This is a genomic window from Streptomyces sp. NPDC052721, assembly GCF_040678315.1.
Lineage (GTDB): Bacteria > Actinomycetota > Actinomycetes > Streptomycetales > Streptomycetaceae > Streptomyces.
In genome coordinates this window covers 1-55,752 of record NZ_JBFATL010000005.1, presented here as the reverse complement: position 1 = coordinate 55,752, position 55,752 = coordinate 1, and the positions used below count along the sequence as shown (strand labels likewise).

Here is a 55,752-nt window from a genome sequence, read left to right as displayed (position 1 = left end):
GGAACGTCCGAGGACGTCGAGCCGGCCCCGGGCCCCGCCTCCGGCGTGTCCGGGGACAACGGGCCCGGCCCGGGCGCGACGCCCGGAAGGCCCGGAGACGCCACGGGACCCGGATCCCGGGAGTACGACCCGCGCCACGGCTCCGAGGGGCTGCGGCCCGGCACGGAGGAGCTGGGACCCGGGACACCCGGCACGCAGGGGCGAGCCTCGGAGACGTACAGCGGACGGAGCGGAGACGCAGGTGGTCCCGAGCGGGCCGGGGAGGAGGAAGGCCTGATGCCGGACAACGGGCTCGGGGCACCGTCCGTCGGCGAGGTCAGCGGGCGCGAGGCCCGGATGACCGAGGCGCGGGCGGCGGACACCTGGCCGACCGCGCCGGACAGCCCCGCCGCACCCGGCCCCAGCGCCACCGGCGCCCCGCTGCTGCCGCACGAGGAGACCGAGCAGTGGGAACGGCGGCTGCGGGAGGTGGCCGCCGGGTTCGTGGACGAGCCCAGGCAGGCCGTCGAGCAGGCCGACCGCACGGTGGAGGAGATCGCCGCGCGGTTCACCGAGGCCGTCACGCGCCGCCGCCGTACCCTGCGGACGTCCTGGGAGGGCACCGAGGGACGCGGCCCCGCCGCCGAGACCGACACCGAGCAACTGCGACTCGCCCTGCGCGACTACCGGGAGCTGGCCGGGCGGCTGCTACACGGCTGAGCCCGCCACGCCCCCGTCACCCCTGGCGGCAGCCCTGCGCTGCCGCCATTCGCGTACGACCTCCTCGACGTCGTACGGCTTCTTCCCCAGCGGCGGACCGGGCGGCGGCTTGAACATCATGTCCTTGATCCGGACGTTGACGTCCTCGATGATCTTCCGGGCGATCCGCTCCGAGGGCGCCGCGTACGCCGCCTCCAGCGCGTCCTCCGCCTCCTTGCGCAGCGCCAGCGCGGGCGGCAGGACCGCCAGCCCCTCACGGACCAACTTCCGCTTGACCCACCACAGTTCGTCGTACGTGGAGTCCACCTCCGTGGGCAGCGGCGCCCCCGCACCCGGCAACCGGTCGAACTCCCCGCGCCCCTGCGCGTCGCGGATCTGCTTGTCCACCCAGGACTCGAACGGGACCCCCGGTGGCTTTCGCTCGGTCATGAACCCATTGTGCCGGACGCGACCACGCCGGGCGTTTTATCATGCGGCGGCGGTACGGCACCCCGCCCGCCGCGACCAAGCCACCGCACAGGACGTCTCAGGGGGAACCTCGTGCTCGAACTCACCATGGCCACCGTCTCCGGGGCGGACGCGGGCGCCACCGCCGGCATGACGATGGCCGAGGCGCCCAGCGAGCCCGGCGCGGTGCTGCGGATCGGCCGGGACGGGGCGATGTGCCGGCTGGTCACCCCCGACGACTGGCTGTTCGTCTCCCGCGTCCACCTGGAGTTCCTGTGCGGCCAGGACGGGGCCTGGCAGCTGACCTGGCTGCGCGGCTCCCAGCCCGACCCGGCCTCCGAGGTCCGGCTCACCGTCGGGCAGTACGCGCGGCCCGTGGCCTACGGCGCGACCGTCCCGCTGCCGCACGGCGGATCCGGCGAGATCGTCATCCAGGACCGCACCGCGCCGCGCAGTGTCAACGTCGGCTTCTACCACGAACTCTGAGCCGACACGATCTCCGAGCCGGGGCGGCCTCAGCCGAGCACCCGGGCCAGCGCGAACCCGTCGTACCCCTTGCTGCCGACCGTCTGGATCGCCGTACCGGTCAACCGGGGGTGGCTGGCGATCAGTTCGAGCGCGGCACGGGTACCGACCACGTCCGGCTCGGTGCTGCTCGCGTCGGCCACCCGGCCACCGCGCACCACGTTGTCCAGGACGATCAGGCTGCCCGCGCGGGTGAGCCGCAGCGCCCACTCCACGTAGTGCGGGTTGTTGGCCTTGTCCGCGTCGATGAACACCAGATCGAAGGGGGCCGGGTTCTCGTCGGCGAGCTTGGGCAGCGACTCCAGCGCCGGGCCCACCCGCACCTCCGCGATCCGGTCCAGGCCCGCCCGGGCGATGTTCCGGACGGCCACCTCCGCGTGCTTGGCGCTGTACTCCAGCGAGATCAGCCTGCCGTCCTCGGGCAGCGCGCGCGCCAGCCAGATCGTGCTGTACCCGGCGAGCGTGCCGATCTCCAGGATGTGGCGGGCCCCCTGCAGCCCGGCGAGCAACTGGAGGAACTTGCCCTGCGCCGCCGTGACGGCGATGGCGGGCAGCCCGGCGGCATCACTGTCCCGCAGGGCCGCGCGCAGCACCTCGTCGTCCGGTGAGAGCGTGTTGATCAAGTAGTCGTCTACGTCGTCCCAGACCTGCGACCCGCTCATAGCGCCAGCTGCCTTTCCCGAGTGTCCTCCCTCGATGATCGCAGCCGGAGGGCGCGGATGGGTACGACTGCCCGCGGGCCATGGCGCGGGAACCGCCCGGCCGGCCACGACCCAGCCGCACCCGGGAGACGGCCCGTGCCCGTACGGGCTCAGCCGCGCTCCACCGCCGGCGCGGAACCCGGCAGCGGCCGCCCCGCGGACTCCGACATCCGCCACACCGCGACACCGCCCACGACAGCCGCGGCCATCATGTAGTACGCGGGCATCATCATGTTCCCGGTCGCCCCGATCAGCGCGGTCACGACCAGCGGAGTCGTACCGCCGAACAGCGACACGGACACGTTGAACCCGATCGACAGGGACCCGTACCGCACGCGTGTCGGGAACAGAGCGGGAAGCGCCGCCGGCATGGCCGCCGTGAAGCACACCAGGAGCAGACCCAGCGCGCCCATGCCCAGCCCCACGGCCAGCAGGCTGCCGTCGCGGATCAGCAGCAGGGCCGGTACGGACAGGAACAGGAAGCCCGCGCAGCCCGCCGCGATCACCGGCCGTCGGCCGACCCGGTCGGTCAGCGCGCCCACGAACGGCTGGACGATCATCATCAGGGCCATCACACCGAGCACGACCAGCAGCCCGTGCGTCTCGTCGTACTTCAGCTCACTGGTGAGGTAGCTCGGCATGTACGACAGCAGCATGTAGTCGGTGACGTTGAAGACCAGGACCAGGCCCATGCACAGCAGCAGGGACTTCCACTGGCCGGTGATCATCTCGCGCAGCGGCACCTTCGGCCGGGCCGCCTCCGCCTTCTCGACCTCCGCCGCGAACGCCGGGGTCTCCTCCAGCCGCATCCGCAGATACAGGCCGATGATGCCCATCGGGCCCGCGATCAGGAACGGGATGCGCCAGCCCCACGAGGTGAGGTCGTCCGAGGACAGCAGGGCCGTCATCAGCGTGACCAGGCCCGCGCCGCCGATGTAGCCGGCGAGCGTGCCGAACTCCAGCCAGCTGCCGAGAAAGCCCCGCTTCTTGTCCGGCGCGTACTCGGCGATGAACGTCGTCGCGCCCGCGTACTCACCGCCGGTGGAGAAGCCCTGCACCAGACGGGCGGCGAGCAGCAGGAGCGGCGCGCCGACGCCGATCGTCGCGTACGACGGGATCAGGCCGATCGCGAACGTACCCACCGCCATCATGATCATCGTGACCGCGAGGACCTTCTGCCGGCCCACGCGGTCGCCCAGCGGGCCGAAGACCATGCCGCCGAGCGGGCGGACCAGGAAGGCCGCCGCGAAGGCGCCGAACGTCGACAGCAACTGCGCGGTCGGGTTGCCGGACGGGAAGAAGACCTTGCCCAGGGTGACGGCGATGTAGCTGTAGACACCGAAGTCGAACCACTCCATCGCGTTGCCGAGCGCCGCCGCCTTCACGGCGCGCCTGACCAGCGCGGGGTCGGTGACGGTGACGTCGCGGGCGGTACGGGCCTCGGCGGCGCGCCGCGACGTGAGGGGCGGGGTGACGGCTGTGGCGGTCGCCAAAACGGGCTCGCCTACCTTTCGACGGGGACAGGGACGGACCCGGACGGCGACGGTGACGTACGACGGGCCGAAAATCGACCATAGGCGGAGTTCCGCCGCTTACGTCCTGCACGCGTATCGATGCACAGTGCAGCCAAAGGGCGGATACGCAGGCACGTCTGCCCCCTCACACAGTGCCGTACCAGCAGCTCGCTGTGACCCTTCTCGCTCCCCCGACGCGCAACCGGCCCTTGCCGGGGGCTGCGAGTCTCAGAAGGAGCGCGGAGGGGAACCCGGCGCGCACCGGCGGCAGGGACGCCGGGGCGGGAGGCCGACGAGGCGTGGCGAACGTGGAGCACAGCGGGCGACCGGCGGACGTCTTCGGAAGAGCGGCGGTCGGGGCCCGGCTGCACGCCACCCGGCTCGCGCTGTGGGCGGTGGCCGCGATCCTCGCCGCACGGCAGATGACCCTCGTCCTGACCACCCCCAGCGGCGAACGGCTCACCGACCCGGAGACCTGGGTCGGCCCCGAAGGCGTCCTCCACGTGAACGGCTCGATCTACGACTCGACGCGGTTCACCGGCACCCCCTTCGGCGGCTTGGTCCTCAAGTCGGCCGAGGCCGCGCTCGGCCGGGGCTGGACCTTCGGCACCCTGCTGCTCGTCGTCGCCCTCGGCCTGGTCGCCGCCCGCGCGCTGCCCCAGCCGATGAGCCGGCGCACCTCACTGCTGGCAGCGCCGGTCGCCATCAGCCTGCTCATGCTGTCGCTGCCCGTCCGCACCACCCTGTGGCTCCCGGTCCTGCTCGTCCTCCTCGGCTGCTTCACCGTACGCGGGGAACGCGCGAGCGGTCTGTGCACAGGCCTGGCCGCCGCCCTCCAGCCGACCGTCCTGCTCTTCGCTCCGCTGCTGTGGTTCACCGGCCGGCGCCGGGCCGCCCTCACCACGGCCGGCACCTTCGCCGCCTGCACCGCGCTCGCCTGGGCCGCGCTGCCGCACGACTCCCACACCTACTGGGTGCACCACATGGCCGGCGCCGGCCTCGGCGGCGAAACCGACGCCCTCGCCAACCAGTCCCTGCACGGCGCCCTGCTCCGCCTCGGCCTGACCGGCCCCTCGGAGATCGCGCTCTTCCTCCTCCTCGGCGCCGGCGTCGCCGCCCTCGCCCTGCGCCGCGCCGTCCGCCACGCCCACGACGGCCAGCTCCTCCTCGCCGTCGCCGTCACCGGCTGCGCCGCCGTCGCCGTCTCCCCGACCACCTGGCAGCACCAGCTGCTGTGGGTGCTGCTCGCGGTGGTCGGCCGGGTCGGCAAACGGGCCTCCGACCGTTACCTCTGGCCGGTCGCGGTCGTCCTCGTCACCACGCTCCCGGCGAAGACGATGCTGCCGGACATGCCGGTGGTGTACCCGCTGCGGGACAACCTGGTCCTGCTCGCGGCCCTGGCCGCCGCCACAGCCGTGCCCTTCGTGTCCCGCACGTCGCCGTACTACCAGACCCCGATACCGACGCAGTACGCCCCACAGCCCCCGGTCCGCTTCCGCCGCGTCCCCCTCCTGCCCTTCCTCCGCCGGGTCCTCACCCGCCCGAACCTCCTCCTGGAACTGCTCCTTCTCCGCGTCACGTACGCGGCCTACCAGCACGTACGGCTGGCGGCGACCGGAGGCAGCAACTCCGCGGGGCGGGCCACGGCCGAGCAGCACGGCCACCTGGTCCTCGACGCCGAACGCTTCCTCCACATCGACATCGAGCACGCGGTCAACCACGCCGTGGTGAAGATCGACTGGCTGCGGGACTTCTTCGACTTCTACTACGAGTCCTTCCACTTCGTCGTCCCGCTGACCGTCCTCGGCGTCCTGTACTGGCGCCGCCCGGCCGACTACCGCTGGGCCCGCGCGTCCCTCGGCTTCGCCACGCTGCTCGCCCTGATCGGCTTCTGGCTCTTCCGGCTGGCCCCGCCGCGCCTGGTGCCCACGCTCGGCATCATCGACACCGTCCACGGCGTCCAGGACTTCTCCAAGCCGGACTACGGCACCCTGACCGCCCTCACCAACCAGTACGCGGCGATGCCGTCACTGCACTTCGGCTGGTCCCTGTGGTGCGGCGTGGTGATCGCGGTGATCGCCCCGAAGCGGTGGATGAAGGCGCTGGGCCTCCTGCACCCCCTCTTCACCGTCTCGGCCATCGTCGCCACCGGCAACCACTGGGTCCTCGACGCGGTCGGCGGCGCGGTCGTGGTCGGCGCCGGCTTCGGCCTGTCGTACGCCTTCCAGGGCCCGCGGGCCCTGGGCTTGGCCGGTGATTGGCGGATTCGGGCCAACAAGCGGGGCAGGTCCGGTGGAGGTAGGGCCGGTAAGAGTGGCCCAAATCCGCCGATCACCGGCCCCGTGGCGGGGAAGCGGGCGGCCCGACAGCAACCGTTTCAGCGCCGGGCGGCGTCCCGGGCCTACAGCCGCTGAATGATCGTCCCCGTTGCCAAGCCGCCCCCCGCGCACATCGTGATCAGGGCGAACTCCTTGTCGGCGCGTTCCAGTTCGTGCAGGGCCGTCGTGATCAGGCGGGCGCCCGTCGCGCCGACCGGGTGGCCGAGGGCGATCGCGCCGCCGTTCACGTTGACCTTCTCGAGGGTCTGGTCGAAGACCTGGGTCCAGCTCAGTACGACGGAGGCGAAGGCCTCGTTGATCTCCACGAGGTCGATGTCCTTCAGGGACATGCCCGCCTTGCCCAGCACCGCGCGCGTCGCGTCGATCGGGCCGTCCAGGTGGAAGTGCGGGTCGGCGCCCACGAGGGCCTGGGCGACGATCCTCGCCCTCGGCTTCAGCTTCAGGGCGCGAGCCATCCGTTTGGACGCCCACATGATCGCCGCCGCGCCGTCGGAGATCTGGGAGGAGTTGCCGGCCGTGTGCACGGCCTTCGGCATCACCGGCTTCAGGCCCGCCAGCGCCTCCGGGGAGGTGTCGCGCAGCCCCTCGTCCTTGTCGACCAGGCGCCACATGCCCTGTCCGGCGTACTGCTCCTCCTCCGTCGTGGGCACCTGCACGGCGAAGGTCTCCCGCTTGAAACGTTCCTCCGCCCAGGCGAGGGCCGCCCGTTCCTGGGAGCGGAGGCCGAGCGCGTCGACGTTCTCGCGTGTCAGGCCGCGGTGCCGGGCGATGCGTTCGGCGGCCTCGAACTGGTTGGGGAGGTCGACGTTCCACTCGTCGGGGAAGGGCTTGCCCGGGCCGTGCCTGGAGCCGGAGCCCAGCGGCACGCGGGACATCGCCTCGACACCGCAGCTGATCCCGACGTCGATCACGCCCGCCGCGACCATGTTGGCCACCATGTGGGAGGCCTGCTGCGAGGACCCGCACTGGCAGTCGACGGTCGTGGCTGCCGTCTCGTACGGCAGCCCCATGGTCAGCCAGGCCGTGCGCGCGGGGTTCATGGACTGCTCGCCGGCGTGGGTCACCGTGCCGCCGACGATCTGCTCGACGGCGTCGGCGGGGATGCCGGTGCGGCCGAGGAGTTCACGGTAGGTCTCGCCCAGGAGGTAGGCGGGGTGCAGGTTGGCGAGCGCGCCGCCGCGCTTGCCGATCGGGGTGCGGACGGCTTCGACGATCACGGGTTCGGCGGCCATGGGTGCGGGTCCTCTCCGAGAGGGCTCTCCTCCAGAACTAGTACGCGTTCTAGTTCCGGTCAGCAGTCTGCTGACGTGACGACCGTCACCGCAAGGGTCTTGCAGGTGTCGAGGGCGGGATCCGTACGACTTCCCCACCGATTCGGGATGCCGTACCTCTTGCGACTTGTAGAACCCGTTACTACCTTCGCGGCACCCGCTGATGGACCGTCAGATGGCTGGAGTCGCCGATGCCCTGTCCAGCGCTGCCCGACGGGTTCGACCTCACCGACCCCGATCTGCTGCACCACCGTGTGCCCCTTCCCGAGTTCGCCGAGCTGCGCCGTACCGAGCCGGTCCGCTGGATCCCGCAGCAACGCGGCATCGCGGGCTTCGCCGACACCGGCTACTGGGCGGTGACCCGGCATGCCGACGTCAAGTACGTCTCCACGCACCCGGAACTCTTCTCCTCCTCCCTCAACACCGCGATCATCCGCTTCAACGAGCACATCCAGCGCGAGACGATCGACGCGCAGCGGCTGATCCTGCTCAACATGGATCCCCCGGAACATACGCGGGTGCGCCAGATAGTGCAGCGCGGGTTCACGCCACGCTCCATCCGCGCGCTGGAGGACCGGCTGCGTGCCCGCGCCGAGGCGATCGTCGCCGCCGCCCGCGCCCGCTCCGGGCCCTTCGACTTCGTCACCGAGGTCGCCTGCGAACTGCCGCTCCAGGCCATCGCCGAACTGATCGGCGTCCCGCAGCAGGACCGGTCCAAGATCTTCGACTGGTCCAACAAGATGATCGCCTACGACGACCCCGAGTACGCGATCACCGAAGAGGTCGGCGCGCAGTCGGCCGCCGAGATCATCTCCTACGCCATGAACATGGCCGCCGAGCGCAAGCGGTGCCCGGCGCACGACATCGTGACGACCCTGGTGGCGGCGGAGGACCAAGGCAACCTGAACTCCGACGAGTTCGGCTTCTTCGTGCTGATGCTGGCGGTGGCCGGCAACGAGACCACCCGCAACGCCATCACCCACGGCATGCACGCCTTCCTCACCCACCCCGGGCAGTGGGACCTCTTCCGGCGCGAGCGCCCGTCCACCACGGCCGAGGAGATCGTCCGCTGGGCCACTCCGGTCAACTCCTTCCAGCGGACGGCGACGCAGGACACGGAGCTGGGCGGCGTACTGATCAGAAAGGGCGACCGGGTCGGCCTGTTCTACGCCTCGGCCAACCACGACCCCGAGGTCTTCACCGACCCCGACACCTTCGACATCACCCGCGATCCCAACCCCCACCTGGGCTTCGGCGGAGGCGGTCCCCACTACTGCCTCGGCAAGTCCCTCGCCGTCCTGGAGATCGACCTCATCTTCAACGCCGTCGCCGACGCCATGCCCGACCTGCACCTGGCCGACGGCCCCCGCCGGCTGCGTTCGGCGTGGATCAACGGCGTCAAGGAACTCCGCGTCAGCGCCGGGTGACGGGATCGGCCGCACCTCGTTCCCGGCCCGAGGCCGTCACCGCCAGTGCCGCCAGCCGCGGGGGATGCCGCGCACGGTGGACGGGGCGCTACACCGGGGACCTGTACGTCACCGGGTTGCGGGCAGGTGGCGACGGCGCTGGCCCGGGCGGTGCAGGGCGGGGACGCGGCCGGGTTCCGGCGGTTCTTCGACGGGCGGCACAGGGACGGACATGCGCGCGCACCCTCGCCCGGCGGGGGGCGAGGGTGCGGGTGCTGGAGGTCGGACCGGTCGCCCGCTTCGGGTCGGACCGGGCCGCGCTGGCCGGCCGGTGGCTCGTGGCCGGGGTGGCTCAGTACCAGCCGTTGGCCTGCCAGAAGTTCCAGGCCTTGACCGGGCTGCCGTAGCGGGAGTTCATGTAGTCGAGGCCCCACTTGATCTGGGTGGCCGGGTTGGTCTTCCAGTCGGCGCCGGCGGAGGACATCTTCGAGGCCGGCAGGGCCTGGACCAGGCCGTAGGCGCCGGAGGAGCTGTTGGTGGCGGCGGGGTTCCAGCCACTCTCGTGGGCGACGATCTTGCTGAACGCGTTGAACTGCGCGGCGTCCGGGATCATCTTGTGCGCGATCGCCTGTGCGGAGGAGGCCGAGGTGGTGGCGGCCTGGGCGGGCGCCGCGGTCAGAGCCATACCGGCGGTGGCGGCGGCCACGGCGGCGGTGGTGAGGGCCTTCTTCGGGGAAGCGATGCGGCGGATGAAGGAGACGGGCACGGAGAACCTCTTGCGTCGGGGACGGGGGATCGCCCGCATGGAAAGGACCACACGGTGTGGCCTCATGCGGCGGCGCCGCGGCCCGGGTGGGCTCGTGGCGCCTGGCGACGTCGTCCAGAGAAACAGGCCCGGAACACGTCCGCAATGACCCCTTTTACTAGTTGTGGCCGGATCGGCGGCAAACGTCAGCCCTGTGACCTGGGTCGCAAAGTGCAGGTCAGAAGGGGCGTATGGAAGGATGTATCGGACAAATAGGGCTACGATAGCGGGTCGTAGGTGACGTGCGTCATGTGGGGCGCTTCACCGGCCCGCTCACGCACGGGAAGCGAGACCTCACCCAGGGGGACCGTCGAATGTGACCGCGGTCTCGAAAGCGGCCCGCCGCGTGGCCCGGCGCAGCGCCCGCAGCACCGCCGGACCGAGGACGACGGTCAGCACCACCGTGCAGAGCGCCCGGCCCAGGTCCCAGCCGAGCGAGGTGGCCAGGCAGTACGCGACGAAATGGGCCAGGTTCTCGGCGACCGGGGCATCGCCGTGGAAGGAGATGTTCGAGGCCGCCGCGTCCAGGAAGGGCCAGCCGGCCAGGTTCATGCACGTGCCGTAGGCGAAGGCGGCGAGGAAGCCGTAGCCGGCGAGCAGCAGCAGCTCGCCACGACCGCGCAGCCGGACCGGCCCGGGCAGCAGGCCCGCGCCCATGGTGAACCAGCCCATCGACAGCATCTGGAACGGCAGCCACGGCCCGACCCCGCCCGTGAGCAGCGCCGACGCGAACATCGTGACCGAGCCCAGCGCGAAGCCGAAGCCCGGGCCGAGCACCCGTCCGCTGAGCACCATCAGGAAGAACATGGGCTCCAGTCCCGCCGTACCCGCGCCGATCGGCCGCAGCGCCGCGCCTGTCGCGGCCAGCACCCCCAGCATGGCCACGGCCTTCGGCCCGAGGTCCGACTCCGAGATCGTCGCCGCGACCACCGCCACCAGCAGCACCAGCAGGCCCGAGAAGAGCCAGGGCGCGTCCTGGGCGTGGGCGTTCAGCTGGGAGGCGGGCGGGGCGAGGAAGGGCCAGCCGAAGGCGACCACACCGACCGCGCTGGTCAGCGCCAGCGCGGCGAGCGAGCGGGGACCGAGGCGGACGGCGTGCGTCCGTGCGGCGGTGCGTGTGCCGTGGCTCACGTCAGCGCCTCCCGTACCTGGGTCACCGTCAGCCACTGCTGCGGGGCCAGGATCTTGGTCACCTGCGGTGCGAATGACGGCGAGGACACCACGATCTCGGCCGTCGGCCCGTCCGCGATCACCTCTCCCTCGGCGAGCAGCACCACCCGGTGGGCCAGCTCGGCGGCCAGCTCCACGTCATGCGTGGCCAGCACGATCGCGTGCCCCTCGGCCGCCAGCCCGCGCAGTACGGCGACCAGGCGGGCCTTGGCCGCGTAGTCCAGGCCGCGCGTCGGCTCGTCGAGGAGGAGCAGCGGAGGGCGGGCGGTCAGCACCACGGCCAGCGCGAGCGCCAGGCGCTGGCCCTCCGACAGATCCCGGGGGTGTGTGTCGTCCGTGACGCCCGGCAGCAGCTCGGACACCAGGGCGCGGCAGGTGCCCGGTGCGGCAGCCGCGTCCCGGTCGGCCGCCGCGCACTCGGCGGCGACCGTGTCCGCGTACAGCAGGTCCCGCGGTTCCTGGGGGACGAGACCGACGCGACGGACGAGGTCCCGGGGCGGGGTGCGGTGGGGCACGGCGCCGTCGACGTCGACGGTCCCCGAGCCGGGCGCCACCAGGCCGACGAGCGAGTCGAGGAGGGTGGACTTGCCGGCGCCGTTGCGGCCCATGAGCGCGATGGTCTCGCCGGGGGTGACGGACAGGTCTACGTTCCGCAGCGCTTGGACCTGGTCGCGGCGGACGGAGAGGGCGCGGGTCTCCGCGAGGTGCTTTCGCGGGGGTTGCCGGGTGGGTGTGGGGCGGCGACGGAAGAAGGAGCGGCGGGCGGGGGCGTCGGGGGCCCGGTGCGGGGGCTGGCCTGGAGTGGGGTCGCTCGCCCGCGCCTGCAGGGTGCCGCGCCCGCCCGTGCCGCCCCCGGTGGCACGACTGCCCGCGGCTACGGCCGCGGTGGCGGGGGTGCCTGGGACTGGGGCGGCGCCGCCACTGGCTCCGGCCGCGGCGGCGGGGGCGGTCGCGGTGGACAGGCGGGTGCGGAGGGCCGGTGCTCGGCGGCGGGCGTCCCGGACGGTCAGGGGGAGGGGGGACCAGCCGGCCAGGCGGCCCAGGGCCACCACCGGGGGGTAGACCGGGGACACGGCCATCACCTCGGCCGGGGGGCCGGTGATCGGGGCGGCGCCGGGGGCCGGGAGGAGGACGACCCGGTCGGCGTACTGGATGACCCGTTCCAGGCGGTGCTCGGCCATCAGGACCGTCGTCCCCAGGTCGTGCACCAGCCGTTGCAGCACGGCCAGCACCTCCTCGGCGGCGGCCGGGTCCAGCGCCGAGGTCGGCTCGTCCAGGACCAGCACCCGGGGGTGCGGGGTGAGGACCGAGCCGATCGCGACCCGCTGCCGCTGTCCGCCGGACAGCGTGGCGATCGGGCGGTCGCGCAGTGCGGCGAGGCCCAGCAGGTCGAGGGTCTCCTCCACCCGGCGCCGCATCACCGCCGGGGCGAGCCCCAAGGACTCCATGCCGTAGGCGAGTTCGTCCTCCACGGTGTCCGTCACGAAGTGCGCGAGCGGGTCCTGGCCCACCGTGCCGACCACGTCGGCGAGTTGGCGCGGCTGGTGGGTGCGGGTGTCCCGGCCGGCCACCGTCACGCGGCCACGCAGGGTGCCGCCGGTGAAGTGCGGGACCAGCCCGCTCACCGCGCCCAGCACGGTCGACTTGCCGACCCCGGACGGGCCGGCGAGCAGCACCAGTTCACCCTCGGGGACCTCGAAGTCGACGCCGGCGACGGTGGGCCGGGCCGCACCCTCGTACGTCACGCTGACATCCTCGAAGCGGATCACGACGGCTCCCTGGGGACGACGAAGGAGGGCAGCAGGGCGAGCAGGACGGCCACGGCGGGCCAGAGCGGAAGCGTGGGGGCGACGAGGGGCACGACCCCGGGGTGCAGCGCTCGTGGATCGCGGACGGAGGCGAGCGTGAGCAGTGCGGCCACCGCGGCACCGGAGCCCGTGACCAGCCAGGCGCGCGGGCCCCACGGGTCCGGGCGGTACCGGGTGCGGAGGGAACGCCGGCCGCCCAGCCGCAGCCCGGTGAGCGCGGCGACGACTCCGGCGAGCAGCACGGGAAGCCCGTACGTCCCCCCTGCCGCCGTCAGCAGCCCGTACGTGCCCGCGCACACGCCGAGCAGGCCGCCGAGGGTGAGCGCGGCCGTCGTACGGCGGACCCGGGCGGGAACCTCGGCGGTACGGCCGTAGCCGCGGGCCTCCATCGCGGCGGCGAGCGCGACCGAGCGTTCCAACGCGCCCTCCAGGACCGGCAGTCCGACCTGGAGCAGGCCCCGTACGCCCCGGTCCGGACGGCCGCGCAGGCGGCGGGCGGCGCGCAGCCGCCGCACGTCGGCGATCAGATGGGGCGCGAAGGTGAGGGCGACGACCACGGCCACGCCCGTCTCGTAGAGCGCGCCGGGCAGGGACTTGAGGAGGCGGGTGGGGCTGGCGAGGGCGTTCGCGGCGCCGACGCAGATGAGCAGGGTGGCGAGCTTCAGACCGTCGTACGCGGCGAAGACGACTGCCTCGGCGGTGACCCGGCCGCCCAGCCGGATGCCCTGCGCCCAGTGCGGGAGCGGGACTTCGGGCAGGGTGAGGAGGGTGTGCGTGCCGGGGATGGGGGAGCCGAGCGCCACCGCGAAGAGGACGCGGATGAGGAGCACGGCGAGGGCGAGTCGGACGAAGGCGGTGTAGGAGCGGGCCCAGGGGGCGGGGGAGCGGTGTGCCGCCACGACGTAGGCGGAGGCGGATATGAGGAGGGCGAGGAGGAGGGGGTTGGTGGTACGGGTGGCGGCGACACCGAGGGACACCGCCCACAGCCACCAGGCACCGGGGTGCAGGGTGGCACGGTGCGAGCGCCCCGAGGAAGCGCGGGACCCGGGGTGCTCCGCGGCCACCGCCGCGTGGCCGGGATCAGCCACCACGCGCCCGCCCGGACGACGGCTTCCGCTCATCCGGACTCATCGCGCCGCCGACGTGCCTGCCACACCGCCGCCCCCGCCAGGAGGGCGACCACGCCCGCGCCGACCGGCAGACCCAGCGAGGGACCGCTGCCGGTCCCGCCTCCGCTCCGCTTCCCCCCGGCGGAGACCTGCTCCCCGCACCCCTGCTCCGGATATCCGGCGATGGCGCACAGCAGGGCGTCGGCGTCATACCGGAGCGGCTTCGCCACGGCGGCCAGCGCGTCCGCGGTGGTCGCGTCGGACGGCACCCGCGCGCATGCTGTACGGCGCTCCGGCGGGGTCTCGCCGGACGGCGCGTCCGGCCGCGTCCCGAAGTCGAGGACCAGAGCCACCCGCTTCGTGCCCGGCTCGGCCGGCGTACCGGCACACACCGTCCCGAAGTCCGCCGTACCGCGCGGCCGGCTCGCGTCCGCCGAGTCCGCGCTCACCGCGAACCGGAAGCCCTGGACCGCGCCGTCGTCGGGGCGGACGAAGGCCGGGCCCTGGGTGGCGTACGTCCAGTGGCCGCCGGTGCGCTCCCAGAACGACCAGTAGCGGTAGCCGGTGGCACCGGCAGACCCGGCGGAGCCGAGGAGCAGCAGCGCGGCGACGAGCACCGGCAGGGTACGGCGGACGGTGGTCACGGCTGCCGCTTCTTCCGGCCGCTGAGCAGGAAACCGATGCCGATGCCGGCGACGAGGCCGACGCCGACGATCCACCAGACGCCCGTGCCGGAGTCGTCGTCGGACTTCTCCTTGTGCTCGGCCGCGGAGTCCATGTGCGGGGCCGGGCCGAGCGCGTTGAGGGAGCGGACCAGGCTGGTGCCGCCGAAGTCGCCCGGCTGCTGCCCGAGCGCGTGGGCGGCGAGGATCAGCTGGGCGTACGCGGCCGGGCCGTTCTGCGTCGCCCACGGGCCGGCGTTCTTCTCCAGCCAGGCGTAGGCCTTCTTCGCCGGCTCGGTCCGGCCGTCCGCGGCGAGCGCGACGACGGCGTCGGCGGTGTTGCCGAAGTCGGGCTGGTTCTCCGCGCCGGGCAGGGTGGACCGGAGGTGGCCGGTCTTGGCGACGGCCGCCGCCAGGTAGGCGCCGGCGTTGTCGGCGACCTCGGTGCGGGTCTCGGCCTTGACACAGGCGTCCCGCGCCGGGGCCTTGCCGGCCTGCGCCACGAAGCCCTTGCCGAGGGCGCCCAGCAGGCCGGCCGCCGTCGCATCCGCGTTGGCGAGCAGCTTGCCCTTCTTGTCCGCCTGGTAGGCGAGGGCGCCGCCGCCGTCCTGGTCGCAGGGCACGGACCAGGCGGGCAGGGCGTCGTAGGGGGACTTGCCGGACTTCCGCACGTCCGCCGGGTCGGTGCCGGCCGCGGTCAGCGCGCCGATGACGACGGAGGTGGAGTTGGTGTCGCTGGGGCCGCCGGGGTAGTAGCCCCAGCCGCCGTCCTCGTTCTGCACGGACTTCAGCCAGTCCACGGCCTTGCCGACGGCGATGCCGTGCCCGTCGGTCGCGGCGAGGGCCTGGACGGCGGCGGCCGTGCTGTTGGTGTCGGCCTTCACCTTGTCGTCGCACGGCTTGGCGGGGGCGGCGCGGAAGGCGGCGAAGGAGCCGTTCGCGCACTGCTGGCCGGTGAGCCAGTCCACGGCCGCGGCGGCCGGCCGGTAGCCGAGGGTCCGCTGGGCGAGCAGCGTCAGCGACTGCCGCCACACGCCGTCGTACGTCGGGTCTCCCTTGCCGTACAGCCCGGACGGGACCGTCACCTTCGACGACGGGGACGGTTCGGCGGCCGTGGCGGGCGCGGCGGCGGCCAGCACGCCTACGGCGGCGAGAGCCGCGGCACTGCGGCGGACGTTCATGGTCGGCGACTGCCTCTCCTGCGGGGAGCCGGGCAGCGCACGGGTGACACCCCGGGCGGCTCGGCTCCGTAGACCTCGACGGTGCCGTGCGCGGCGGGCCGCCGACGCACGCGAGCCGGTCAACGTCCCGTCCGGGGCGGTCCGGCTCACCGCCTCGCTGGCGGCACACGGATGGGGGTGCCCCCGGCGCGGGCGCAGCCGAGAGCTGGGGGAAGGTCAGCGCCGGAATTGCACCGGCTTCCCCCCGTACGGGTGTGATGACGACCCGCGCCACTTTACCGGCCGCCTTGCGCGGGCTGAGGGGTGGCTGTGCGCACACGGATCCGGTGACCGGGATCACGGGCCGCGGGGCCCCCGGGAGAGGTGCTCGCCGAGGGCACCCGTGCCGACGTCGTCCCCTCCGGCGGCGAGGGCGATGACGGGCTGTCGCCGTCACCGGGTCGCCGGGGCGGCGGGGTCGAGGCGCAGGTCGGTCAGGCGGCCGGTCGCCGCCGGGTGGGCGAACCGGACGGCGGCGGCCCGCTGCCGGGCGGGGGCCGGTTCCGGTTGGCCGCCGGTGGCGAGGGGGACGCCGGCCCGGGCGAGGTGGACGCCGGGGCCCGTTCCCTCAGCAGCGGACCCGGGGTCGTACGGGTGAGGGCGATGATGCGGACCTCGGCGTCCAGGGCGACGGTCGCGGCGGACATCAGCGGCCCCGCCGTCTCCTCGGGGCCGGCCGTCGGCGCCCGGTGCCGCGGCAGGGACCGTGACGCGGCCGTCGGTACGGCAGGGCCGGTACGCCGAGTCGGGCGGTGACCCGCGCCGCGGTGGTCAAGGGGTCCGCGGCCAGGGCCAGGATGCCGTCGGCCGGGCCGCGCCGGGCTCCCGGGCCGGGTCGGCCGGGCCGTGGCGATCCGCACCGGCGGGACGCCGTCGCAGGTGTCGCGGCGGCCTGCCCCGAGGGTGAGGACGGGCCGCGCTTGGCGGACCGGACCCCTCGCGGCGACGGCGGGCGAGGAGGCGCCCCGGGTGCCGCTCCCCCGTAGGCGGCACCCGGAGCGGGTCGGAATCTTGCTCTCCGTGCGGTGATCCTCACCCACCGCGCCCCTAACTGTCAACGATAGCTGCCTAATTGGGCAGGGAGCGTTGTCACGTCTGGTCGCCGAACGGGCGAACGGGTAGCCTCGCCGTCAGCCCAGCCACCGAACGGACGACACGCCCAGGGGGGACCTCGGTGAGTGACGCCTACGCCTCGCTGGCCGATGTCCTCGACCGGCTCGGCGAGCTGACCGGCCGGCCCGGACGGCTGCCGGAGGCCCTGGACGTGGCCGGCCTCTCCCACCGCACGGGCATCCCCGTCGGCGTCGTCGTCGACCTGCTCTCCGGCGGCCGGGCCCCCGAGATCTGCCTGGCCGAACGCGTGCGCCAGCGGCTGGACTTCGTCCGGGAGACCCGGCGCCGGCCGGACGGCAAGCGGTACTCGCTGGACGAGCTGGCCAGGATCGCCGGAACCAGCCGGCAGTGGCTGAGCGAGTGGCGCAAGAGCGGGATGCCGAGCCTGGAACACGCCGACCGGCTGCGCCGGTTCTTCGGCCTGCCCGCGGGCTTCTTCACGGCGGACGAGCCGGAGGCGCTGCACGAGGCGCTGCAACCGGTGCTGCAGAGCCTGGAGGCGGAGGCGGACCCGCTGCTGCGGCTGCGCGAGAGCGGGCTGGTACGACTGGCCGCCCGGGCCCCGCAGATGAACGCCCGGCAGCTGGCCACCCTCGCCGACCTGGCCGAGATGATCATCGCCTCCGAGCGCGCGGAGGACGCCGGGCGTGCCTGAACCGAGCGCCAAGGCCCCGAAGCGGGCGCCGTACCCTCGGCCGGCGCCTCTGGCGAAGCACTCCAGGTCCCCGAGGCGCTTCCTCGACCGGCTCGTGCGCGACACCGTCCGCACCCTCACCCCGCCGACCACCCCGGAGGCGTTCCTGCACGCGCTGTGCGCCACGCTCAGCCCGCAGCTGGACCGTCCGGTCCGGCTGAAGTTCGCCGCCTTCCCGCCGGGCCTGGACGTCTCCGGGATCACCCTCGCCCGGGACGAGGACTACATCGTCGTGGTCGAGGACCGGGCCCCGGACCCGCACAAGTTCGTCATCGCCGGGCACGAGATCGGGCACATCCACTACGGCACGCTGGACGTGCACTACCCGTCCGGCCTGCCCGCCGCCGCCCGCCGGCTGCTCTCCCGCGCCGAGGACGACGTCCCGTGGGACCGGGTGGCCGCCCTGGCCACCCGCTCGCCCGCCGCGGCTGCGGCCGAGGCCGAGTGGGAGGCCGAGGAGTGCGGGCTGCGCCTCGCCGCGAAGTTCTCCAAGGTCGTGGGGCCGGGCGCGACCGGCCGGATGACCCAGGACACCCTCACCGACCGGCTGTCGTCCTCGCTGGGCAACATCGGCGGGCCCTGATGCGCTGGGACGTCGCCGGTTCCTTCGCCGCCTACGCCGTTCCGGCCGCCCTGCTCGCCGTGGCCTTCGCGATCAAGCTGCCGTTGCTGCGGCGGGCCTGGCAGGACCCGATCCTGCGGGCCACCGCGCTGCTGCTCGGCATCGGCGCGGTCTGCTTCGCCTCGCTGCCACCGGCCAACCTGCACCGCATCAACGTGCTGGCCGGCATCCCCAACTTCGCCGGGCTGTGGGTGTATTCGCTGCTGACGGCGTACTGCGGTGCCTGCCTGTGGCTCATCATCACCTGGCGGGAGCCGCCGTCCGCCGTGCGCCGCCGGCGCACCCGCCTGGTCCGGGTGGCGTACACCGTCGTCATCGTCGGCCTGTGGACGACGTTCCTGCTGGGCGACCACCGGGCGGAGCGCACGCGCGACCTCGACACGTACTACGCCGGCACGCCCTGGATGCGCGAGTTCGTCCTGCTCTACCTCGCCGCCCACCTGGTGTCCGCGCTGGTCGCGGCGGGCATGCTGTGGGCCTGGTACCGGGAGGTCGAGGACACCTGGCTGCGCCGGGCGGTGATCTTCCTCCAGGTGGCCTACGCCCTCGGGCTCCTCTTCGACGCCGCCAAGCTCACGGCGATCGGCGCCCGGTGGAGCGGCCGCGACTGGGACTGGCTGTCGACGTACGCCGCCCCGCCGTTCGCCATCGCCGAGGCGGTCCTGGTGGCCGTCGGCTTCCTCGCCGGGCAGGCCGGGCCGTGGGCGGCGGAGCACCGGCGGCTGGTGCGCACCCACCGGCGGCTGAAGCCGCTGTGGCAGACCATGCTGGCCGTCACCGCGCCGGCCGCGCCCGTGACCGGCCGGGTCAGCGGCGCCGCCTTCCGTCTGGAGCTGCGCCGGGCCGCCATCAACGACGGGCTGCTCAAGCTCGCCCCGCACCTGTGCGCGGCGCGGCGCGAGCGGACGCGGACGGCGGCGACGGCGGCGGGCTACCCGGAGTCCGTGGCGCGGGGCATCGCGGCGGCGGTGGACATCCTCGTCGCGGCCGACGCGCTGCACACGCCCGACGACCGCGCCCGTCCGCTGCCGGCCGGGCCGCCCCGGGCCGCCTTCGTCCCCGACAGCGAACTGGAGTCGGTCGCGCACGCGTTGCGGAACCACGCGGCGGCCATCGAACGGTTCCGCCGGCAGGCGGTCGCCACGGAAGGTCTCACCTCACATGTCTGACACACCCACCACCCGCCGTACCGCGCTCGTCATCGGCGGCAGCACGGCCGGCATGCTCGCCGCGTCCGTGCTCGCCAGCCGCTTCCACGAGGTGACGATCGTGGAGGCCGACCGGCTGCCGGCGGGCCCCGAGCCGCGCAAGGGCCTGCCCCAGGCCCGCCACGCACATCTGCTGTGGTCCGGCGGGGTGGCCGCGCTGGAGGAGCTGCTGCCGGGCGTCACCGGGGAACTGACCGCCCGGGGCGCCGGGCTCATCGCCGTGATGCGGGACCTGGTCAGCAAGGCGCCCTCCGGGCAGTGGTTCCGGCGGTTCACCGACTCCCGGCACCACATGATCGTGTGCAGCCGGGACCTGCTGGACGCGGTGATCCGCGCCGACGTCCTCGCCCGGCGCCGGATCACCCTGCGCGACGGGACCCGGGTGGCGGGCCTGACCGGCGACCGCCACCGGGTGACCGGCGTCCGCCTGCCCACGGGTGACACGCTGCACGCCGACCTGGTGATCGACGCCGGCGGGCGCGGCTCCCAGGCGGACACCTGGCTGCGGGCGCTGGGCCACGCGCCGGTCGAGGAGCGGGTGGTCGACGCGGGCGTCGCCTACGCCAGCCGCGTCTACGCGGCCCCCGAGGCCACGGCGACGCTGCGCTACCCGGTGGTGAACGTGCAGGCCGACCCGCGCGAGGCACCCGGCCGGGGCGGGGTCGTCGTACCGATCGAGGGCGACCGCTGGCTGGTCACGCTCTCCGGCACCCGGGGCGGCGAACCCTCCGCCGACCCGGACGCGTTCGAGCACTTCGCGCTCACCGGCCTGAAGGACCCGGTCATCGGCCGGCTCCTCGCCCGGGCGAAGCCGCTGACCGACCCGGTGACCACCCGCAGCACGGCCAACCGCCGCCGCTTCTACGAGAAGGCCGAGACCTGGCCGGAGGGGTTCGCCGTCCTCGGGGACGCCGTCGCCGGCTACAACCCGGTCTACGGCCACGGCCTGTCCGTCGCCGCGCAGAGCGCCCTCGCCCTCGGCCGGACCCTCGACCGGTACGGCCCCACCGCGCCCGGCACCGCCCGCCGGATCCAGCGCGCGGTGGCCCGGCCGGTCGGCAACGCGTGGAACCTCGCGGTCGGCCAGGACGCCTTCTACCCCGGGGCCGCGCCCCAGCCGCCGGCCCGCGTCGAACGCCTCCTCACCGCCTACGTCGACAAGGCCGTGGCCGCCGGCTCCGCGAACCCCCGCGCCCTGCGCGGCCTGCTGGACGTCATGAGCCTGCGCACCCCGGCGGCCCGCCTGTTCGCCCCGGACATGCTCTGGACCCTCTGCTTCGGCCCCCGCAAGGGCCCCCTGCCCGGGCCGCCGCTGACGCGGGCGGAACGGGAGGCGGCGGGGCTGGAGTGACCTGCCGGCCTCAACGGGCCGGCGCCGCCCGGGGGGTTGGCCCGCCGAACGGCAGGTGCAGCGTGCGGGAGGCGATCAGCCAGCGGCCGTCGACGCGGCGGAAGGCGTCCTCGTAGTGGCCGACCTGGACGGGCGGCCCGGCGGGCACGACACCGCCCCCGTGACCGTCCACGCGGTGGGTGGAGAAGTAGGAGCGGGCGGTCGCCGCGTCCGGTGCGGCCACCGTGACCAGGACGTTGGACATCAGCCGGCGGGAGAGCCGGTCGGCGGGCCGGGAGGCGAAGTACGCCCGCGGCGCCTCACGCCCCTCCACCCGGCGCCCGTCACCGGGCGGGGGCCACGCCCAGCTGCCGTCCTCGGTGAACAGCTCGGCCACCGACGCCGGTTCACCGAGGTCGAGCCGGTGGACGAAGTCCAGGATCAGGCGTTCGCACGCCCGCTCGGCGAGAAGCCGCTCCACAGGGTCCATGAGGCTTTCTAGCGGTCGCGGGTCCTGCGTGGCGATCAGATTTTCACATCGCCATGTACGTCACCGGCTCGCTCCCCGGCACCGGTTCCGCGCGGCCCAGTTTCACGAGGCGGCGCAGGTGGGACTCCGCCTCCGAGACGGCGATGTTGCGGGAGCCGTAGGGGATGTCGGACCAGGGGCGGTTCCATTCCATGCGCTCGGCGACCTGCCAGGGGGTGAGGGGCTCGGCGAGGAGGGCGAGGAGGCCGGCCAGGCGGCTCTCGTGGTGGTCGAGCAGCGCCCGGACGCGGCGCGGGGCGTCGGTGAAGGGGTGCTGGTGGGCCGGGAGGATCTCGGCGGGGGTGAGCCGGCCGATCCGCTCCAGGGAGTCGAGGTAGTCACCGAGGGGATCGGTGACCGTCGCGTCGTCGGGGTCCTCGTACAGACCGATGTGCGGGGAGATCTCCGGCAGCAGGTGGTCGCCGCTGAACAGGCGCCCGTGGCCCGGCAGTCGTGCCGGGTGCTCCTCCTCCAGGTGGAGGCAGACATGGCCCGGCGTGTGTCCGGGGGTCCAGATCGCGCGCAGCCGCCGGCCCGGCAGGTCCAGGAGCTCGCCGGGGACGATCTCCCGGTCGGGCAGGGCGGGGGAGAGGCCGGGCAGGGGCCGGGCGCGGGGCGTCCGCAGCGGCGCCACATGCTCCTCGGGCGCCCCGGCCGCCGTCAGCTTGGCCGCCATGTACGAGAACCACCGCTCCGGCCGGGTCTCCCGGGTCCGGCGCACGATCGCCGCGTCGGCCGCGTGCAGCGCCACCCAGGCGCCGGATGCCTCGCGGACCCGCGCCGACAGGCCGTGGTGGTCCGGGTGGTGGTGGGTGATGACGACGCCGTGGACCTCCCCGACCGTCGTACCGCAGGCCGCGAGCCCCGCCACCAGCGTGTCCCAGGACCCGGGGTCGTCCCAGCCGGTGTCGATCAGCACCGGGCCCCGGCCGGTGTCCACCACGTACACCAGCGTGTGACCGAGGGGGTTGTCCGGGATGGGCACCCGGACCGACCGTACGCCCCCGCCGTGATCGAACGTCGTCGCCATCGGATCTCCGCCCCTCCACCCGTCCGGCCCGCCGCCCCAGGACCATTGCCCACTATAACTAGAACTGATATCAGTCCTGAAAGAGTGTCAGAAACGATGGATGCGGTGCGGTGCGGCGGGAGGCAGTCGGCCATGACCGAGCTCGTGGAACACGGACAGCTGTTCATCGGCGGGGAGTTGACCGACCCGCTGGGCCGGGACGTCATCGAGGTGATCTCCCCGCACACCGAGGAGGTCATCGGCCGCGTGCCGCACGCCTCCCGGGCGGACGTCGACCGGGCCGTGGCCGTCGCGTGCCGCGCCTTCGACGAGGGCCCCTGGCCGCGCGCCGACCTGGAGGAACGGATCGAGGTGGTCACGCGCATCAAGGACGGCATCGCCGCCCGGCACGAGGAGATCGCCCGGGTGATCTCGTCCGAGAACGGCTCGCCGTACTCCTGGAGCGTCCTCGCCCAGGCGCTCGGCGCGATGATGGTGTGGGACGCGGCGATCCGGGTCGCCCGGGACTTCACCCACGAGGAGCGCCGGGACGGTGTCCTGGGCCCGATCCTCGTCCGCCGCGAACCGGTCGGCGTGGTCGCCGCCGTCGTCCCGTGGAACGTCCCGCAGTTCGTCGCCGCCGCCAAGCTGGCGCCCGCGCTGCTGGCCGGCTGCGCGGTCGTCCTCAAGCCGTCCCCGGAGTCCCCGCTGGACGCGTACCTGCTGGGCGAGATCGCCCGGGAGGCCGGCCTGCCCGAGGGCGTGCTGTCCATCCTCCCCGCCGACCGCGAGGTCAGCGAGTACCTGGTCGGACACCCCGGCGTCGACAAGGTCTCCTTCACCGGCTCGGTCGCGGCCGGCAAGCGCGTGATGGAGGTCGCCGCGCGCCGGCTGACCCGTGTCACGCTGGAGCTGGGCGGCAAGTCGGCGGCGGTGGTGCTGCCGGACGCGGACCTGGAGGCGGCCGTCTCCGGGATCGTCCCGGCGGCCTGGATGAACAACGGGCAGGCCTGTGTGGCCCAGACCCGCATCCTCGTCCCGCGCGCCCGCTACGCCGACTTCGCCGACGCCTTCGCGCAGGCGGCCCGCGCCCTCGTCGTCGGGGACCCGCTCGACCCGGCCACCCAGGTCGGCCCGCTGGTCGCCCGGCGTCAGCAGCGGCGCAACCTCGACTACATCCGCATCGGCCAGGAGGAGGGCGCGAAGATCCTCACCGGCGGCGGCCGTCCGGACGGGCTGGAGCGCGGCTGGTACGTCGAACCCACCCTCTTCGGCGACGTCGACAACTCGATGCGCATCGCCCGCGAGGAGATCTTCGGCCCGGTCATCTGCCTGCTGCCGTACGGCGACGAGTCCGAGGCGGTGAAGATCGCCAACGACTCCGACTACGGCCTCTCGGGCAGCGTGTGGACGGCGGACGTCGAGCACGGCATCGACATCGCCCGGCAGGTCCGCACCGGCACGTACTCCGTCAACACCTTCAGCCTGGACATGCTCGGCCCGTTCGGCGGCTACAAGAACTCCGGCCTGGGGCGGGAGTTCGGCCCGGAGGGGTACGGCGAGTACCTGGAGCACAAGATGATCCACCTCCCGGCGGGGGCGTAGCCCATGGGCGACCGCTGGCACGTCGAGGTCGACCGGTCGCTGTGCATCGGTGCGGCCCAGTGCCTCCACCACGCCCCGGACGACTTCCGCCTCGACACGGCCCGCCAGTCCCACCCGGTGGAACCGGACACGGACGCGGCCGAGCAGATCCTGGCGGCGGCCGAGAACTGCCCGGTGGAGGCGATCGTGATCACCTTGCCGGGCAGCGGGGAGGCGGTGTTCCCGCCCGAGGAGTAGGGCGTGACGGCAGTGTTCCCGCCTGCGTCAGGACCGCTCAGGAGAATGCGTGCAGCACCACCCAGTGGTCGTGCTCCTCCACCGAGGCGGCGCACAGGTGGCGGCCGTCGGCCGAAACGGCCACGAACTCGGGGGAACCCGTCACCTCGGCGATGCGTGAGGGCAGATGCGTGCCGACGGTGTCCCTGACCCGTACCCAGCCGATCCCGCTGCCTCCCGGCACGGGAGGCAGGATCAGGAACTCGCCGTTGTCGTCGTAGAGGGAAACGCCGGACGCGTGGAGATGCCACTTCTCGTCCAGTGCGGCGGAGGCACCCGGTGACGAGGCGGGGACGGTGGCGACCGGATCGACCTCGACTCCGTTGACGGCGTAAAGGGCGGACCGCACGGGGGGCCCGCCCCGGGGTGCCTCCTCCACCACCTGAAGTCCGCAGCGCTCCAGGACGTCTCGCCACGCGGGCTTCTGCTCTTCCTTCGTCATCTCTGTCCCGTTCCTCGTTCGCCGGGCGGTCGGCCGCGGTGTCAGTTGTTCTCGTAGAAAGGGTGATGATCGCCACCCGGTTCGCTGATTCTGGTCTCGCCCGGCGGACAGGGGGGCTGCGGGACCGCCAGGCGATCTCGCCGTCCTCGCCGACGAGTTCGCTCGGCGCGCCGACGAGGTCGGTGACGATGGCGAAGAAACGAGAGTCGATCTCGTCCTGGGGCGCTTCGACCACCGTGATCCGCTCCGTCTGGGCGACCGGGTGCGGCCCCTGGTGCTCCCAGGTCAGCAGGCCACGTTAAGGAGTCCGCGCCCGAGCCGTCACCCAGAGGCACCAGGACCAGCCGTGACCTGGGAATGCTCTGACGAGGCGTCTCCTTGGCCTCACCCCCGTGCTCAGCCATGCAGCCCGTCGTCACCACCGCAACCGGAGGGAACTACCCGGCGCTGTATCACCCTTGTCACAGCCGGGTCTCGACGGGCGGCGGGGTACGCTCCTGCGGTTCCGGTGTACCGCGACATGGCGAGCAGGGTGGGAAAGAGTGCACAAGTCCGAGGCCAAGCAGTTGATCGACCAGGCGTACGAGGCCTGGGACGCCGAGGACTGGCTGACCGCCGCCGGGCTGTTCGAGCGGGTCCTCGCGCACTACCCGGACACATCGAAGAGCGCGGTGTGGTGGTACGACGCCGCGCTGGCCCACAAGTTCCTGCGCAACTGGGGGAAGGCGTACGAGCTGGGCCGCGAGGCCGCCGCCCGGGCTCCGCGCGGTGAGGGTGATCCGGCGTACTGGAACCTCGGCATCGCGGCGACCATCCAGCGCGACTGGGCGACGGCCAGGGACGCCTGGGAGGGCTTCGGTATCCAGCTCCCGCCGGGCGAGGGCGAGATCAACGGGCGGTTCGGGCCGGCGTGCGTCCGGCTGGACACGGGCGGGGAGCGGGAGGTCGTCTGGATCGACCGGCTCTGTCCGACGCGCGGCCGGGTGATGAACGTGCCGGTGACCGGCGGACGCCGCTTCGGTGAGATCGTCGTCCACGACGGGGAACCGAAGGGGCACCGGATCATCGAGGGGCGCGAATACCCCGTCTTCGAGGAACTTCTTCTCTTCCAGGCGTCCGACCTGACGACGTTGACCGCGACGGTGAACGCCGGCGAGGTGGCCGATCTCGACGCGCTGATCGAGCTGTTCGACCGGCACGGCTACGGTGCGGAGCCGGCGAGCGGCTTCGAGGTCCTGTGCGCCTGCTGCAGCGAGGGCACGCACGAGCAGGAGCGGAAGGATCACGCGGGTGCCCAGCGGGTGTCCTTCGCGGCGCCCGAGGAGGAGGCCCGCCGCCTGCTCGACCAGTGGGCGGCACAGACGCCGATCGGCCGGAGCTGGAGCGGGCTGACCTTGGTCGGCTGACCTGAGACGGCAAGGATGGGGCGAATTGGTCGGAAATGGGGGGTTCCGTCGGGCAGTATCCGTTCTATGCTGGTATCAGCCTACGAGGCGAGTGAGGGAGTCCGACCGGAGTAGCCGACTCAGGCGAGATGCGCAGGCATCCGCCCGGGCCGACAGCGACGGTAGGGCTGAGAGGCTGGAAGGCAGCAGTCAGGCCGGACGGCGACCCCCATCACCTGATCCGGACCATGCCGGCGAAGGGAACCCGTCTCGTAGGTCTTTTCTGTGCCCCGTCTCATGCGTGCCCTGGCGGCTCCGTCAGGTCGATCAGCCGGCACACCGTCTCGATGTCGATCTTCACCTGGGCGATGGAGGCACGGCCCGAGAGCCAGGTGATGAGGGCCGAGTGCCAGGTGTGCTCGATGACCCGGACCGCGGAAAGCTGCTCGGGGGTGGGGTCCGTCAGGCCCATCGCGTCCAGGATGATCGCGGTCGTCTGGCGGGAGACCTGGTCGACCTCGGGCGAGACGCTGCGGTCGGCGAAGGTGAGCGCGCGGACCATGGCGTCGGCGAGGTGCGGCTCGCGCTGCAGGGCGCGGAAGGCCCGCATCAGGGTCTCCGCGACGCGTTCGGCGGCCGTGTCGCCCGCCGGGGGCTTCTTGCGCAGGGTCCCGTGCATGTGCTCCAGCTGGTCCTGCATGGTGGCGACCAGCAGATGCACCTTGGACGGGAAGTAGCGGTACAGCGTGCCGAGGGCCACCTGCGACGACTCCGCGACCTCACGCATCTGTACGGCGTCGAACCCGCCCCGGCTGGCCAGCTGCGCGCTCGCGTGCAGGATCCTGCGACGGCGGGCCTCCTGCCGCTCGGTGAGGGGCGAGGCCGGGCGCGAGGTGCTGGCTTCCGCAGGCATGGGTCCCGTTCCGTGACAGTCGGTGAGGGCGTCTGTAGGGCTCGTGATCGACAGCATGGCAGGGCGGCGCGCCGTGGCGCGAATCACCTGATCCACTGCTCACAGCGCCCCTACCTGCCGGTAGATTCAGAGCCTCTTGAACGATCAAGTCTGAAACTTGTTCTAGATTAGCGTCCCGTCGTAGTCTCGCGGGACAGTGCAGGCAGAAGGGGGCACGGAGTGACCGCTGAGGCCCGGGAAGCGGGTGCCGACCAGGAACCCGCTGCCGACGGCGGACGACCGCTCGACATCGCGCTCCTCACCTATAAAGGGAACCCGTTCTGCGGGGGCCAGGGCGTCTACGTACGACACCTCTCGCGGGAGCTGGCCCGCCTCGGCCACCGCGTGGAGGTCATCGGCTCCCAGCCGTACCCCGTCCTCGACGAGGGCTACCCCGGCCTCACCCTCACCGAGCTGCCCAGCCTCGACCTCTACCGCCAGCCCGACCCCTTCCGCACCCCCAAGCGGGAGGAGTACCGGGACTGGATCGACGCCCTCGAGGTCGGGACCATGTGGACCGGCGGCTTCCCCGAACCGCTGACCTTCTCGCTGCGCGCCCGCCGGCATCTGCGCGCCCGGCGCGGCGAGTTCGACGTCGTCCACGACAACCAGACCCTGGGCTACGGCTTGTTGGGCGACATCGGCGCGCCCCTGGTCACCACGGTCCACCACCCGATCACCGTGGACCGGCAGCTGGAGCTGGACGCCGCCGGCACCTGGCAGCGCCGCTACTCCGTGCGCCGCTGGTACGCCTTCACCCGCATGCAGAAGCGCGTCGCCCGCCGGCTGCCCTCGATCCTCACCGTCTCCGGCAGCTCCCGCCAGGAGATCGTGGACCACCTCGGCGTCCGGGACGAGCGGGTCCACGTCGTCCACATCGGCGCCGACACCGACCTGTTCGCGCCGGATCCGGCCGTCGCCGAGGTGCCGGGCCGGATCGTCACCACCTCCAGCGCCGACGTGCCGCTGAAGGGGCTGGTGTTCCTCGTGGAGGCGCTCGCCAAGGTCCGCACCGAGCACCCCGCCGCCCATCTCGTCGTCGTCGGCAAGCGCCCGCAGGAGGGCCCCGTCGCGCAGGCGATCGAGCGGTACGGCCTCGAAGGCGCCGTCGACTTCGTGAAGGGCATCTCCGACGCCGAGCTGGTCGACCTGATCCGTTCCGCCCAGGTGGCCTGCGTGCCCTCCCTGTACGAGGGCTTCTCGCTGCCCGCCGCCGAGGCCATGGCCACCGGCACGCCGCTGGTCGCCACCACCGGCGGCGCGATCCCGGAGGTCGCGGGGCCGGACGGCGAGACCTGCCTGGCCGTACCGCCGGGCGACGCGGGGGCGCTGGCCGCCGGGCTGAACCGGCTGCTCGGGGACCCGGAGCTGCGGGCGCGCCTCGGCCACGCGGGCCGCCGGCGGGTGCTCGACCGCTTCACCTGGGCCCGCGCCGCCGAGGGCACCGTGGCCCACTACCGCGAGGCCATCGCCCGCTCCGCGGGCCACTCCCCGAGCCGCTCCGCGGCCCAGACCCCCGGCCGCTCCGCGGCCCCGGCAAGTGTTGCAGGCGTCTCCTCCGAAAGCAGGGCCACGTGCTGACCGTCGACTTCTCCCGGTTCCCGCTCGCCCCCGGCGACCGTGTCCTGGACCTCGGCTGCGGAGCCGGCCGGCACGCCTTCGAGTGCTACCGGCGCGGCGCCCAGGTGGTGGCCCTGGACCAGAACGGCGAGGAGATCCGCGAGGTCGCCAAGTGGTTCGCGGCGATGAAGGAGGCCGGGGAGGCCCCGCAGGGCGCCACCGCCACGGCGATGGAGGGCGACGCCCTCGCCCTGCCCTTCCCCGACGAGTCCTTCGACGTCGTCATCATCTCCGAGGTGATGGAGCACATCCCCGACGACAAGGGCGTGCTCGCGGAGATGGTCCGCGTGCTCAAGCCCGGCGGGCGCATCGCGATCACCGTGCCGCGCTACGGCCCCGAGAAGGTCTGCTGGGCGCTGTCCGACGCCTACCACGAGGTCGAGGGCGGCCACATCCGCATCTACAAGGCCGACGAGCTGGTCGCCAAGGTCCGCGAGGCGGGGCTGAAGCCGTACGGCAGCCACCACGCGCACGCGCTGCACTCGCCGTACTGGTGGCTGAAGTGCGCGTTCGGCGTCGACAACGACAAGGCGCTGCCGGTGCGGGCGTACCACAAGCTGCTGGTCTGGGACATCATGAAGAAGCCGCTCGCCACCCGGCTCGCCGAGCAGGCGCTCAACCCGCTGATCGGCAAGAGCTTCGTGGTCTACGCGACCAAGCCGCACCTGCCGCGACTGTCCGAAGGGGCGTCCGCCGAGTGACCACCCCCCGGACAGAACACCTGGTCCTGCCCGGGGTCCTCACCGCCGAGCAGGCCGCCGCGACCGTCGCCGGCATCCTGGCCGTGCAGCGGGAGGACGGCGCGATCCCGTGGTTCCGCGGACATCACCTCGACCCGTGGGACCACACCGAGGCCGCGATGGCCCTGGACGCGGCCGGTGAGCACGACGCCGCCGAGCGGGCGTACGACTGGCTCGCCCGGCACCAGAACGAGGACGGCTCCTGGTACGCCGCCTACGCCGACGGCGCCCACGACGAGATCACCGACCGCGCCCGCGAGTCGAACTTCGTCGCCTACATAGCCGTCGGCGTCTGGCATCACTACCTGTCCACGGGCGACGACACGTTCCTGGACCGCATGTGGCCGACCGTCTACGCGGCCGTCGAATGGGTGCTGCGGCTCCAGCAGCCCGGCGGTCAGATCGGCTGGCGCCGGGAGGACGACGGCACGCCGGCGACGGACGCGCTGCTGACGGGCAGCTCCTCCACCCACCACGCCCTGCGGTGCGCGCTCGCCATCGCCGAGGAACGCGAGGAGCCGCAGCCGGACTGGGAGTTGGCCGCCGGTTCCCTCCGTCACGCGATCCGCCGGCACCCCGAACGCTTCCTGGACAAGGACCGCTACTCGATGGACTGGTACTACCCGGTCCTCGGCGGGGCGCTCACCGGAGCGGAGGCCAAGGCCCGCATCGAGGCCGGCTGGGACCGGTTCGTCGTCCCCGGCCTCGGCGTGCGCTGTGTGGTTCCCAACCCCTGGGTGACCGGCGGCGAGTCCAGCGAACTGGCCCTGGCGCTGTGGGCGATGGGCGAGTCCGACCGGGCCCTGGAGATCCTCCAGTCCATCCAGCACCTGCGGGACCCGGACAGCGGCCTGTACTGGACGGGCTACGTCTTCGACGACGACGCCCTCTGGCCCCGCGAGCTGACCACCTGGACGGCGGGCTCCCTGCTGCTGGCCGTGGCCGCGCTGGGCGGCCACGACGCCACGTGCGCGGTGTTCGGCGGTGAACACCTGCCGGCCGGCCTGGACCCGGACTGCTGCGGCTGACCCCCGCGAGGGTTCACCCCGGCCGTCCGGCCGGGGTCAGTGCCGGTGCATGCGGTTGGCTATGGCGTGGCCCACGAACAGGTAGACCACCGCGGCGAGCCCGTATCCGGCGACCACCCGGGCCCAGGCCTCGTCGAAGGTGAAGAGGTCGTGGGACCAGCCGGCCAGCCAGGCCGCCGCGTCATGGACGAACTGGACCAGGCTGTTGGCCCGGTTCGCGTCCAGCAGGTACATCAGGATCCACAGGCCGAGGATCAACGCCATGATGTCGGCGACGACCGCGATGACCGTCCCGGCCTGGTTCGCGCCGTTGCGATATCGAAGGGACATACTTTCCGGATTGCCGGGCGGTGTGCCGTGAAACCCCCAGGGAGCCCTGAGCCGACCCGGACCCGGCCCGGAGACCACCCGGACGGCGTCCCCCGAGTGGCGCACCCCGTCGCCCCGAGTGAGGCTGCCGGAGGAAGCAGACCGCTCGGGGAGGACACGTCCGGAGGACTCCGTGCCTGTACCGATACGGCGCCTTGTCGTGGCGCTCACCTTGTGCTGCGCCCTGGTGGCGGGTGCCACCGCCTGTGGAGGCAGCGAGAAGAGCAGTACGAAGGACACCGCGGCGGCACAGGTCGTCCCCGCCGTCGACAGCCCCAGCCCGACCACGTCCGCGGAGAAGCGCAAGTTCGCCAAGACCCGCTTCGTGGTGGACGCGGGCCTCGCCGCCGGCGCGACCTACCAGTGGATCGTTAAGCCCTGGAAGGAAGGAAAGTTCAAGAAGGGTGCCAAGGGCCGCAAGGTCGCCCTGGTCAAGGCCGGTCTCGCCGGCGCCTTCGCCTACAACCGGCTCAAGGCGGCCCAGAAGAACGCCCAGGCCGACCCGACCCTCTCCAAGGCGCTCGCCCCGCTCAGCAGCGGCATCGAGGCCCTGAAGAACCTGCCCTCCAAGCTCCGCAAGGGCGACGAGAACGCGGCAAGCGCGTTCGACGACGTCATCGGCGGCGTCAAGGACGCGGGCAAGAGCGCCGGCGCCCCGGTCAAGGAGAAGGTGCCCTCGGCGTCCCAGCTGTCCAAGGGCTAGGAGTTCAGCTCCGCCAGCACCCGCAGGCTGTGCGGGTCCGGTGACAGGGCCAGCAGGTCCGTCACCGGGCCCTGGCGCCACGACTCCAGCCGCTCGGCGATGCGTTCGCGGGGACCGACCAGGGAGATCTCGTCGGCGAAGGCGTCCGGCACGGCCAGTACGGCCTCCTCCCGGCGCCCGGCGAGGAACAGCTCCTGGATCCGCCGGGCCTCGGCCTCGTACCCCATGCGGGCCATCAGGTCGGCGTGGAAGTTGCGGGCCGCGTGCCCCATCCCGCCGATGTAGAAGCCGAGCATGGCCTTGACGGGCAGCAGCCCCTCGGCCACGTCGTCACAGACCTTCACCCGGGCCAGCGGAGCCACCACGAACCCCTCGGGCAACGTGCGCACCACGTCCCCGTACACCTCGGGCCGGCTCGGCGCCCAGTACAGCGGCAGCCAGCCGTCGGCGATCCGGACCGTCTGGGCGACGTTGCGCGGTCCTTCGGCACCGAGGAGGACGGGCAGGTCGCGGCGCAGGGGATGGGTGATCGGCTTGAGCGGCTTGCCGAGGCCGGTGCCGTCCGGGCCCCTGTAGGGGAGCGGGTGGAACCGCCCGTCCACCGCCACCGGCGCCTCCCGGCGCAGCACCTGCCGTACGACGTCCACGTACTCCCGGGTCGCGGTCAGCGGCGACTTCGGGAACGGGCGGCCGTACCAGCCCTCCACCACCTGCGGACCGGAGAGCCCGAGCCCAAGCAGCACGCGCCCGCCGGAGAGGTGGTCCAGGGTGAGCGCGTGCATCGCCGTGGCGGCCGGCGAGCGGGCGGCCATCTGGGCAACCGCCGTACCCAGCTTGATCCGTGACGTCTGCGCGGCGATCCAGGTCAGTGGGGTGAAGGCGTCCGAGCCCCAGGACTCGGCCGTCCACACCGAGTCGTAGCCGAGCCGCTCCGCCTCCCGGGCGAGCGGCACATGACCGGCGTCCGGACCGCGTCCCCAGTAGCCGAGCGCGAGACCGAGCCGCATACGCCCACCTCCTGACGTACCGTCAGCCACCAGCCGGGAGGCGACTGTACGACAACGGCCCCCCGCCCGGAAGGGCGAGGGGCCGGTGCGCCACGACGGTACGGATCAGCCTCGCTGGATGCCCGAGGTGTCCTGCAGCACGCCACGGCGGCCGTCCTGCGTCTGCGCCACCAGCGCGGCACCGCGCTGCTCGACGGCCAGGTACCAGGTGCCCGGCGCCAGTTCGGCGATCTGGCTCGGCGAACCGTCCTCCGAGAACAGCGGGCGGGGCACCGGCACGGCGAACCAGAACGGCGAGAAGTCCGCGGCGGCCGGCTGCGGCGCCGGGGCGGCACCCTGCGCGGCCGGCGGCTGCTGCCCGAACGGCTGGCCCGGCTGCGGCTGCGCACCGTAGGGCTGCTGCGGCTGGGCACCCGGGTAGCCGTAACCACCGGGCGGCTGGGCGCCGTAGGGCTGGGGGGCGACCGGCTTGGGGGCGGGGATCAGGGCGGCCTGGAGGGCGGGGACCAAGGGGGTCGCGATGGCGGCGGCGGCCAGCAACAGCGCGGCGACGAGGCCCAGGATCAGACCGGAGCCGGCACCGACGTCGAACTGGTCGAAGTCGTCGAAGGCGCCCAGCGGGTCGATGATCGTCCACAACGAGGTCCACGCGGCGAAGAGCGTCAGGGCGACGCCGACCTGGCCGAGGTCCAGGCCGGCCAGCTTGCGGGGCTCCGGGAGGGCGCGGGAGACGACGATCAGGACCGCGCCGACGATGCCGCCGACGTACATGCTCATCACCAGGCCGAGGTTGTCCCAGGCGTTGGGGATGTCGTTGCCGCTGGTGTCGAACGTGTCGAGGAACGACGCGATGAACAGCACCACCGCTGCTCCGATCACCACGCCGTCGCCTCTAGTGAGGGAGCGGATATTCACTTCAGGTCCTTCGTAGGTCGTCTCGTCGTCGGTAGACACTATCGTCCGCAAGATCCGGCTGTCCGGCCGGTTCCGCCCGCCGGTCACGAATCGCGCAGGAAACTCACGATTCCCTCAGAGATCCCTTGCGCCGCCCGCTGTCGCCAGGCGCCGCTGGTCAGCAGTGCCGCGTCCTTGCTATCGCGCATGTTGCCGCACTCGATGAACACCTTGGGAACCGTTGACAGATTGAGACCACCCAGGTCCGTCCGCGTGACGAAACCGGTACCGCCGCCGAGGTAGTTGGAGGGCGGCTCCCCCGTCTCGCGGAGGAAGTTGCCCGCGACGCGCACCCCGAGATCGTGGGACGGGCCGACGATGGCACGGGTGTCGGCGGCACCCGCGTGCACGGAACCCGGCAGGATGACGTGGAAGCCGCGGTTGCCGGGGGCGGAGCCGTCGGCATGGATCGAGATCGCCGCGTCCGCGCGCGCGGTGTTGCCGATCCGGGCCCGCTCGTCCACGCACGGACCCCACGCCGGACTGTCGCCGTCGCGCGTGAGCTTCACCGTGGCGCCCTGCCGCTCCAGCAGATCCCGCAGCCGGTGCGCCACGTCGAGCGTGAACCGCGCCTCGGTGTAGCCGTCGTCGGTGGACGTCCCGGTGGTGTCGCACTCCTTGCGGTTCGTTCCGATGTCCACCGGGCGGTTGATCTCCGCCGTGTGCCGGGAGTTGCCCGGGTTGTGCCCCGGGTCGATGACGACGACCTTGCCCTTGAGCGGGCCGGAACCGCCCGGCCGGGCGGAGGGTGAGGCGGACTCCTTGCCGTCGTCACCGCCGCCGTCGTCACGGGTGCCGCTCTTGCCGCTGGGAGAGGAAGCCGGGGCGGAGGACACCGCGGAGGTGCGCGGGGCCGGCGCGGGGGAGCCCGTACGGTCCGCACCGCCCGGACCGCCGCCCACCGCCTCGTACACCACCCAGCCGAGCAGTGCCCCGGGCACCAGCGCGGCGAGCGCCACGGTCAGCGGGCGCCGCCGGGGCCGGCGGGGCTGCGGGGGATCGAAGTCCGGGCCAACGTACGACACGTCTGCGACTCTAACCGGGGCCTCAGATCCCCGCTCCCGTTCGCCGCAGGACACGCAGCGAGCCGGCCGCCGAGACCTCCGTGAACGCCCCGGACCCAAGGGCCCGCAGGTACACGCGGTACGGCGCCTGGCCGGTGAACTCGTCCTCCGGATGGGGGAAGACGTCGTGGATGACCAGCAGCCCGCCCTCGGCCACATGCGGCGCCCAGCCGTCGTAGTCGGCCGTGGCGTGCTCGTCCGTGTGGCCGCCGTCGACGAACACGAACCCGAGCGGGGAGTTCCAGATCGCCGCGATCTGCGGGGAGCGGCCGACGAGGGCGACCACGTGCTCCTCCAGCCCCGCCTTGAACAGCGTGCGCCGGAAGGTGGGCAGCGTGTCCATCAGGCCGACCTCGGGATCGACCGTCTCCGGGTCGTGGTAGTCCCAGCCGGGCTGCTGCTCCTCGCTGCCCCGGTGGTGATCGACGGTGAGCGCCGTGACCCCGGCCGCGCGTGCGGCGTCGGCCAGCAGGACGGTGGAGCGCCCGCAGTACGTGCCGACCTCCAGCAGCGGCAGCCCGAGCCGGCCGGCGGTGACGGCGGCGTCGTAGAGGGCGAGCCCCTCGTCGAGGGGCATGAACCCCTTCGCCGCCTCGAACGCGGCCAGGATCTCGGGCTGGGGAGCGGCGGGCATGGGTCGCCTTTCGGTCGTACGTCGGTCCGAGCGCCCATGCTGCCGCACCCCCGGTCACTCAGGGACAGGGGGTGCGGTGCACGGCGCGCGGGGCCCCGCGCGATCGACCACGACGGTGCCGCGGTCGCCGGACGACGGAACGAGGCACCCCGTCAGGCGTTCACGGTCTCCCCGGGCAGCGAAAGATCCAGGGCGACAGCCCGCTCCTCACCGGAATGCGTCGCCGAAGAAGCCAGGGGCCCATGGCCGGAAGCCCGCGCGGCCAGCACGTACGCCCCCTGCGCCGGGACGGCGAGCGCGTAGCTGCCGTCCTCGGCGGAGACGGTCGCACCGGCCTGCCGCCCCCGGCGGTCGATCAGGGTGACCTTGGCCCGGGCGACGGGCGCGCCCCCGGCGTCCAGGACCCGCCCCCGGAACGCGCGCAGCACCTCCTCGGCCCGCTCCAGGCCGGCGTCCTCCTCGCTGCTGGCCCGCAGCTGCGTGTGCTGCGCCGGGCGGGCCGCCTTCGGCAGGAAGACCGCCAGGATCAGGCCGACCGCGACGGCGGCGGTGGCGATCAGGAAGGACACCCGGAACCCGTGCATGGTCGGGATGGCGACGCCGTTCACCTTGTCGGCGGTGTCGGCCAGCACCATGCCGATGACGGCACTCGACACCGACGTGCCGATGGACCGCATCAGGGTGTTCAGGCCGTTGGCCGCGCCGGTCTCCGAGGCCGGGACCGCGCCGACGATGAGCGCGGGGAGCGAGGAGTAGGCGAGGCCGATGCCGGCGCCGAGGACGACGGACGTGACGATCGTCTGCCAGGCCGCGTCCATCAGGCCGAGGCCGCCGCCGTAGCCGATCGCGATGACGAGCAGGCCGGTGATCAGGGTGACCTTGGGGCCGTAGCGGGCGGACAGGCGGGCGTACACCGGGGCGGTGAACATCATCGTCAGGCCCAGCGGGGCCACACACAGGCCCGCGACGACCATGGACTGGCCGAGGCCGTAGCCGGTCGCGGTGGGCAGCTGGAGCAGCTGGGGCAGGACGAGCGAGACGACGTAGAAGCTGACGCCGACCATGATCGAGGCCAGGTTGGTGAGCAGCACCTCGCGGCGGGCGGTGGTGCGCAGGTCGACCAGGGGCGCCTGGACGCGCAGCTCGAACAGGCCCCACAGCAGCAGGACGACGACGGCAGCGGCGAACAGACCGAGCGTCGTGCCCGAGGACCAGCCCCAGTCACTGCCTTTGGTGATGGGCAGCAGGAGCAGCACCAGTCCGGTGGACAGGCCGAGCGCGCCGAGCAGGTCGAAGGAGCCCACGGCGCGCATCGGGGACTCGGGGACGGCGAGGAGCGTGAGGAGGATGGCGAGCACGCCGAGGCCGGCGGCGCCGTAGAACAGGGCGTGCCAGTCGGTGTGCTGCGCGACCAGGGCCGCGGCGGGCAGTGCGAGGCCGCCGCCGACGCCGATCGAGGAACTCATCAGGGCCATGGCCGAGCCCAGCTTCTCGCGCGGCAGCATGTCGCGCATCAGGCCGATGCCGAGCGGGATCGCGCCCATGGCGAAGCCCTGGAGGGTACGGCCGACGATCATGGTGAGCAGCTGGTCGGTGAAGGCGCTGACCAGGGCGCCGGCCACCATCACGGCGAGGCTGAGGATCAGCATGCGGCGCTTGCCGTAGAGGTCGCCCAGCCGGCCCATGATCGGGGTGGCGACGGCGCCCGACAGAAGGGTCGAGGTGAGGACCCACGTGGCGTTGCTGGGGGCGGTGTCCAGCAGCTGCGGCAGGTCCTTGATGACCGGCACGAGCAGCGTCTGCATCACCGCGACCACGATGCCCGCGAAGGCGAGCACGGGGACCACGGCGCCGCCCGCTCTCCGGGTGGGCTGGTCGGTCGTCGTCTCTGGCATGGGGTGAGGCCTTCCGCGTGTCATAAGTGCTGGGTAAACCTCGTATGCACAGGCAACTATTCCGTTGCTTCGGGCCCCTAACGAATTTTTGACCGTTCCATGGGTTACTGACGGGGTGTCATGCCCGAGAGGGCGGAGGAAGGCCGAGCGAAGGCTGAGAAGAAATCCCCGGGTTCTGCGGACCGGGGCAACGGTCCGGGCGGCCCATGGACTCCTTCAGACATCTAGGAGGTGCCCATGGGGGACGGGAAGCAGACTCGGAACGAGGAGTTCCAGAGCTTCGTGGTCGGCCGCTGGCCGCGGCTGATGCGTACGGCATTTCTCCTCACGGGGGAGCAGCACGCCGCCGAGGACCTGGTCCAGTCGACGCTCGAACAGGTCTATGTGGCCTGGCGCCGGGTCGGCGGCGCGGACGACCCGGAGGCGTACGTACGGCGCGTGATGATCAACGCGCACGCGTGCAGACACCGCCGGCGACTCAGGGAGTTCCTGGCGCCGAAGGACGACTCCGGCCTGGTGCGCGAGGTGGCCGACACCGGCGACCGGATCGCCCAGGCCGACGACCGCAGCGCCCTGCTCAAGGCGCTCGCGCAACTGCCCGCCCGGCAGCGGGAGGCGGTCGTGCTGCGCTACTGGGAGGACCTGACCGAGACACAGGCGGCGGAGGCCATGGGCTGCTCGGTCGGCACGGTGAAGAGCAACGCGGCCAAGGGGATCGCGAAACTCCGCGCCATACCGGGACTGGCCGACATGGTGACGCACGGAGGGCGGAAGTGATGAGCGCGGACCGGGAGATTCACGACATGACGCAGACGGACATCGCCCTCCTGCTCGCCGACGCGGCGGACGAGGTCGAGATCGGCATAGCCCCCGTCCAGGCCGTCATCCGCGGCGGCCGGCGCCGCAGGGCGCGGCGCTGGGCGGTGGCGGCGGCCACCGCCCTGGTGCTGGCGGGTTCGACGGGGGCCACGCTGGCCTTCGCCGGGCTGCCCGGGGAGCGCGCCGACCGGGGGACGCCGATGGCGCCCGGCCCGGCGTCCGCCGAGGAGAGACATGTGTACGACCCGCAGCGGACGGAGCTGGCGCGGGGGACCGAACACGGCAAGGAGTGGCGGGTCTGGGTCGAGGTGTGGGGCGCGCCGCGTGACGCGCGGGAGGCGGACCGGCAGTTCGACGCCATGAGGCGGATGGGCGTGCGGCCGGCGGCGGACAAGGCCGCCGACCTGGTCGGGAAGACGTCGTACTTCTCGATGCGGTCCTACGGCGACGGCCTTCCCCTGGTCGTCATGTTCGACACGCACCAGAGGATCGACCGCCTCTCGGGCACCGACCTCCAGGCCGCCGCCGTCAGCCTGGAGGAGGTCAGCCCCACGGCCCCCGAACGGCTCGTGGTCGGGCATGTCGCGAAGACCGCCCGGGAGGTCACCTGCCGCTGGAAGGACGGCAGTTCCACCGTGGCCCGGCCGGCGGGATCCGCTCCCGCCGCCCATGACGGCACCTCGCTGATCCGCCCGGTGGCGGGCTACCCGGGAGGGAACTGGTTCGTGTGCGTCGCCCCCGAGGGGACGGCCTACGAGGAGGCCGGCGTGACGAGGTGACCCGCCGCGCGGGAGATCCCGCTCAGAGCCAGCCCTGCTGCCGGGCCTCCCTTACCGCCTCGGCCCGGTTGCGGGTGCCCGTCTTGCCGATCGCGGAGGAGAGGTAATTACGGACGGTCGACTCGGACAGGCGCAGCCTGCCGGCGATGTCGGCGACGGTCGCCCCGTCCACCGACGCCGTCAGCACCTCCCGCTCACGGGGCGTCAGCGGATTCGGCCCGGCGCTGAGCGCGGCGGCGGCCAGCGCCGGATCGACCACGGTCTCCCCCGTGAGCACGCGCCGGATCGCCGTGGCCAGCTCCTCCACGGGCCCGTCCTTGACGAGGAAGCCGGCCGCTCCGGCCTCCATGGCCCGGCGCAGATAGCCCGGCCGGCCGAAGGTGGTGAGGATCAGCACCCGGCAGTCGGGAGCCTGGTCCCGCAGCTCGGCCGCCGCGTCCAGCCCGCTCATGCCCGGCAGCTCGATGTCCAGCAGGGCCACGTCCGGCCGGTGCGTGAGCACGGCGTCCACGATGCCGTCGCCCGAGCCCAGCTGTGCCACGACCTCGATGTCCTCCTCCATGCCGAGCAGCAGGGCGAGAGCGCCACGCATCATGCCCTGGTCCTCGGCGAGCAGCACCCGGATGCGTGTACCGGGCCGGTGGTCCCGGGGCCTCTCGTCGTCCATCGCCACAGGTTACGCCGGGCGGCCGGGGCAGCCCCGCGTCCTGTCGTGCCGGACCGCGTCGCCGGTGCCGCCGGCCAGGGCCGCGTCCCGGCGAGCGAACTCAGCGTTCCCTCGGCGGGGGCGGGCCGTTCGTACAGATACGGGGGAGGGGCTGACGCAGGCGCAGGGGCAGGGGCGGGCGGCGGTACGGCGGTCGCCACCCCGGGCCACCGCGCCGTACCGCCACCACCCCGACCGCCATACCGCTTCCGACCGCCGCCGCCCCGACCGCCGTACCGCCGCCACCCCGGACCGAACCGCTTCCGCCGAACCGCCGCCATCCCGAGCCGAACGACCTCCGCCCCCCCGAACCGCCTCCGTCCCCAACCGCGAACCGGCGGGGGTTGGAAGTGGTTCGGCGGTACGGCGGTTCGGGGGCGTGTCGGCCGGCCGTTGACCGCAGCGGTCCGTGCGCGCTCGCGGAAATTCCCTACCGTGGCCGCAGGAAAGGGCGGAGACTCGGCTCATGGCTGACATGGGGGCGTTCCGGGAGGCGGTCACCGCGTGGGCGGCCGGTGGGCCCGGAGGCCCCGCGCGGGAGCTGGCCGCGCGGCTGTCCGTCCGGGCGGCCGTCCTGCTCGAAGGCCCGAGCGATGCCGCGGCCGTCGGCGCGCTGGCCGCGGGCCGCGGCCGGGACCTGGCGGCCGAAGGGGTCTGCGTCCTGTCGATGGGCGGGGCGATGAACGTCGGGCGGTTCGCCACCCTCCTCGGGCCGGCCGGCCTGGGCCTGTGCCTCACCGGGCTGTGTGACGAGCGGGAGCGCCCGTACTACGCCCGTGGCTGGGAGCGGGCCGGCGTGGCACAGCACGGGTTCTTCGTCTGCGCTGCGGATCTGGAGGACGAGCTGATCCGCGCGCTGGGCGTGACCCGGGTGGCGGAGCTGGTCCGGGCCGAGGGCGACCTGCGTGCGTGGCAGACCTTCCTGCGTCAGCCCGCGCAGCGGGGCCGCACCGCACAGCAGCAGTTGCGGCGCTTCCTCGGCACGAAGAAGGGGCGGAAGATCCACTACGGCCGTGTCCTGGTCGAGGCCCTCGATCCCGACCGGGCACCCGCCCCGCTCGACGGTCTGCTGGCCAGTCTCTGACCGGACAGCGAGCAACGGCGGAGCCAACGCCTTCGACAGCGGCACGTCGTGGACGGCCGACGTCAGCTGGGCGGGCGGTCACCGCACCCTGGGCGCCGTAGCCGTAGCCGTAGCCCCAGCGGGAGTCGCAGTGCCCGTACCCACCGCCGTCGCCGCCTCGTCACCGCCCACCGGCAGATCGGCGGTGACCGTGAAGCCGCCGCGTGGCGCCGGGCCGGCCGTGAGGGAGCCGCCCGCCGCCGCGAGGCGTTCGGTCAGCCCCTTCAGCCCTGTGCCGCCGGAGCCCCCACCGGCGGCGGGGGTTCCGGCGCCCGTGCCGTTGTCCGTGACCGTCAGCCGGACCCGTTCGGCGGTTCCCTCGACGGTGATGTCGCAGCGGCCGGCACGGCTGTGCCGGACGACGTTGGTGACCGCTTCGCGCACCACCCAGCCGAGCAGCGCCTCGGTCTGCGGGGCCAGCGGCGGCCCGGACTGGCGGACCACCGGGTCCACGCTCGCCGCGGAGAGCGCCGAGCGGGCCCGGGTCAGCTCGGTGGCCAGGCTGCCCTCGCGGTAGCCGGTCACCGCCTCGCGGATCTCGGTGAGCGCCTGCCGGCCCACCGACTCGATGTCCGAGATCTGTGCCAGCGCCGCGTCCGGATCGCGTGGCGCGAGCCGGCGGGCCGCTTCCGACTTCACGACGACCACCGACAGCGTGTGCCCGAGCAGATCGTGCAGATCGCGGGAGAAGCGCAGCCGCTCCTCCGCCACCGCGCGCCGGGCCAGCTCCTCCCGGGCGGCCCGCAGCTCCCGCACGGCCTCGGACAGGCTGAGGATCGCGGCGGTGACCATGCTGGACAGGAAGGTGGCGTAGGCGATGCCCGACGCGTCGTCCCAGCCGTCCCGCAGCCAGGTGGCGGCTCCCGCGTAGAGGGTGAGCAGCAGGCCGACGCGGCCCAGCCACGGTCCGCGCAGGGTGGCGCCCGTGGCGAGCCCAGCAGCGGGAAGAACATCAGCCAGTTGCCGCCGTACCCGAGGGCGAGGCCCGTCGTGACCAGGCCGAGCAGGCCCAGCGCGACCCGGGTGGACGCCGACTCCCGCGTGGTCCGGTCGAAGGCGCGGAAGGTGACGTAGACGTAGAGGGAGTTGAAGGCGAGCAGGCCCAGGCCGCCGATCCACGGGTTCGGGGTCTCGCCCTGGACCACGTTGGAGAAGGAGCCCATGCCCAGCAGCAGCCAGGGCAGCAGGGTGAAGCCGGTGGGCGGCGGGCCCGGGTGCTCGGCGGCCGAGCCGTCCGCGCCGCCGCACCGGGCGGCCCGCCGCGCGGCCCGGAAGCGCCGCATGTCCGCCCGCCACACCAGCCGTTCCCGCTGCCAGGCCGCCACCTGGCCGTGCAGGCTCCGCCACCACGTCATCTCCGAGTCCCCCGTCTCAGTCGTTCGAACGGCCCCACCGCATGGGGGCGGGAGGGCGGCACAGCGTACGGATCGAACGGTACGGAACCGGACCCTGGCGCGGGCAGACACGCATGTACCGAATCGGGCAGGACAAATGTCACCGCCGGCCCGCCCGGGCTGACACAGTGTCAGGAGCCTTCACAACTGCGGAGGGCTCGGCTATACAGGGGGCGCCGGACTGGAACGCGTTCTAGGTCCGCACGTGGACGACCTCGGTGCGGCCGACGGTGCGGACGTCCGCACCGAGGTCTTGAGACCCGTCAGGAGCCCCATGCCCATCGACGCCGCCAAGGCACTCGCCGCCGAGCCCCGGTCGGGAGAGATCTCCTGGACGCGCAAGGACGTCCTGCTCTACCACCTCGGCATCGGCGCGGGCGTCCCCGCCACCGACCCCGACGAGCTGCGCTACACCCTGGAGTCCCGGCTGCACGTCCTGCCGAGCTTCGCCACCGTCGCGGGCGCCGGCTCACCGGGCGTGATCAGCGGGCTGTCCATGCCCGGCGTCGACGTCGACCTCGCCCGCGTCCTGCACGGCGGCCAGGCGCTCACCCTGCACCGCCCCCTCCCGGCCGAGGGCACCGCCACCGCCACCGGCCGCATCGCCGCCGTGTACGACAAGGGCACGGCCGCCGTCCTCGTCATGCGCACCGAAGTCGCCGACGCCGAGGGCCCGTTGTGGACCAACGACGCGCAGATCTTCGTACGGGGAGAGGGCGGCTGGGGTGGCGACCGGGGACCGTCCGTCCGGCCGGAGCCCCCCGCCGGCGAGCCGGACCGGATCGTCGAGCGGCGCCTGCGCGAGGACCAGGCGCTGCTCTACCGCCTGTCCGGCGACTGGAACCCCCTGCACGCCGACCCCGAGTTCGCCAAGCTCGCCGGCTTCGACCGGCCCGTCCTGCACGGCCTGTGCACCTACGGCGTCACGCTCAAGGCGGTCGTCGACACCCTGCTCGGCGGGGACGTGAGCCGGGTGCGGTCGTACGCCACGCGGTTCGCCGGGGTCGTGTACCCGGGGGAGACCCTGCGGATCCGGATGTGGGCCTCGCAAGCCTCCGTGCGGGCCGCCGTGAGCGCCGTCGAACGGGACGACGCGCCCGTCCTCGCCGACACCATCGTCCAGCACTCCTGACAGACCGCGAGCGAGAGACCGCGAGGGGAGCCGCACCATGCGCGCAGCCGTACTGCACGAGATCGGCCAGGAAAAGCTGGAGGTCCTCGACGACGTCGAGGCGGTGGGCTTCGGCCCCGGCAGGGTCCGGGTCCGGGTGCGCGCCACGGGGCTGTGCCACTCGGACCTGTCCGCGATGAGCGGGGTGCTGCCCCAGCCGGCCCCCTTCGTCCCCGGCCACGAGGGCGCCGGCGAGATCCTCGAAGTCGGCGACGGAGTACGGCACCTGAAGCCCGGGGACCGGGTCGTCCTGTGCTGGCTGCCGGCCTGCGGCGCCTGTCCGGCCTGCAAGCGCGGGCAGACCCAGCTGTGCCTGGCCGGGTTCATGAACGCGGGCACCCCCAACTTCCGGCGCTCCGGCGGCGACCTGTTCGGCTTCGCGGGCACCGGCACCTTCGCCGAGGAGGTCGTGGTCGACGCCGGCTGCGCCGTGCCGATCCCGGACGACGTGCCCTTCGACATCGCCGCCCTCATCGGCTGCGGGGTGACGACCGGTCTCGGCGCCGCCCTCAACACCGCCGACGTGGCGGCCGGTTCGTCGGTCGCCGTCATCGGCTGCGGAGGCGTCGGCATCTCCGCCGTCCAGGGCGCGCGGCTGAAGGGCGCCGCCGAGATCGTCGCCGTCGACCCGGTCGCCTCCCGGCGCGCGTCCGCCCTCGCGTTCGGGGCCACGAAGGCAGTGGCGCCGGAGGAGCTGGCCGACGCGAAACAGCAGGTCACCGGCGGCGAGGGCTTCGACTACGTCTTCGAGGTCGTCGGCAGGTCCGCCACCGCCCGCACCGCCTACGAGAACACCCGGCGCGGCGGCACCCTCGTCGTGGTCGGCGCCGGCGCCATGGACGACTTCCTCCAGCTCAACATGTTCGAGCTGTTCTTCGACGAGAAGCGCATCCTGCCGTCCATGTACGGCGGCGGTGACGTCCTGCGCTCCTACGAGCGCACGATCGCCCTGTGGCGGGCCGGCCGCGTCGACCTGGCGGGCCTGATCACCCACCGGGTGCCGCTCGCGGTGATCAACGAGGCGCTGGACCAGATGCGCACCGGGACCGCCCTGCGCACCTGCATCGAGATCTGAGGAAGCGGCGCATGTCACTGCCACTGGAGGGGCTCTGCGCGATCGTCACCGGCGCCGGGCGCGGGCTCGGCCGGGCCGAGGCCCTGGAACTCGCCCGGCTCGGCGCGGCCGTCGTCGTCAACGACTACGGGCAACCGGGGCGGGACGGCTCCGGCGCGGCGTCGGCGGGGCCCGCGGAGCAGGTCGCCGAGGAGATCCGCGCCGCCGGCGGCACGGCCGTACCGCACACCGGGGACGTCTCCGACTTCGCCCAGGCCCGTGAACTGGTCGAGTCGGCCGTCTCCGCGTTCGGCAAGCTGGACATCCTCGTCAACAACGCCGGCATCCTGCGCGACCGCATGGTCTTCTCCATGACGGAGGACGAGTGGGACGCGGTGATCCGCGTCCACCTCAAGGGGCACTTCAACACCACCCGCTTCGCCGCCGCGCACTGGCGGGAGCGGTCCAAGGCGGCCGGCGCGGCGGTGTACGGGCGGATCGTGAACACCTCCTCGGAGGCGTTCCTGGCCGGGTCCGCGGGCCAGCCCAACTACGCGGCGGCGAAGGGCGGGATCGTCGGCCTGACCACCTCCACCGCCCTCGCCCTCGCCAAGTACGGCGTCACGGCCAACGCCCTCTGCCCGCGCGCCCGGACCCGGATGACCGAGGACGTCTTCGCCGGCCTGCGGAAGCCGGAGGAGGGCCTGGACCCGCTCGCTCCCGAGCATGTCGCCCCGCTCGTCGGCTATCTGGCCTCGCCGGCCGCCGCCCGGGTCAACGGCCAGCTGCTCGTCGTCCACGGCGGCATGGTGGCCGTGATCGAACGGCCCCGGGTGCGGGCCCGGTTCGACAGCGAGCAGGAGACCTTCACGTACGACGAACTCGACGCGCTCCTCACGCCGCACTACGCGGACCGGCCACCGGGGGAGACCTTCGCGGCGGTGGAGGTGCTGGGGCTCAGGCGGGGGTGAGGCAGGACCGGGAGCAAGGCAAAGGGGGCGCCCGCCGAGCGAGCGCCCCCTCTTCTTCACTGCCGTCAGGCAGCTGCCTCCGCCGTCTCCTGGACCGGCTTGCGATGCCGGCCGTGCGGAGCCGACTCGCTCTCCTGGGCCGCGACCGGGCCCCGGTGCCGACCGTGGCCGGCGGTCTCGGAAGAGCCGGCAGACAGCTGCTCAGTCGTGCTGGTGTCGCTCATCGGACGTATTCACCCCGTCAACCTGATCTTTCGTACAGCCGGGCGAGTCTAACCGGCGCGCCACGGGCCGGATCCAGGCGCACACGCCAACCGGCACTAGTTCGTTACAAGACGTCCCAAGGGCGCCTGCTGCAACGGCACGGGCCGGTTCACCGCCGGCACCGGAGGACCCGGTTCCGCCCCCGCCGGAACCACCCGCTCGCAGGCCTCGGCGGCGCCGCCGTCCCGGTCCGGCCCCTGGGCGTCGCCCGCCCCCTCCGTGACCACGTCCCCAGCCCCCGCCGTGGCCACGTCCCCCGCCTCCTCCGTGACCGCGGTCGCGTTCCCGCCCGGCGCCGCCACGTCCGACACGCCGCACGGAGTCGCCTCCGTGGCGTACGGCAGGCGCAGCACCCCGTCGCACGTGAACAGCCCGGTGCCCGCCAGCCAGCCCTCGGGCGCCGGGAGGTGCCGGACCTCACGGTCGGCCGGGCGCCAGACGCCCACCCAGGTGCCGAAGGCACCGTCGATCCGGAGGCCCACCGCGCAGTTCTCCGGCATCAGCACCTGCCCCGGCTGGATCGCGAACGGCGTCACCACGCACTCCGGCACCCGCAGGCGCTCCGGGAACCGCACCGGCAGGGTGCTGCCGAGGACACCCCAGCCCAGTCGCGCCCGCCCCGGGGAGGGCGCGTCCGAGGAGATCAGCAGCAGGCCGCTGTCGGGATCGGCGAGCAGCAGCCGGTCGTCGCTGCCGTCCGCGATCTGGAGCAGCGGCGAGACCTCGCCGGCGCGCTCCAGGTCCACCACGACCGTCTTGGTGCACCCGTCCAGTTCCCGGTCCAGCGCCAGCATCCGCCCGGACCGGTCCAGCCAGACCCCGCCCGAGCAGCGCCCCGGCACCTCGGCGCACCGCTCCGGGCCGAACGCCCCGCCCGCCACCAGCCACACCACGCTGGAGCGCGGTCCGACCGCGAGGGCGTACGCCCGCACGCCCCCCGGAGCCGGCGGCAGCAGGGTGAGCCGGGTGCCGGGCTCGGCGCACTCCACCGCGCCCAGCGGCAGCTCACCGGTGCCTGGCCCGGTCGGGTACAGCAGCGAGAAGGCGCGCCGCCCGGCCACCAGGCGGTGGATCAGCACCCGCCCGTCGCCCATCGGCTGCACCTCGGTCCCGGGCTCCTCAGGCTGGTTGCCGGGCAGGGGCACCGCGTAGGGCTCCGGGCCGTCCAGGGTCCAGCGCTCCGGGAACCAGGAGTCACCGTCCCGCGCGAGCCGGGCGGCGTACGCGCCGTCAGCCGTGATCGCGCACCCCGTCCCCGGCACGCCACCGGCCCCGTCCGTGGAGGGGGGTTCGATCGCACAGACCGTCATCGTTCGGTCACCTCCGGCGACGAAGCTAGTTTTCCTACGCACAGGCAGGGGACCGGCCATCTCCGGCTTCACACATACGGGTGGTGCAGAAGCGATTCAGCTGAGGAAACCGGGGCGTCTGTGCTGAGCGGGGTCAGACCGGACGCATGCGGTACAGCCCCGCCGAACAGCCAGGTAGCCTTGGGCCGTGCCCCGTCTGTCTGAAGTCATCGCCGCGCTGGAGAACCTGTGGCCCGCCGAGCGGGCCGAGTCCTGGGACGCGGTCGGCACGGTCGTGGGCGACCCCGCCCAGGAGGTCACCCGGGTCCTGTTCGCCGTCGACCCCGTCCAGGAGATCGTGGACGAGGCCGTGAAGCTCGGCGCCGACCTGCTGGTCACCCACCACCCGCTCTATCTGCGCGGCACGACCACGGTCGCGGCCACGCACTTCAAGGGCCGGGTCGTGCACACACTGATCAAGAACGACATCGCGCTGCACGTCGCCCACACCAACGCCGACACCGCCGACCCGGGTGTCTCCGACGCCCTCGCCGGAGCCCTCGACCTCCGTGTCGTGGGCCCCCTCGTGCCGGACCCCACCGACCCCGAGGGCCGCCGGGGCCTGGGCCGCGTCTGCGAACTCGACCACCCCCTCACCGTCCGTGAACTGGCCGCCCGCGCCGCCGAGCGGCTGCCCGCCACCGCGCAGGGCATCCGGGTGGCCGGCGACCCCGAGGCCGCCGTCCGCACGGTCGCCGTCAGCGGCGGCTCCGGCGACAGCCTGTTCGACCAGGTCCGCGCGGCCGGCGTCGACGCCTTCCTCACCGCCGACCTGCGCCACCACCCGGCGTCCGAGGCGGTGGCCCACAGCCCCCTCGCGCTGCTCGACGCGGCGCACTGGGCCACCGAGTGGCCCTGGTGCGAGCTGGCCGCGAGCCAGCTCGACGAGATCTCCGACCGTCACGGCTGGGACCTCCGCGTCCACGTCTCCAAGACGGTCACCGACCCCTGGACCGCCCACGCGGCGTCCACCGCCGCCATCTAGCAACGGGAGCCCCCAACTGAACGCCGCGCCCGCCGACCAGATCCGACTCCTCGACGTCCAGGCCCTCGACGTCCGCCTGCAGCAGCTCGCGCACAAGCGGAGGTCCCTGCCCGAGCACGCCGAGATCGAGTCGCTGACGAAGGACCTCACCCAGCTGCGCGACCTGCTCGTGGCCGCGCAGACCGAGGAGAGCGACTGCGCCCGCGAGCAGACCAAGGCCGAGCAGGACGTCGACCAGGTGCGCCAGCGCGCCGCCCGCGACCAGCAGCGCCTGGACTCCGGCGCCGTCACCTCGCCGAAGGACCTGTCCAACCTCCAGCACGAGATCGCCTCCCTGGCCAAGCGGCAGGGCGACCTGGAGGACGTGGTCCTGGAGGTCATGGAGCGCCGTGAGGCCGCGCAGGAGCGGGTGAACGAGCTGACCGAGCGGGTCGCCTCCGTGCAGTCGAAGATCGACGACGCGACCGGTCGCCGGGACGCGGCGTTCGAGGAGATCGACGGCGAGGCCGCCTCGGTGACCAAGGAGCGCGAGGTCGTGGCGGCCTCCGTCCCCGCGGACCTGCTGGGGCTCTACGACAAGCTGCGCGAGCAGCAGGGCGGCATCGGCGCGGCCAAGCTGTACGCCCGCACCTGCCAGGGCTGCCGGCAGGAGCTGGCCATCACCGAGCTGAACGAGATCCGCTCGGCGGCGCCGGACACGGTGGTCCGCTGCGAGAACTGCCGCCGCATCCTGGTGCGCACCGCCGAGTCGGGTCTGTAAGGGGCTTCAGGGGTGCGGGAGTTCATCGTCGAGGCCGACGGCGGGTCGCGGGGCAACCCCGGACCCGCGGGCTACGGGGCGGTCGTTCTGGACGGGGCCACCGGTAAGGCCCTGACGGAGGCAGCGGAGTACATCGGCGTCGCCACGAACAACGTCGCCGAGTACCGCGGCCTCCTGGCCGGCCTGCGCGCCGCCCGCGCCCTCGACCCGTCGGCCCGGGTCCACGTCCGCATGGACTCCAAGCTCGTCATCGAGCAGATGTCGGGCCGCTGGAAGATCAAGCACCCCGACATGAAGCCACTGGCGACGGAGGCGAGGTCCCTCTACCCGCCGGACCAGGTCACCTACGAGTGGATCCCCCGCGAGCAGAACAAACACGCGGACCGCTTGGCGAACGAGGCGATGGACGCGGGGGCGAAGGGCCGGCCGTGGTCACCGTCCCGGTCCCGCGCGGCCCTGGACACACCACCCGCCACCCCTGAGCCCTCGGGCCCACCCGGAGACGCGGCGGCGGGGGCGGCGAGGGCCCGCGCGGCTCTGGCGGAAGGCCGGCCCACCGGTCCGGCGAAGCCGGTGGCCGCCCCGGCCGGGGACGACGTGGAAGCGGGAGCGGCACGCGAGCCGGGGGCCCACGAAGCCGCCGGCCCCGAATCCTCTGCGGCGGCCCGTGAAGCCGCTGCACCAGCCCCCGAATCCTCCGCAGCCGCGCCGGAATCGTCCGCAGCTGCGGGCAGTCGTGGCGCTGGGGCGGGGCCCGTCCGGCAGCGGCCGTCGTCCGCAGTCGCGGGCAGTCGTGCCGCTGGGGCGGCGTCCGTCCCAGCGGAAGCGGCAGCTCCCAGCGAGGGGCGCCCTACGACCTCCAGCGCCGGGCACGCTCTCAGCGAGCAGTCCACGACCACCGCCGGCGAGGGGCGCCCTCCCGGCTCCGGTGGGGGAACCCTGAACAAGCAGCGCGCCTCCAGTGCCCCGGGCTGGAGCGCCGCCCCCGACCTGGGCGCCCCCGCCACCCTCGTCCTCCTCCGGCACGGCGAGACCCCCCTGACTCCCCAGAAACGCTTCTCCGGCAGCGGCGGCACCAACCCCTCCCTCTCCGCCGCAGGCCGACAGCAGGCGCACCGCGTCGCCGAGGCCCTGGCACGGCGCGGCACGATCCAGGCCATCGTCGCCTCCCCCCTCGCCCGCACCCGCGAGACCGCCGAGATCGTCGCCGCCCGTCTGAACCTGGACGTCACGCTCGAAGACGGCCTGCGCGAGACGGACTTCGGCGCCTGGGAGGGCCTGACTTTCGGCGAGGTCCGCGAACGCTACCCGGACGACCTCGACGCCTGGCTCGCCGACCCGGAGGCCCACCCCACCGGCGGCGGCGAGAGCTTCGCCGAGACGGCCACCCGGATCGCCGCCACCCGCGACAAGCTGACCGCGGCCTACGCGGGCCGTACGGTCCTGCTGGTCACCCACGTCACCCCGATCAAGACCTTCGTGCGTCTCGCGCTCGGCGCTCCGCCCAAGTCGCTGTTCCGGATGGAGCTTTCGGCGGCCTCCCTGTCGGCGGTGGCGTACTACGCGGACGGCAACGCGAGCGTACGGCTGTTCAACGACACCTCTCACCTGCGCCCCTGAGCCGCCCGGCACCCGCGCCGCCCGGCACCCGCGCCGCCCGGCACCTACGCCCCTGAGCCGCCCGAGGACCTCAACCCGGCCGCCGTACGCGCCAGTTCCTCGATCCGCCCCCAGTCCCCGGCGGCCACCGCCTCCGCCGGAACCATCCAACTTCCGCCCACGCAGCCGACATTGGGCAGAGCCAGATACTCCGGCGCGGTCTGCGGCCCGATCCCGCCCGTGGGACAGAACCGGGCCTGCGGCAACGGTCCGGCCAGTGACCTCAGATATGCCGTACCGCCCGCCGCCTGCGCCGGGAAGAACTTCATCTCCCGCACCCCGCGCTCCAGCAGCGCGACGACCTCCGAGGTGGTCGACACGCCGGGCAGGAACGGCACCCCGGATCCGCGCATCGCCGCCAGCAGTGCCTCCGTCCACCCGGGACTGACCAGGAACCGCGCCCCGGCCGCCGTACACGCGTCCACCTGCTCCGGCGAGATGACCGTGCCCGCCCCGACCACGGCCTGGGGGACCTCCGCGGCGATGGCCCGGATCGCGGCCGTCGCGGCCGGGGTCCGCAGGGTCACCTCGATCGCGGGCAGCCCGCCCGCGACCAGCGCCCGCGCCAGCGGTACGGCGTCGGCGGCGTCGGTGAGCACCACCACGGGCATGACGGGGGCGAGGTCCAGCACGGAGGCAGGCGGAAAGGAGGGCAGCGGCGAGGTCATGCCCTTCATCGTGCCCAGTTACCGCAACCTCCGCAATGAGCGTTGCGCACCGTGCAACGACTTGGGGTGCCTCAGTGGATCTCGTCCACCAGTACGTCCAGCGCCCACGCCTTGCCCGCCCTCCCGGGCGCCTCCGCCTCCACGACGTATCCCAGCTCCCGCAGTGCCCCCACCAGCTCGGCGGGGTCCTTCGGCGCGGCACCGGCGGTCAGCAGGCTGCGGACGATGCGGCCCTTCGTCGCCTTGTTGAAGTGGCTGACGACCTTCCGGGTCGGCGCGTGCAGCACCCGTACCGTCGCCGTGCGCCCGGCCACCTCGCCCTTCGGCCTCCAGGCCGCCGCGTAGGCCGAGGACCGCAGGTCGAGGACCAGGCCGTCGGCCGCCGCCTCCGGCAGCACCTCGGCCATCGGCGCCCGCCAGTGCCCGGCCAGCGCACCCAGCCCCGGCAGCCTGACGCCCATCGAGCAGCGGTAGGAGGGGATCCGGTCCGTCACCCGCACGGCACCCCACAGCCCGGAGAACACCAGCAGCGAGTCCGCCGCGCGGCGCCGCGCCGCCGCGTCCAGCGTGGCCAGGCCGAGGGCGTCGTACAGGACACCGGTGTAGATCTCCCCGGCGGGGCGGGCGCCGGCCGTGCCCAGCCCGGCGTTCTTCACGACCTCGCCGCGCAGTCCCTCGCTCAGCCCCAGCACCTCGCGGGCCTTCTCCTCGTCGCCGGAACACAGCTCGACCAGCTCCCCGACCACGGCGTCCCGCGCGGCGGTCAGCCCCGGCAGGGACAGCGACTCCAGCTGAAGCGGGGCACCCTCGCCCGAGTTCGCCTTGCCTTCGGACGGCGGCAGCAGGACCAGCAACACGTACTCCTCACGTAGACCTCCGCGCCAGGGTACGGCGTGACTCCGGTGCCGCCTCGGCCTACGCTCGCTCCATGCCCCGCCGCACGATCCGCGTCACCGGCGCCCCCGAAGCCCCCCTCCGGGCCGCGCTCGCCGCGCTCCGTTCCGAACTCGGCATCCCGGAGGCCTTCGCGCCGGAGGTCCAGGCGGCGGCCGAGCAGGCGGCCAAGGACCCCGCCCTGCCGGTGCACGACGCCACGGACATCCCGTTCTTCACCCTGGACCCGCCCACCTCCACGGACCTCGACCAGGCCACCCACCTGTCCCGGCAGGGCACCGGTTACCGCGTCCGGTACGCCATCGCCGACGTCGCCGCCTTCGTCGCACCCGGCGGAGCCCTGGACGCGGAGGCGCACCGGCGGGTGACCACCCTGTACTTCCCGGACGAGAGGGTCCCGCTGCACCCCACCGTGCTCAGCGAGGGCGCGGCCAGCCTGCTGCCCGGCCGGACCCGGCCGGCCGTGCTGTGGACGATCGACCTGGACGCGGAGGGCCGTACCGTCGCCGTCGACGTGCGCCGGGCCCTGGTCCGCAGCCGGGCCAAGCTCGACTACGCCGGCGTGCAGCGGGACATCGACGCGGGGACGGCCGAGGAACCCGTCGCCCTGCTCAAGGAGATCGGCGAGGCGCGGGAGCGGCTGGAGGCCGAGCGCGGCGGGATCTCCCTGCACGTGCCCGAGCAGGAGATCGTCCAGCGGGACCACACCTACGCGCTGCGCTACCGCGCCCCGCTGCCCGCCGACCGCTGGAACGCCCAGCTCTCCCTGCTCACCGGCATGGCCGCCGCCGATCTGATGCTCGCCCACGGCACCGGCATCCTGCGCACCCTCCCCGCCGCGCCGGACGGCGCCGTCGGGCGGCTGCGCCGTACCGCCACCGCCCTGCACATCGACTGGCCGCACCACGTGTCGTACGCGGCCCTGCTGCGCACCCTCGACCCGCACGACCCGCGCCACGCGGCCTTCCTCCAGGAGTGCACCACCCTGCTGCGCGGGGCCGGCTACACCGTCTTCCGGGACGGCGAGCTGCCCGCGCTCACCACGCACGCGGCCGTCGCCGCCGCCTACGCGCACTGCACCGCCCCGCTGCGCCGCCTCGCCGACCGCTACGCCTCCCAGATCTGCCTCGCCGCCGTCGCCGGTCAGGACCCGCCCGACTGGGTGCTCGCCGTGCTGGACGCGCTGCCCCGGCGGATGGCCGACGGCTCCCGGCGCGCGGGCACGGTCGAGCGGGAGTGCGTCGACATCGTGGAGGCTGCCCTGCTCAAGGACCGGGTCGGGGACGTCTTCGACGGCTGTGTGGTGGACGTGGACGAGCACCGGCCGACCGTGGGCACCGTTCAGGTGCTGTCCCCCGCGGTCATCGGGCGCGTCGAGGGCACACAGCTGCCGCTCGGCGAACGGCTGCGGGTCCGGCTCACCCGCGCCGACCCGGGTACGGCGAAGATCCTGTTCACCGTGGCGTGAGCGCCCGGACGAGGGGCGTGACCCGACGGGCTTGCCCGGCGCCTGCCCGACGCAGGCATGGACGCGGGGCCCTGCGGCGTTGTACCGGTAAGAGGACGTACGGCGTGCGCGACGGCATGGAACGAGGGCTTCCGGCGCTGTACCCGGTACGGGGGAGCACCGCGCACACCGGGCGCCGATGACGTGAGTGGCGAGGGGACGGGCCGATGGGGGAACAGGCACGGTGGACACGGGCCCGACTGGGCCGCTGCGGGCCCCCGCTCGACCTGCTCACCGCCAGCTTCCGCCGGCACGTCTACGCCCCGCACGCCCACGACGAGTACACGATCGGCGTCTGCGTCGGCGGCTCCGAGATCATCGACTACCGGGGCGGCCACATCCGCACCGGCCCCGGCACGATCGTCGTCCTCGAACCCGGCGAGATGCACACCGGCGGCCCCGGCAACCCCACCGACGGCTACGCCTACCGCGCCCTGTACGCCGAGCCGTCCCTGCTCGCCGACGGCACCCTCGGCGGCCTGCCGCACTTCCGGGAACCCCTCATCGACGACCCCGCGCTGGCCCGCGCCCTGCGCACCGCCCACACGCGACTCAGCGCCCGCCCCGACCCGCTGGAGGCAGAGTCCGTCCTGCCCTGGGTGCTCACGGCCCTGGCCCGGCGCCACTCCACGGCCCGCCCGCTCTGCGACCGCATCCCAGGCGCCGACGCCATAGCCCGCACGGTCCGCGACCGCCTCGCCGACGAACTCACCGACCCGCCCTCCCTCGCCCTGCTCGCCACCGACCTCGGCCTGTCCCGCTACCAGCTCCTGCGCGCCTTCCGTACGACGATGGGCATACCCCCCTACGCCTGGCTCGCCCAGCACCGGGTCACCAAGGCGCGGGTCCTGCTGGAGACCGGCCTGCGCCCCGCCGAAGTGGCCACCCTCGTCGGCTTCGCCGACCAGGCCCACCTGACCCGCTGGTTCCGCCGGGTGCTCGGGGTGACCCCGGCGGCCTACCGCAACAGCGTTCAAGACATCCCGGGACCGGGACGCCGACACTCGGCCGCATGACTGCACGCGGCTGGTTCCTGTTCTCCCTGATGGGAGTGGTCTGGGGCATCCCCTACCTGATGATCAAGGTGGCGGTGGACGCGGTGTCCCCGCCGGTGGTGGTGTTCACGCGCTGCGCGCTCGGCGCGGCCCTGCTGCTCCCGTTCGCCCTCCGCCAGGGCGGCTTCGGGGACGCGATACGACGTCACTGGCGCCCCATGCTGGCCTTCGCCGTGCTGGAGATCATGGTCCCCTGGTTCACCCTGACCGACGCCGAACGCCACCTGTCCAGCTCGACGGCGGGCCTGCTGATCGCGGGCGTACCGATCGTCGGCGTGGTCCTGGCCCGGCTCCTGGGCGACACGGAACACCTGGGAGTCCGCCGTGTGACGGGCCTGACCCTGGGCCTGGCCGGCGTGGCGGTCCTCACCCTCCCGCACCTCACCGGCGGCGACGCCCGCTCCCTGGCGGAAGTCCTGGTGACGGTGGTGGGCTACGCCACGGCTCCCCTGATCGCCGCCCGCCGCCTCAAAGAGGTCCCGTCACTCCATCTGACGGCCGCCTGCCTCACCCTGGCCGCCCTGGTCTACGCCCCCGCGGCGGCCCTCACCCGCCCGGCCGCCCTGCCCTCTCCCACCGTCCTGGCCGCGCTGGCCGGTCTGGGCGTGATCTGCACCGCGGTGGCGTTCGTGGCGTTCCTGGAACTGATCAAGGAGGCCGGCCCCACCCGGGCCACGGTGATCACCTACGTCAACCCGGCGGTGGCGGTGGCGGCGGGCGCCCTGTTCCTGCACGAGCCGCTGACCCTTCCGGTGCTGGCCGCCTTCGCCCTCATCCTGACCGGCTCGGTCCTGGCGACGGCCGCGGGTCCGCGACGCGGCACGCGCCCGGTACCATGGTCCACACGGCAGACGAGCCGGGCGGACGGCCGCGTGGAGTCCCCTTAGGGGACTTCCCGAGGAACGTCCGGGCTCCACAGGGCAGGGTGGTGGCTAACGGCCACCCGGGGTGACCCGCGGGACAGTGCCACAGAAAGCAGACCGCCCGGGGCTCCGGCCCCTGGTAAGGGTGAAACGGTGGTGTAAGAGACCACCAGTGCCCAGGGTGACCTGGGCAGCTAGGTAAACCCCACCCGGAGCAAGGTCAAGAGGGGACACCTCGGTGTCCCTGCGCGGACGATCGAGGGCGGCCCGCCCGAGTCCGCGGGTAGACCGCACGAGGCCGGCGGCAACGCCGGTCCTAGATGGATGGCCGTCGCCCCGGCGCCCGCGAGGACACCGGGGAACAGAACCCGGCGTACAGCCCGACTCGTCTGCCTCTCAGCTCGCTGACCTGCGAATCCGGGGACAATCAGAAGCCGCTGAGACCTCAGCCGCTGCCAAGCCGGTGGCCCTGGCCAGCGCGTCCCCCGCGATCACCGGCGGCGACCGGGGCGCGCGCCTGTCTCGCCGAGACGCTCACCGAGATGGGCGCCCGGGTGATCCCGTGGGAGCTGCGCATCCCGTGGGCCACCCACAGGGGGTCCCCGGAACGTTCCGGGGACCCCCTGTGCCGCTGTGCGGGTCCGGCTAGAAGTCCTCGTCCAGGTCGACGGTGCCCTCCACCGCGACCTGGTAGGCCGAGGGCCGGCGTTCGAAGAAGTTGGTCAGTTCCTGGACGCCTTGGAGTTCCATGAAGGAGAAGGGGTTCTCCGAGCCGTGGACGGGGGCGAAGCCGAGGCGGGTGAGGCGCTGGTCGGCGACGCATTCGAGGTACTGGCGCATGGAGTCGGTGTTCATGCCGGGCAGGCCGTCGCCGCA

51 protein-coding genes, 1 other RNA gene and 3 pseudogenes (1 of these 55 only partly in view) are annotated in these 55,752 nt (G+C 73.4%); 28 read left to right on the top strand and 27 right to left on the bottom strand.

The genetic code is table 11. From position 1 onward, the window contains the following. Positions 1 to 699 carry the 3' portion of a hypothetical protein gene (locus AB0L21_RS07025; protein WP_365782667.1) on the top strand. The gene continues 420 nt to the left of window position 1, outside the view, so only the last 699 of its 1,119 coding nucleotides appear in the window; the start codon falls outside the window, past its left edge; its stop codon occupies positions 697 to 699. Here AB0L21_RS07025 and AB0L21_RS07020 read toward each other — a convergent pair. Continuing rightward, on the bottom strand, positions 688 to 1,128 hold the full coding sequence (locus tag AB0L21_RS07020) for a DUF1992 domain-containing protein (protein WP_030649369.1): 441 nt from the start codon (positions 1,126 to 1,128) through the stop codon (positions 688 to 690). The genes AB0L21_RS07025 and AB0L21_RS07020 overlap by 12 nt on opposite strands. Before the next feature lie 111 nt (positions 1,129 to 1,239). Between AB0L21_RS07020 and AB0L21_RS07015 the strand changes: the two genes are divergently transcribed. Continuing rightward, the gene (locus AB0L21_RS07015; RefSeq protein WP_365782665.1) at positions 1,240 to 1,632 is read left to right on the top strand and encodes a hypothetical protein; all 393 of its coding nucleotides are present in this window, start codon (positions 1,240 to 1,242) and stop codon (positions 1,630 to 1,632) included. A gap of 29 nt (positions 1,633 to 1,661) precedes the next feature. Here AB0L21_RS07015 and AB0L21_RS07010 read toward each other — a convergent pair whose 3' ends face one another. Both AB0L21_RS07010 and proP read right to left on the bottom strand, forming a co-directional pair. Then, on the bottom strand, positions 1,662 to 2,333 hold the full coding sequence (locus tag AB0L21_RS07010; protein WP_365782663.1) for an O-methyltransferase: 672 nt from the start codon (positions 2,331 to 2,333) through the stop codon (positions 1,662 to 1,664). A gap of 149 nt (positions 2,334 to 2,482) precedes the next feature. Next, on the bottom strand, positions 2,483 to 3,865 hold the full coding sequence (proP, locus tag AB0L21_RS07005) for a glycine betaine/L-proline transporter ProP (protein WP_365782661.1): 1,383 nt from the start codon (positions 3,863 to 3,865) through the stop codon (positions 2,483 to 2,485). Positions 3,866 to 4,185: 320 nt separating this feature from the next. Between proP and AB0L21_RS07000 the strand changes: the two genes are divergently transcribed. Then, positions 4,186 to 6,300, top strand: coding sequence for a bifunctional glycosyltransferase 87/phosphatase PAP2 family protein (locus AB0L21_RS07000; RefSeq protein ID WP_365782659.1), 2,115 nt, complete (start codon positions 4,186 to 4,188; stop codon positions 6,298 to 6,300). Here AB0L21_RS07000 and AB0L21_RS06995 read toward each other — a convergent pair. Then, positions 6,288 to 7,457, bottom strand: coding sequence for a steroid 3-ketoacyl-CoA thiolase (locus AB0L21_RS06995; RefSeq protein ID WP_365699326.1), 1,170 nt, complete (start codon positions 7,455 to 7,457; stop codon positions 6,288 to 6,290). The genes AB0L21_RS07000 and AB0L21_RS06995 overlap by 13 nt on opposite strands. Before the next feature lie 230 nt (positions 7,458 to 7,687). Between AB0L21_RS06995 and AB0L21_RS06990 the strand changes: the two genes are divergently transcribed. After that, positions 7,688 to 8,923 (top strand): cytochrome P450, encoded by a 1,236-nt coding sequence (locus AB0L21_RS06990; RefSeq protein ID WP_365782657.1) that lies wholly within the window; start codon positions 7,688 to 7,690, stop codon positions 8,921 to 8,923. 331 nt (positions 8,924 to 9,254) lie between these two features. Here the strand turns inward: AB0L21_RS06990 and AB0L21_RS06985 are convergent, their stop codons facing one another. The 7 genes from AB0L21_RS06985 to AB0L21_RS06955 all read right to left on the bottom strand — a co-directional run bounded on the left by AB0L21_RS06985 (position 9,255) and on the right by AB0L21_RS06955 (position 16,323). Beyond that, positions 9,255 to 9,668 carry a transglycosylase SLT domain-containing protein gene (locus AB0L21_RS06985; RefSeq protein WP_365699323.1) on the bottom strand — a complete coding sequence of 138 codons (414 nt, stop codon included), beginning with the start codon at positions 9,666 to 9,668 and terminating at the stop codon, positions 9,255 to 9,257. 333 nt (positions 9,669 to 10,001) lie between these two features. Then, a complete protein-coding gene (locus AB0L21_RS06980) occupies positions 10,002 to 10,838 on the bottom strand; it encodes an ECF transporter S component (protein ID WP_365699322.1) in 837 nt (278 codons plus the stop codon). After that, positions 10,835 to 12,646, bottom strand: a complete 1,812-nt coding sequence (locus AB0L21_RS06975; protein ID WP_365782655.1) for an ATP-binding cassette domain-containing protein — start codon at positions 12,644 to 12,646, stop codon at positions 10,835 to 10,837. The genes AB0L21_RS06980 and AB0L21_RS06975 overlap by 4 nt, the downstream gene beginning before the upstream one ends. Further along, complete coding sequence (locus tag AB0L21_RS06970) at positions 12,643 to 13,806, bottom strand: energy-coupling factor transporter transmembrane component T (RefSeq protein ID WP_365699320.1); 1,164 nt, start codon at positions 13,804 to 13,806, stop codon at positions 12,643 to 12,645. Before AB0L21_RS06970 ends, AB0L21_RS06975 begins: the two co-directional genes overlap by 4 nt. Next, on the bottom strand, positions 13,803 to 14,438 hold the full coding sequence (locus AB0L21_RS06965) for an SCO2322 family protein (RefSeq protein WP_365782653.1): 636 nt from the start codon (positions 14,436 to 14,438) through the stop codon (positions 13,803 to 13,805). The genes AB0L21_RS06970 and AB0L21_RS06965 overlap by 4 nt, the downstream gene beginning before the upstream one ends. After that, positions 14,435 to 15,637 carry a prenyltransferase/squalene oxidase repeat-containing protein gene (locus AB0L21_RS06960; RefSeq protein ID WP_365782651.1) on the bottom strand — a complete coding sequence of 401 codons (1,203 nt, stop codon included), beginning with the start codon at positions 15,635 to 15,637 and terminating at the stop codon, positions 14,435 to 14,437. Before AB0L21_RS06960 ends, AB0L21_RS06965 begins: the two co-directional genes overlap by 4 nt. A gap of 473 nt (positions 15,638 to 16,110) precedes the next feature. Next, the gene (locus tag AB0L21_RS06955) at positions 16,111 to 16,323 is read right to left on the bottom strand and encodes a hypothetical protein (protein WP_365782649.1); all 213 of its coding nucleotides are present in this window, start codon (positions 16,321 to 16,323) and stop codon (positions 16,111 to 16,113) included. 527 nt (positions 16,324 to 16,850) lie between these two features. On the opposite strand from AB0L21_RS06955, the gene AB0L21_RS06950 reads away from it, so the two are divergent. Genes AB0L21_RS06950 through AB0L21_RS06935 form a run of 4 tightly spaced genes read left to right on the top strand, consistent with a single transcriptional unit; the run spans position 16,851 to position 20,664 of the window. Further along, entirely contained in the window at positions 16,851 to 17,444 is a 594-nt protein-coding gene (locus AB0L21_RS06950) for an XRE family transcriptional regulator (RefSeq protein ID WP_365699316.1), read from the top strand. Next, on the top strand, positions 17,437 to 18,066 hold the full coding sequence (locus tag AB0L21_RS06945) for a hypothetical protein (RefSeq protein ID WP_365782648.1): 630 nt from the start codon (positions 17,437 to 17,439) through the stop codon (positions 18,064 to 18,066). The genes AB0L21_RS06950 and AB0L21_RS06945 overlap by 8 nt, the downstream gene beginning before the upstream one ends. After that, positions 18,066 to 19,274, top strand: a complete 1,209-nt coding sequence (locus AB0L21_RS06940; RefSeq protein WP_365782646.1) for an MAB_1171c family putative transporter — start codon at positions 18,066 to 18,068, stop codon at positions 19,272 to 19,274. Before AB0L21_RS06945 ends, AB0L21_RS06940 begins: the two co-directional genes overlap by 1 nt. After that, complete coding sequence (locus AB0L21_RS06935) at positions 19,267 to 20,664, top strand: FAD-dependent monooxygenase (RefSeq protein ID WP_365782644.1); 1,398 nt, start codon at positions 19,267 to 19,269, stop codon at positions 20,662 to 20,664. Before AB0L21_RS06940 ends, AB0L21_RS06935 begins: the two co-directional genes overlap by 8 nt. Before the next feature lie 10 nt (positions 20,665 to 20,674). Here the strand turns inward: AB0L21_RS06935 and AB0L21_RS06930 are convergent, their stop codons facing one another. Both AB0L21_RS06930 and AB0L21_RS06925 read right to left on the bottom strand, forming a co-directional pair. Continuing rightward, positions 20,675 to 21,133, bottom strand: coding sequence for a nuclear transport factor 2 family protein (locus AB0L21_RS06930; RefSeq protein WP_365782642.1), 459 nt, complete (start codon positions 21,131 to 21,133; stop codon positions 20,675 to 20,677). Between the two features lie 43 nt (positions 21,134 to 21,176). Next, a complete protein-coding gene (locus AB0L21_RS06925) occupies positions 21,177 to 22,202 on the bottom strand; it encodes an MBL fold metallo-hydrolase (RefSeq protein WP_365699310.1) in 1,026 nt (341 codons plus the stop codon). Positions 22,203 to 22,334: 132 nt separating this feature from the next. On the opposite strand from AB0L21_RS06925, the gene AB0L21_RS06920 reads away from it, so the two are divergent. Both AB0L21_RS06920 and AB0L21_RS06915 read left to right on the top strand, forming a co-directional pair. Next, entirely contained in the window at positions 22,335 to 23,786 is a 1,452-nt protein-coding gene (locus AB0L21_RS06920; RefSeq protein ID WP_365782640.1) for an aldehyde dehydrogenase, read from the top strand. 3 nt (positions 23,787 to 23,789) lie between these two features. Further along, the gene (locus AB0L21_RS06915; protein WP_365699308.1) at positions 23,790 to 24,023 is read left to right on the top strand and encodes a ferredoxin; all 234 of its coding nucleotides are present in this window, start codon (positions 23,790 to 23,792) and stop codon (positions 24,021 to 24,023) included. Between the two features lie 37 nt (positions 24,024 to 24,060). Here the strand turns inward: AB0L21_RS06915 and AB0L21_RS06910 are convergent, their stop codons facing one another. Then, positions 24,061 to 24,504 (bottom strand): hypothetical protein, encoded by a 444-nt coding sequence (locus AB0L21_RS06910; protein WP_365782638.1) that lies wholly within the window; start codon positions 24,502 to 24,504, stop codon positions 24,061 to 24,063. 542 nt (positions 24,505 to 25,046) lie between these two features. On the opposite strand from AB0L21_RS06910, the gene AB0L21_RS06905 reads away from it, so the two are divergent. Continuing rightward, on the top strand, positions 25,047 to 25,910 hold the full coding sequence (locus AB0L21_RS06905) for a tetratricopeptide repeat protein (protein WP_365782636.1): 864 nt from the start codon (positions 25,047 to 25,049) through the stop codon (positions 25,908 to 25,910). A 274-nt stretch (positions 25,911 to 26,184) separates the two neighbouring features. On the opposite strand, the gene AB0L21_RS06900 is transcribed toward AB0L21_RS06905, so the two are convergent. Further along, on the bottom strand, positions 26,185 to 26,802 hold the full coding sequence (locus tag AB0L21_RS06900; RefSeq protein ID WP_365699305.1) for a TetR family transcriptional regulator: 618 nt from the start codon (positions 26,800 to 26,802) through the stop codon (positions 26,185 to 26,187). Positions 26,803 to 27,021: 219 nt separating this feature from the next. Between AB0L21_RS06900 and AB0L21_RS06895 the strand changes: the two genes are divergently transcribed. From AB0L21_RS06895 to AB0L21_RS06885, 3 genes are read left to right on the top strand one after another with little or no spacing between them, the layout of a single operon-like run. Then, positions 27,022 to 28,422, top strand: coding sequence for a glycosyltransferase family 4 protein (locus AB0L21_RS06895; protein WP_365699304.1), 1,401 nt, complete (start codon positions 27,022 to 27,024; stop codon positions 28,420 to 28,422). Beyond that, positions 28,416 to 29,162 (top strand): class I SAM-dependent methyltransferase, encoded by a 747-nt coding sequence (locus tag AB0L21_RS06890; RefSeq protein ID WP_365699303.1) that lies wholly within the window; start codon positions 28,416 to 28,418, stop codon positions 29,160 to 29,162. Before AB0L21_RS06895 ends, AB0L21_RS06890 begins: the two co-directional genes overlap by 7 nt. Next, a complete protein-coding gene (locus AB0L21_RS06885) occupies positions 29,159 to 30,229 on the top strand; it encodes a prenyltransferase/squalene oxidase repeat-containing protein (protein WP_365782634.1) in 1,071 nt (356 codons plus the stop codon). Before AB0L21_RS06890 ends, AB0L21_RS06885 begins: the two co-directional genes overlap by 4 nt. Before the next feature lie 36 nt (positions 30,230 to 30,265). Here AB0L21_RS06885 and AB0L21_RS06880 read toward each other — a convergent pair whose 3' ends face one another. Continuing rightward, entirely contained in the window at positions 30,266 to 30,559 is a 294-nt protein-coding gene (locus AB0L21_RS06880) for a hypothetical protein (protein WP_365699301.1), read from the bottom strand. A 172-nt stretch (positions 30,560 to 30,731) separates the two neighbouring features. Here AB0L21_RS06880 and AB0L21_RS06875 point away from each other — a divergent pair, with 172 nt between their 5' ends. After that, positions 30,732 to 31,301: a hypothetical protein gene (locus AB0L21_RS06875; protein WP_365699300.1), complete on the top strand. Its 570-nt coding sequence runs from the start codon at positions 30,732 to 30,734 to the stop codon at positions 31,299 to 31,301. On the opposite strand, the gene AB0L21_RS06870 is transcribed toward AB0L21_RS06875, so the two are convergent. The 5 genes from AB0L21_RS06870 to AB0L21_RS06850 form a co-directional block, all read right to left on the bottom strand. Then, entirely contained in the window at positions 31,298 to 32,308 is a 1,011-nt protein-coding gene (locus AB0L21_RS06870) for an LLM class F420-dependent oxidoreductase (RefSeq protein ID WP_365699299.1), read from the bottom strand. The genes AB0L21_RS06875 and AB0L21_RS06870 overlap by 4 nt on opposite strands. Before the next feature lie 105 nt (positions 32,309 to 32,413). After that, a complete protein-coding gene (locus tag AB0L21_RS06865; protein WP_365782632.1) occupies positions 32,414 to 33,223 on the bottom strand; it encodes a hypothetical protein in 810 nt (269 codons plus the stop codon). Between the two features lie 83 nt (positions 33,224 to 33,306). Continuing rightward, positions 33,307 to 34,287, bottom strand: coding sequence for an N-acetylmuramoyl-L-alanine amidase (locus tag AB0L21_RS06860; protein WP_365782630.1), 981 nt, complete (start codon positions 34,285 to 34,287; stop codon positions 33,307 to 33,309). Positions 34,288 to 34,309: 22 nt separating this feature from the next. After that, a complete protein-coding gene (locus tag AB0L21_RS06855; protein ID WP_365699296.1) occupies positions 34,310 to 34,960 on the bottom strand; it encodes a class I SAM-dependent methyltransferase in 651 nt (216 codons plus the stop codon). 152 nt (positions 34,961 to 35,112) lie between these two features. Continuing rightward, a complete protein-coding gene (locus AB0L21_RS06850) occupies positions 35,113 to 36,855 on the bottom strand; it encodes an MFS transporter (RefSeq protein ID WP_365699295.1) in 1,743 nt (580 codons plus the stop codon). Between the two features lie 237 nt (positions 36,856 to 37,092). On the opposite strand from AB0L21_RS06850, the gene AB0L21_RS06845 reads away from it, so the two are divergent. After that, positions 37,093 to 37,632, top strand: a complete 540-nt coding sequence (locus AB0L21_RS06845; protein WP_365782628.1) for a SigE family RNA polymerase sigma factor — start codon at positions 37,093 to 37,095, stop codon at positions 37,630 to 37,632. Next, positions 37,629 to 38,453, top strand: a complete 825-nt coding sequence (locus AB0L21_RS06840; protein WP_365782626.1) for a hypothetical protein — start codon at positions 37,629 to 37,631, stop codon at positions 38,451 to 38,453. The genes AB0L21_RS06845 and AB0L21_RS06840 overlap by 4 nt, the downstream gene beginning before the upstream one ends. 22 nt (positions 38,454 to 38,475) lie before the next feature. Here the strand turns inward: AB0L21_RS06840 and AB0L21_RS06835 are convergent, their stop codons facing one another. Next, positions 38,476 to 39,120 carry a response regulator transcription factor gene (locus AB0L21_RS06835; protein ID WP_365699292.1) on the bottom strand — a complete coding sequence of 215 codons (645 nt, stop codon included), beginning with the start codon at positions 39,118 to 39,120 and terminating at the stop codon, positions 38,476 to 38,478. A gap of 505 nt (positions 39,121 to 39,625) precedes the next feature. Between AB0L21_RS06835 and AB0L21_RS06830 the strand changes: the two genes are divergently transcribed. Next, positions 39,626 to 40,243 (top strand): TOPRIM nucleotidyl transferase/hydrolase domain-containing protein, encoded by a 618-nt coding sequence (locus AB0L21_RS06830; RefSeq protein ID WP_365699291.1) that lies wholly within the window; start codon positions 39,626 to 39,628, stop codon positions 40,241 to 40,243. Between the two features lie 78 nt (positions 40,244 to 40,321). On the opposite strand, the pseudogene AB0L21_RS06825 reads toward AB0L21_RS06830, so the two are convergent. Next, positions 40,322 to 41,637 (bottom strand): annotated as a pseudogene (locus tag AB0L21_RS06825) (sensor histidine kinase). A gap of 313 nt (positions 41,638 to 41,950) precedes the next feature. Between AB0L21_RS06825 and AB0L21_RS06820 the strand changes: the two are divergent. The 3 genes from AB0L21_RS06820 to AB0L21_RS06810 are packed head-to-tail and all read left to right on the top strand — an operon-like array spanning position 41,951 to position 44,872. Further along, positions 41,951 to 42,808 (top strand): MaoC/PaaZ C-terminal domain-containing protein, encoded by an 858-nt coding sequence (locus AB0L21_RS06820; RefSeq protein ID WP_365699289.1) that lies wholly within the window; start codon positions 41,951 to 41,953, stop codon positions 42,806 to 42,808. Between the two features lie 37 nt (positions 42,809 to 42,845). Continuing rightward, positions 42,846 to 43,922: a Zn-dependent alcohol dehydrogenase gene (locus AB0L21_RS06815; RefSeq protein ID WP_365782624.1), complete on the top strand. Its 1,077-nt coding sequence runs from the start codon at positions 42,846 to 42,848 to the stop codon at positions 43,920 to 43,922. An 11-nt stretch (positions 43,923 to 43,933) separates the two neighbouring features. After that, positions 43,934 to 44,872, top strand: coding sequence for a 3-oxoacyl-ACP reductase (locus AB0L21_RS06810; RefSeq protein WP_365782622.1), 939 nt, complete (start codon positions 43,934 to 43,936; stop codon positions 44,870 to 44,872). A 320-nt stretch (positions 44,873 to 45,192) separates the two neighbouring features. Here the strand turns inward: AB0L21_RS06810 and AB0L21_RS06805 are convergent, their stop codons facing one another. After that, positions 45,193 to 46,446, bottom strand: coding sequence for a hypothetical protein (locus tag AB0L21_RS06805; RefSeq protein ID WP_365782620.1), 1,254 nt, complete (start codon positions 46,444 to 46,446; stop codon positions 45,193 to 45,195). Between the two features lie 187 nt (positions 46,447 to 46,633). On the opposite strand from AB0L21_RS06805, the gene AB0L21_RS06800 reads away from it, so the two are divergent. The 3 genes from AB0L21_RS06800 to AB0L21_RS06790 are packed head-to-tail and all read left to right on the top strand — an operon-like array spanning position 46,634 to position 49,850. Beyond that, positions 46,634 to 47,470 carry a Nif3-like dinuclear metal center hexameric protein gene (locus AB0L21_RS06800; protein WP_365699284.1) on the top strand — a complete coding sequence of 279 codons (837 nt, stop codon included), beginning with the start codon at positions 46,634 to 46,636 and terminating at the stop codon, positions 47,468 to 47,470. Between the two features lie 16 nt (positions 47,471 to 47,486). Next, complete coding sequence (locus AB0L21_RS06795; protein ID WP_365782833.1) at positions 47,487 to 48,230, top strand: C4-type zinc ribbon domain-containing protein; 744 nt, start codon at positions 47,487 to 47,489, stop codon at positions 48,228 to 48,230. Positions 48,231 to 48,242: 12 nt separating this feature from the next. Continuing rightward, the gene (locus AB0L21_RS06790) at positions 48,243 to 49,850 is read left to right on the top strand and encodes a bifunctional RNase H/acid phosphatase (RefSeq protein ID WP_365782618.1); all 1,608 of its coding nucleotides are present in this window, start codon (positions 48,243 to 48,245) and stop codon (positions 49,848 to 49,850) included. A 44-nt stretch (positions 49,851 to 49,894) separates the two neighbouring features. Here AB0L21_RS06790 and eda read toward each other — a convergent pair whose 3' ends face one another. Beyond that, complete coding sequence (gene eda / locus AB0L21_RS06785; RefSeq protein ID WP_365699282.1) at positions 49,895 to 50,557, bottom strand: bifunctional 4-hydroxy-2-oxoglutarate aldolase/2-dehydro-3-deoxy-phosphogluconate aldolase; 663 nt, start codon at positions 50,555 to 50,557, stop codon at positions 49,895 to 49,897. A 71-nt stretch (positions 50,558 to 50,628) separates the two neighbouring features. After that, the gene (yaaA, locus tag AB0L21_RS06780; protein ID WP_365699520.1) at positions 50,629 to 51,411 is read right to left on the bottom strand and encodes a peroxide stress protein YaaA; all 783 of its coding nucleotides are present in this window, start codon (positions 51,409 to 51,411) and stop codon (positions 50,629 to 50,631) included. 74 nt (positions 51,412 to 51,485) lie between these two features. Here yaaA and AB0L21_RS06775 point away from each other — a divergent pair, with 74 nt between their 5' ends. The 4 genes and pseudogenes from AB0L21_RS06775 (at position 51,486) to rnpB (ending at position 55,268) form a co-directional block, all read left to right on the top strand. Further along, positions 51,486 to 52,919 carry an RNB domain-containing ribonuclease gene (locus AB0L21_RS06775; RefSeq protein ID WP_365782616.1) on the top strand — a complete coding sequence of 478 codons (1,434 nt, stop codon included), beginning with the start codon at positions 51,486 to 51,488 and terminating at the stop codon, positions 52,917 to 52,919. A gap of 206 nt (positions 52,920 to 53,125) precedes the next feature. Continuing rightward, positions 53,126 to 53,974 carry an AraC family transcriptional regulator gene (locus tag AB0L21_RS06770; RefSeq protein WP_365782614.1) on the top strand — a complete coding sequence of 283 codons (849 nt, stop codon included), beginning with the start codon at positions 53,126 to 53,128 and terminating at the stop codon, positions 53,972 to 53,974. Continuing rightward, positions 53,971 to 54,750 (top strand): annotated as a pseudogene (locus AB0L21_RS06765) (EamA family transporter); the annotation flags it as partial. The gene AB0L21_RS06770 and the pseudogene AB0L21_RS06765, both read left to right, overlap by 4 nt. 115 nt (positions 54,751 to 54,865) lie before the next feature. Next, an RNA gene (gene rnpB / locus AB0L21_RS06760) (RNase P RNA component class A) lies at positions 54,866 to 55,268 on the top strand. Between the two features lie 253 nt (positions 55,269 to 55,521). Here rnpB and AB0L21_RS06755 read toward each other — a convergent pair. Next, positions 55,522 to 55,752, bottom strand: a pseudogene (locus AB0L21_RS06755) (ribonucleoside-diphosphate reductase); the annotation flags it as partial.

What these genes read in the sequence shown, in the direction of transcription:
- AB0L21_RS06910 (WP_365782638.1), bottom strand. Translation starts at nt 24,504, where the DNA reads ATGACGAAGGAAGAGCAGAAGCCCGCGTGGCGAGACGTCCTGGAGCGC.
- AB0L21_RS07010 (WP_365782663.1), bottom strand. Translation starts at nt 2,333, where the DNA reads ATGAGCGGGTCGCAGGTCTGGGACGACGTAGACGACTACTTGATCAAC.
- eda (WP_365699282.1), bottom strand. Translation starts at nt 50,557, where the DNA reads ATGACCTCGCCGCTGCCCTCCTTTCCGCCTGCCTCCGTGCTGGACCTC.
- AB0L21_RS07020 (WP_030649369.1), bottom strand. Translation starts at nt 1,128, where the DNA reads ATGACCGAGCGAAAGCCACCGGGGGTCCCGTTCGAGTCCTGGGTGGAC.
- AB0L21_RS06990 (WP_365782657.1), top strand. Translation starts at nt 7,688, where the DNA reads ATGCCCTGTCCAGCGCTGCCCGACGGGTTCGACCTCACCGACCCCGAT.
- AB0L21_RS06820 (WP_365699289.1), top strand. Translation starts at nt 41,951, where the DNA reads ATGCCCATCGACGCCGCCAAGGCACTCGCCGCCGAGCCCCGGTCGGGA.
- AB0L21_RS06815 (WP_365782624.1), top strand. Translation starts at nt 42,846, where the DNA reads ATGCGCGCAGCCGTACTGCACGAGATCGGCCAGGAAAAGCTGGAGGTC.
- AB0L21_RS06995 (WP_365699326.1), bottom strand. Translation starts at nt 7,457, where the DNA reads ATGGCCGCCGAACCCGTGATCGTCGAAGCCGTCCGCACCCCGATCGGC.
- AB0L21_RS06805 (WP_365782620.1), bottom strand. Translation starts at nt 46,446, where the DNA reads ATGACGGTCTGTGCGATCGAACCCCCCTCCACGGACGGGGCCGGTGGC.
- AB0L21_RS06830 (WP_365699291.1), top strand. Translation starts at nt 39,626, where the DNA reads ATGGCTGACATGGGGGCGTTCCGGGAGGCGGTCACCGCGTGGGCGGCC.
- AB0L21_RS06880 (WP_365699301.1), bottom strand. Translation starts at nt 30,559, where the DNA reads ATGTCCCTTCGATATCGCAACGGCGCGAACCAGGCCGGGACGGTCATC.
- AB0L21_RS06955 (WP_365782649.1), bottom strand. Translation starts at nt 16,323, where the DNA reads ATGTCCGCCGCGACCGTCGCCCTGGACGCCGAGGTCCGCATCATCGCC.
- AB0L21_RS06835 (WP_365699292.1), bottom strand. Translation starts at nt 39,120, where the DNA reads ATGGACGACGAGAGGCCCCGGGACCACCGGCCCGGTACACGCATCCGG.
- AB0L21_RS06845 (WP_365782628.1), top strand. Translation starts at nt 37,093, where the DNA reads ATGGGGGACGGGAAGCAGACTCGGAACGAGGAGTTCCAGAGCTTCGTG.
- AB0L21_RS06930 (WP_365782642.1), bottom strand. Translation starts at nt 21,133, where the DNA reads ATGGACCCTGTGGAGCGGCTTCTCGCCGAGCGGGCGTGCGAACGCCTG.
- AB0L21_RS06970 (WP_365699320.1), bottom strand. Translation starts at nt 13,806, where the DNA reads ATGAGCGGAAGCCGTCGTCCGGGCGGGCGCGTGGTGGCTGATCCCGGC.
- AB0L21_RS06935 (WP_365782644.1), top strand. Translation starts at nt 19,267, where the DNA reads ATGTCTGACACACCCACCACCCGCCGTACCGCGCTCGTCATCGGCGGC.
- AB0L21_RS06940 (WP_365782646.1), top strand. Translation starts at nt 18,066, where the DNA reads ATGCGCTGGGACGTCGCCGGTTCCTTCGCCGCCTACGCCGTTCCGGCC.
- AB0L21_RS06925 (WP_365699310.1), bottom strand. Translation starts at nt 22,202, where the DNA reads ATGGCGACGACGTTCGATCACGGCGGGGGCGTACGGTCGGTCCGGGTG.
- AB0L21_RS06870 (WP_365699299.1), bottom strand. Translation starts at nt 32,308, where the DNA reads ATGCGGCTCGGTCTCGCGCTCGGCTACTGGGGACGCGGTCCGGACGCC.
- AB0L21_RS06900 (WP_365699305.1), bottom strand. Translation starts at nt 26,802, where the DNA reads ATGCCTGCGGAAGCCAGCACCTCGCGCCCGGCCTCGCCCCTCACCGAG.
- AB0L21_RS06850 (WP_365699295.1), bottom strand. Translation starts at nt 36,855, where the DNA reads ATGCCAGAGACGACGACCGACCAGCCCACCCGGAGAGCGGGCGGCGCC.
- AB0L21_RS06810 (WP_365782622.1), top strand. Translation starts at nt 43,934, where the DNA reads ATGTCACTGCCACTGGAGGGGCTCTGCGCGATCGTCACCGGCGCCGGG.
- AB0L21_RS06915 (WP_365699308.1), top strand. Translation starts at nt 23,790, where the DNA reads ATGGGCGACCGCTGGCACGTCGAGGTCGACCGGTCGCTGTGCATCGGT.
- AB0L21_RS06960 (WP_365782651.1), bottom strand. Translation starts at nt 15,637, where the DNA reads ATGAACGTCCGCCGCAGTGCCGCGGCTCTCGCCGCCGTAGGCGTGCTG.
- AB0L21_RS06775 (WP_365782616.1), top strand. Translation starts at nt 51,486, where the DNA reads ATGCCCCGCCGCACGATCCGCGTCACCGGCGCCCCCGAAGCCCCCCTC.
- AB0L21_RS06855 (WP_365699296.1), bottom strand. Translation starts at nt 34,960, where the DNA reads ATGCCCGCCGCTCCCCAGCCCGAGATCCTGGCCGCGTTCGAGGCGGCG.
- AB0L21_RS06920 (WP_365782640.1), top strand. Translation starts at nt 22,335, where the DNA reads ATGACCGAGCTCGTGGAACACGGACAGCTGTTCATCGGCGGGGAGTTG.
- AB0L21_RS06770 (WP_365782614.1), top strand. Translation starts at nt 53,126, where the DNA reads ATGGGGGAACAGGCACGGTGGACACGGGCCCGACTGGGCCGCTGCGGG.